Origin of the sequence: Humibacter sp. (assembly GCF_051954055.1) — a bacterium.
Taxonomy (GTDB): Bacteria; Actinomycetota; Actinomycetes; order Actinomycetales; family Microbacteriaceae; genus Humibacter.
The window spans coordinates 171,698-227,576 of sequence record NZ_JBQCIE010000092.1; the positions used below are offsets into that span (position 1 = coordinate 171,698).

Annotated in this window: 57 protein-coding genes and 1 tRNA gene (2 of these 58 cut by a window edge); 33 read left to right on the forward strand and 25 right to left on the reverse strand. The window is 68.1% G+C overall.

The window, feature by feature from the left end:
- The 4 genes in view from ACTHNC_RS10685 to murI are tightly spaced (at most 43 nt apart) and all read right to left on the reverse strand, a layout consistent with a single transcriptional unit that may run on beyond the window.
- Positions 1-841, reverse strand: partial view of a cation diffusion facilitator family transporter gene (locus tag ACTHNC_RS10685; protein ID WP_440294578.1) — the 5' portion only. 80 nt of this gene lie to the left of the window's left edge; the window shows 841 of its 921 coding nt (coding positions 1-841); it begins with the start codon at positions 839-841; its stop codon lies off the left edge, out of view.
- Between the two features lie 43 nt (positions 842-884).
- Positions 885-1,541, reverse strand: coding sequence for an RdgB/HAM1 family non-canonical purine NTP pyrophosphatase (gene rdgB / locus ACTHNC_RS10690; protein WP_440294579.1), 657 nt, complete (start codon positions 1,539-1,541; stop codon positions 885-887).
- Positions 1,538-2,308, reverse strand: coding sequence for a ribonuclease PH (gene rph / locus ACTHNC_RS10695; RefSeq protein WP_440294580.1), 771 nt, complete (start codon positions 2,306-2,308; stop codon positions 1,538-1,540). The genes rdgB and rph overlap by 4 nt, the downstream gene beginning before the upstream one ends.
- 9 nt (positions 2,309-2,317) lie before the next feature.
- The gene (gene murI / locus ACTHNC_RS10700) at positions 2,318-3,151 is read right to left on the reverse strand and encodes a glutamate racemase (protein WP_440294581.1); all 834 of its coding nucleotides are present in this window, start codon (positions 3,149-3,151) and stop codon (positions 2,318-2,320) included.
- Between the two features lie 107 nt (positions 3,152-3,258).
- On the opposite strand from murI, the gene ACTHNC_RS10705 reads away from it, so the two are divergent.
- A complete protein-coding gene (locus tag ACTHNC_RS10705; protein ID WP_440294711.1) occupies positions 3,259-4,515 on the forward strand; it encodes a nicotinate phosphoribosyltransferase in 1,257 nt (418 codons plus the stop codon).
- Positions 4,516-4,519: 4 nt separating this feature from the next.
- On the opposite strand, the gene ACTHNC_RS10710 is transcribed toward ACTHNC_RS10705, so the two are convergent.
- From ACTHNC_RS10710 to ACTHNC_RS10720, 3 genes are read right to left on the reverse strand one after another with little or no spacing between them, the layout of a single operon-like run.
- Positions 4,520-4,813, reverse strand: coding sequence for a DUF3039 domain-containing protein (locus ACTHNC_RS10710; protein ID WP_440294582.1), 294 nt, complete (start codon positions 4,811-4,813; stop codon positions 4,520-4,522).
- 50 nt (positions 4,814-4,863) lie between these two features.
- Complete coding sequence (locus ACTHNC_RS10715) at positions 4,864-6,444, reverse strand: hypothetical protein (RefSeq protein WP_440294583.1); 1,581 nt, start codon at positions 6,442-6,444, stop codon at positions 4,864-4,866.
- A complete protein-coding gene (locus ACTHNC_RS10720) occupies positions 6,420-8,135 on the reverse strand; it encodes an ATP-binding cassette domain-containing protein (protein ID WP_440294584.1) in 1,716 nt (571 codons plus the stop codon). Before ACTHNC_RS10720 ends, ACTHNC_RS10715 begins: the two co-directional genes overlap by 25 nt.
- 529 nt (positions 8,136-8,664) lie before the next feature.
- Here ACTHNC_RS10720 and ACTHNC_RS10725 point away from each other — a divergent pair.
- The 4 genes from ACTHNC_RS10725 (at position 8,665) to ACTHNC_RS10740 (ending at position 11,433) form a co-directional block, all read left to right on the forward strand.
- A complete protein-coding gene (locus tag ACTHNC_RS10725; RefSeq protein ID WP_440294585.1) occupies positions 8,665-9,363 on the forward strand; it encodes an NTP transferase domain-containing protein in 699 nt (232 codons plus the stop codon).
- 91 nt (positions 9,364-9,454) lie between these two features.
- Positions 9,455-10,276 carry an ABC transporter permease gene (locus ACTHNC_RS10730; RefSeq protein WP_440294586.1) on the forward strand — a complete coding sequence of 274 codons (822 nt, stop codon included), beginning with the start codon at positions 9,455-9,457 and terminating at the stop codon, positions 10,274-10,276.
- Positions 10,276-11,028: an ABC transporter ATP-binding protein gene (locus ACTHNC_RS10735; protein ID WP_440294587.1), complete on the forward strand. Its 753-nt coding sequence runs from the start codon at positions 10,276-10,278 to the stop codon at positions 11,026-11,028. The genes ACTHNC_RS10730 and ACTHNC_RS10735 overlap by 1 nt, the downstream gene beginning before the upstream one ends.
- A 99-nt stretch (positions 11,029-11,127) precedes the next feature.
- A complete protein-coding gene (locus tag ACTHNC_RS10740) occupies positions 11,128-11,433 on the forward strand; it encodes a hypothetical protein (protein ID WP_440294588.1) in 306 nt (101 codons plus the stop codon).
- A 7-nt stretch (positions 11,434-11,440) separates the two neighbouring features.
- Here the strand turns inward: ACTHNC_RS10740 and ACTHNC_RS10745 are convergent, their stop codons facing one another.
- Together ACTHNC_RS10745 and ACTHNC_RS10750 are read right to left on the reverse strand one after the other, a co-directional pair.
- Positions 11,441-11,740, reverse strand: coding sequence for a helix-turn-helix domain-containing protein (locus ACTHNC_RS10745; RefSeq protein WP_440294589.1), 300 nt, complete (start codon positions 11,738-11,740; stop codon positions 11,441-11,443).
- A gap of 82 nt (positions 11,741-11,822) precedes the next feature.
- Positions 11,823-12,419, reverse strand: coding sequence for a tetratricopeptide repeat protein (locus tag ACTHNC_RS10750; protein WP_440294590.1), 597 nt, complete (start codon positions 12,417-12,419; stop codon positions 11,823-11,825).
- 90 nt (positions 12,420-12,509) lie between these two features.
- Here ACTHNC_RS10750 and ACTHNC_RS10755 point away from each other — a divergent pair, with 90 nt between their 5' ends.
- Positions 12,510-13,304, forward strand: coding sequence for a hypothetical protein (locus ACTHNC_RS10755; protein WP_440294591.1), 795 nt, complete (start codon positions 12,510-12,512; stop codon positions 13,302-13,304).
- A 67-nt stretch (positions 13,305-13,371) separates the two neighbouring features.
- On the opposite strand, the gene ACTHNC_RS10760 is transcribed toward ACTHNC_RS10755, so the two are convergent.
- From ACTHNC_RS10760 to ACTHNC_RS10785, 6 genes are all read right to left on the reverse strand, one after another.
- Complete coding sequence (locus tag ACTHNC_RS10760) at positions 13,372-14,247, reverse strand: glycosyltransferase family 2 protein (RefSeq protein WP_440294592.1); 876 nt, start codon at positions 14,245-14,247, stop codon at positions 13,372-13,374.
- Positions 14,244-15,053, reverse strand: coding sequence for a CDP-alcohol phosphatidyltransferase family protein (locus tag ACTHNC_RS10765; protein ID WP_440294593.1), 810 nt, complete (start codon positions 15,051-15,053; stop codon positions 14,244-14,246). The genes ACTHNC_RS10760 and ACTHNC_RS10765 overlap by 4 nt, the downstream gene beginning before the upstream one ends.
- 1 nt (position 15,054) lies before the next feature.
- Positions 15,055-16,131, reverse strand: coding sequence for a glycosyltransferase family 2 protein (locus ACTHNC_RS10770; protein ID WP_440294594.1), 1,077 nt, complete (start codon positions 16,129-16,131; stop codon positions 15,055-15,057).
- 151 nt (positions 16,132-16,282) lie between these two features.
- Entirely contained in the window at positions 16,283-17,983 is a 1,701-nt protein-coding gene (locus ACTHNC_RS10775; RefSeq protein WP_440294595.1) for a trypsin-like peptidase domain-containing protein, read from the reverse strand.
- Positions 17,984-18,145: 162 nt separating this feature from the next.
- Positions 18,146-18,928 (reverse strand): hypothetical protein, encoded by a 783-nt coding sequence (locus ACTHNC_RS10780; RefSeq protein WP_440294596.1) that lies wholly within the window; start codon positions 18,926-18,928, stop codon positions 18,146-18,148.
- Positions 18,904-19,446: a hypothetical protein gene (locus tag ACTHNC_RS10785; protein WP_440294597.1), complete on the reverse strand. Its 543-nt coding sequence runs from the start codon at positions 19,444-19,446 to the stop codon at positions 18,904-18,906. Before ACTHNC_RS10785 ends, ACTHNC_RS10780 begins: the two co-directional genes overlap by 25 nt.
- 163 nt (positions 19,447-19,609) lie before the next feature.
- Here ACTHNC_RS10785 and ACTHNC_RS10790 point away from each other — a divergent pair, with 163 nt between their 5' ends.
- Entirely contained in the window at positions 19,610-20,830 is a 1,221-nt protein-coding gene (locus ACTHNC_RS10790; RefSeq protein WP_440294598.1) for a pyridoxal phosphate-dependent aminotransferase, read from the forward strand.
- On the opposite strand, the gene ACTHNC_RS10795 is transcribed toward ACTHNC_RS10790, so the two are convergent.
- From ACTHNC_RS10795 to ACTHNC_RS10805, 3 genes are all read right to left on the reverse strand, one after another.
- Positions 20,806-21,624, reverse strand: coding sequence for a carbon-nitrogen hydrolase family protein (locus tag ACTHNC_RS10795; RefSeq protein ID WP_440294599.1), 819 nt, complete (start codon positions 21,622-21,624; stop codon positions 20,806-20,808). The genes ACTHNC_RS10790 and ACTHNC_RS10795 overlap by 25 nt on opposite strands.
- Before the next feature lie 240 nt (positions 21,625-21,864).
- Positions 21,865-21,941: transfer RNA gene (locus ACTHNC_RS10800), tRNA-Met, on the reverse strand.
- A gap of 49 nt (positions 21,942-21,990) precedes the next feature.
- Positions 21,991-22,584: an iron transporter gene (locus ACTHNC_RS10805; RefSeq protein WP_440294600.1), complete on the reverse strand. Its 594-nt coding sequence runs from the start codon at positions 22,582-22,584 to the stop codon at positions 21,991-21,993.
- A 276-nt stretch (positions 22,585-22,860) separates the two neighbouring features.
- Here ACTHNC_RS10805 and ACTHNC_RS10810 point away from each other — a divergent pair, with 276 nt between their 5' ends.
- The 5 genes from ACTHNC_RS10810 to ACTHNC_RS10830 all read left to right on the forward strand — a co-directional run bounded on the left by ACTHNC_RS10810 (position 22,861) and on the right by ACTHNC_RS10830 (position 28,038).
- Positions 22,861-25,365: a CDP-glycerol glycerophosphotransferase family protein gene (locus ACTHNC_RS10810; RefSeq protein ID WP_440294601.1), complete on the forward strand. Its 2,505-nt coding sequence runs from the start codon at positions 22,861-22,863 to the stop codon at positions 25,363-25,365.
- Complete coding sequence (locus ACTHNC_RS10815; RefSeq protein ID WP_440294602.1) at positions 25,362-26,093, forward strand: phosphatase PAP2 family protein; 732 nt, start codon at positions 25,362-25,364, stop codon at positions 26,091-26,093. Before ACTHNC_RS10810 ends, ACTHNC_RS10815 begins: the two co-directional genes overlap by 4 nt.
- Positions 26,083-26,763 (forward strand): response regulator transcription factor, encoded by a 681-nt coding sequence (locus ACTHNC_RS10820; RefSeq protein ID WP_440294603.1) that lies wholly within the window; start codon positions 26,083-26,085, stop codon positions 26,761-26,763. The genes ACTHNC_RS10815 and ACTHNC_RS10820 overlap by 11 nt, the downstream gene beginning before the upstream one ends.
- Positions 26,760-27,770 (forward strand): sensor histidine kinase, encoded by a 1,011-nt coding sequence (locus tag ACTHNC_RS10825; RefSeq protein WP_440294604.1) that lies wholly within the window; start codon positions 26,760-26,762, stop codon positions 27,768-27,770. Before ACTHNC_RS10820 ends, ACTHNC_RS10825 begins: the two co-directional genes overlap by 4 nt.
- Positions 27,771-27,903: 133 nt before the next feature.
- The gene (locus tag ACTHNC_RS10830; RefSeq protein ID WP_440294605.1) at positions 27,904-28,038 is read left to right on the forward strand and encodes a hypothetical protein; all 135 of its coding nucleotides are present in this window, start codon (positions 27,904-27,906) and stop codon (positions 28,036-28,038) included.
- Positions 28,039-28,056: 18 nt separating this feature from the next.
- Here the strand turns inward: ACTHNC_RS10830 and ACTHNC_RS10835 are convergent, their stop codons facing one another.
- A complete protein-coding gene (locus ACTHNC_RS10835; RefSeq protein ID WP_440294606.1) occupies positions 28,057-28,791 on the reverse strand; it encodes a phosphatase PAP2 family protein in 735 nt (244 codons plus the stop codon).
- 147 nt (positions 28,792-28,938) lie between these two features.
- Here ACTHNC_RS10835 and ACTHNC_RS10840 point away from each other — a divergent pair, with 147 nt between their 5' ends.
- The 8 genes from ACTHNC_RS10840 (at position 28,939) to ACTHNC_RS10875 (ending at position 37,719) form a co-directional block, all read left to right on the forward strand.
- The gene (locus ACTHNC_RS10840) at positions 28,939-30,501 is read left to right on the forward strand and encodes a glycosyltransferase family 39 protein (RefSeq protein ID WP_440294607.1); all 1,563 of its coding nucleotides are present in this window, start codon (positions 28,939-28,941) and stop codon (positions 30,499-30,501) included.
- A 49-nt stretch (positions 30,502-30,550) separates the two neighbouring features.
- Positions 30,551-31,357, forward strand: a complete 807-nt coding sequence (locus ACTHNC_RS10845) for a COG4705 family protein (RefSeq protein ID WP_440294608.1) — start codon at positions 30,551-30,553, stop codon at positions 31,355-31,357.
- A gap of 27 nt (positions 31,358-31,384) precedes the next feature.
- Positions 31,385-32,128 carry an ABC transporter permease gene (locus tag ACTHNC_RS10850; RefSeq protein ID WP_440294609.1) on the forward strand — a complete coding sequence of 248 codons (744 nt, stop codon included), beginning with the start codon at positions 31,385-31,387 and terminating at the stop codon, positions 32,126-32,128.
- Between the two features lie 2 nt (positions 32,129-32,130).
- Entirely contained in the window at positions 32,131-33,348 is a 1,218-nt protein-coding gene (locus tag ACTHNC_RS10855) for a glycoside hydrolase family 27 protein (RefSeq protein ID WP_440294610.1), read from the forward strand.
- A 282-nt stretch (positions 33,349-33,630) separates the two neighbouring features.
- A complete protein-coding gene (locus ACTHNC_RS10860; protein ID WP_440294611.1) occupies positions 33,631-34,761 on the forward strand; it encodes an acyltransferase in 1,131 nt (376 codons plus the stop codon).
- Positions 34,762-34,881: 120 nt separating this feature from the next.
- Entirely contained in the window at positions 34,882-36,324 is a 1,443-nt protein-coding gene (locus ACTHNC_RS10865; protein WP_440294612.1) for a ferredoxin reductase family protein, read from the forward strand.
- Positions 36,325-36,349: 25 nt separating this feature from the next.
- On the forward strand, positions 36,350-36,874 hold the full coding sequence (locus ACTHNC_RS10870) for an FMN-binding protein (RefSeq protein ID WP_440294613.1): 525 nt from the start codon (positions 36,350-36,352) through the stop codon (positions 36,872-36,874).
- Complete coding sequence (locus ACTHNC_RS10875) at positions 36,871-37,719, forward strand: FAD:protein FMN transferase (RefSeq protein ID WP_440294614.1); 849 nt, start codon at positions 36,871-36,873, stop codon at positions 37,717-37,719. Before ACTHNC_RS10870 ends, ACTHNC_RS10875 begins: the two co-directional genes overlap by 4 nt.
- On the opposite strand, the gene ACTHNC_RS10880 is transcribed toward ACTHNC_RS10875, so the two are convergent.
- The 3 genes from ACTHNC_RS10880 to ACTHNC_RS10890 all read right to left on the reverse strand — a co-directional run bounded on the left by ACTHNC_RS10880 (position 37,667) and on the right by ACTHNC_RS10890 (position 39,702).
- A complete protein-coding gene (locus ACTHNC_RS10880; protein WP_440294615.1) occupies positions 37,667-38,635 on the reverse strand; it encodes a sensor histidine kinase in 969 nt (322 codons plus the stop codon). The genes ACTHNC_RS10875 and ACTHNC_RS10880 overlap by 53 nt on opposite strands.
- Positions 38,636-38,673: 38 nt before the next feature.
- Positions 38,674-39,342: a response regulator transcription factor gene (locus ACTHNC_RS10885; protein WP_440294616.1), complete on the reverse strand. Its 669-nt coding sequence runs from the start codon at positions 39,340-39,342 to the stop codon at positions 38,674-38,676.
- A gap of 96 nt (positions 39,343-39,438) precedes the next feature.
- Positions 39,439-39,702: a hypothetical protein gene (locus ACTHNC_RS10890; protein WP_440294617.1), complete on the reverse strand. Its 264-nt coding sequence runs from the start codon at positions 39,700-39,702 to the stop codon at positions 39,439-39,441.
- Positions 39,703-39,837: 135 nt separating this feature from the next.
- Here ACTHNC_RS10890 and ACTHNC_RS10895 point away from each other — a divergent pair, with 135 nt between their 5' ends.
- Both ACTHNC_RS10895 and ACTHNC_RS10900 read left to right on the forward strand, forming a co-directional pair.
- Positions 39,838-41,025 (forward strand): alcohol dehydrogenase catalytic domain-containing protein, encoded by a 1,188-nt coding sequence (locus ACTHNC_RS10895; protein WP_440294618.1) that lies wholly within the window; start codon positions 39,838-39,840, stop codon positions 41,023-41,025.
- A complete protein-coding gene (locus ACTHNC_RS10900) occupies positions 41,022-41,465 on the forward strand; it encodes a DUF6789 family protein (RefSeq protein WP_440294619.1) in 444 nt (147 codons plus the stop codon). Before ACTHNC_RS10895 ends, ACTHNC_RS10900 begins: the two co-directional genes overlap by 4 nt.
- Before the next feature lie 33 nt (positions 41,466-41,498).
- Here ACTHNC_RS10900 and ACTHNC_RS10905 read toward each other — a convergent pair whose 3' ends face one another.
- From ACTHNC_RS10905 to prpB, 3 genes are all read right to left on the reverse strand, one after another.
- Positions 41,499-42,134 carry a CoA transferase subunit B gene (locus ACTHNC_RS10905; protein WP_440294620.1) on the reverse strand — a complete coding sequence of 212 codons (636 nt, stop codon included), beginning with the start codon at positions 42,132-42,134 and terminating at the stop codon, positions 41,499-41,501.
- 2 nt (positions 42,135-42,136) lie between these two features.
- Positions 42,137-42,907 carry a CoA transferase subunit A gene (locus ACTHNC_RS10910; protein ID WP_440294621.1) on the reverse strand — a complete coding sequence of 257 codons (771 nt, stop codon included), beginning with the start codon at positions 42,905-42,907 and terminating at the stop codon, positions 42,137-42,139.
- Between the two features lie 200 nt (positions 42,908-43,107).
- Positions 43,108-44,001 carry a methylisocitrate lyase gene (gene prpB / locus ACTHNC_RS10915; protein WP_440294712.1) on the reverse strand — a complete coding sequence of 298 codons (894 nt, stop codon included), beginning with the start codon at positions 43,999-44,001 and terminating at the stop codon, positions 43,108-43,110.
- Positions 44,002-44,137: 136 nt separating this feature from the next.
- Between prpB and ACTHNC_RS10920 the strand changes: the two genes are divergently transcribed.
- From ACTHNC_RS10920 to ACTHNC_RS10970, 11 genes are all read left to right on the forward strand, one after another.
- Positions 44,138-45,181 carry a DNA topoisomerase IB gene (locus tag ACTHNC_RS10920; protein WP_440294622.1) on the forward strand — a complete coding sequence of 348 codons (1,044 nt, stop codon included), beginning with the start codon at positions 44,138-44,140 and terminating at the stop codon, positions 45,179-45,181.
- A 154-nt stretch (positions 45,182-45,335) separates the two neighbouring features.
- Complete coding sequence (locus ACTHNC_RS10925; RefSeq protein ID WP_440294623.1) at positions 45,336-46,982, forward strand: DUF222 domain-containing protein; 1,647 nt, start codon at positions 45,336-45,338, stop codon at positions 46,980-46,982.
- A gap of 108 nt (positions 46,983-47,090) precedes the next feature.
- Complete coding sequence (locus ACTHNC_RS10930) at positions 47,091-47,636, forward strand: universal stress protein (protein WP_440294624.1); 546 nt, start codon at positions 47,091-47,093, stop codon at positions 47,634-47,636.
- A gap of 6 nt (positions 47,637-47,642) precedes the next feature.
- The gene (locus ACTHNC_RS10935) at positions 47,643-48,335 is read left to right on the forward strand and encodes a sirohydrochlorin chelatase (protein ID WP_440294625.1); all 693 of its coding nucleotides are present in this window, start codon (positions 47,643-47,645) and stop codon (positions 48,333-48,335) included.
- 255 nt (positions 48,336-48,590) lie between these two features.
- Positions 48,591-50,297, forward strand: coding sequence for a nitrite/sulfite reductase (locus ACTHNC_RS10940; RefSeq protein WP_440294626.1), 1,707 nt, complete (start codon positions 48,591-48,593; stop codon positions 50,295-50,297).
- Positions 50,294-51,064, forward strand: a complete 771-nt coding sequence (locus ACTHNC_RS10945; protein ID WP_440294627.1) for a phosphoadenylyl-sulfate reductase — start codon at positions 50,294-50,296, stop codon at positions 51,062-51,064. The genes ACTHNC_RS10940 and ACTHNC_RS10945 overlap by 4 nt, the downstream gene beginning before the upstream one ends.
- Positions 51,046-52,032, forward strand: a complete 987-nt coding sequence (gene cysD / locus ACTHNC_RS10950; protein WP_440294628.1) for a sulfate adenylyltransferase subunit CysD — start codon at positions 51,046-51,048, stop codon at positions 52,030-52,032. Before ACTHNC_RS10945 ends, cysD begins: the two co-directional genes overlap by 19 nt.
- Positions 52,032-53,324, forward strand: a complete 1,293-nt coding sequence (locus ACTHNC_RS10955) for a sulfate adenylyltransferase subunit 1 (protein WP_440294629.1) — start codon at positions 52,032-52,034, stop codon at positions 53,322-53,324. Before cysD ends, ACTHNC_RS10955 begins: the two co-directional genes overlap by 1 nt.
- Before the next feature lie 57 nt (positions 53,325-53,381).
- A complete protein-coding gene (locus ACTHNC_RS10960) occupies positions 53,382-54,467 on the forward strand; it encodes an ABC transporter substrate-binding protein (protein ID WP_440294630.1) in 1,086 nt (361 codons plus the stop codon).
- Positions 54,464-55,216, forward strand: a complete 753-nt coding sequence (locus ACTHNC_RS10965; RefSeq protein WP_440294631.1) for an ABC transporter ATP-binding protein — start codon at positions 54,464-54,466, stop codon at positions 55,214-55,216. The genes ACTHNC_RS10960 and ACTHNC_RS10965 overlap by 4 nt, the downstream gene beginning before the upstream one ends.
- Positions 55,206-55,879, forward strand: partial view of an ABC transporter permease gene (locus tag ACTHNC_RS10970; protein ID WP_440294632.1) — the 5' portion only. The gene runs 331 nt beyond the window's last position; 674 of the gene's 1,005 nt are visible here — the first part of the coding sequence; the start codon lies at positions 55,206-55,208; its stop codon lies beyond the right edge, outside the window. The genes ACTHNC_RS10965 and ACTHNC_RS10970 overlap by 11 nt, the downstream gene beginning before the upstream one ends.

Consider the following 55,879-nt stretch of genomic DNA (forward strand, 5'->3'; position numbering starts at 1 on the left):
CGCTCAGGCATCCGCCCAACTCGTCGAGGAGGGCACCGGCCCGACCGTGCGCGAAAACGGTGGGCGATACGACGACGTGCGCTGAGAACACCGGAGCGCCCGACGTGATGGCCCACACGTGCACGTCGTGCACGGCCACAACCCCCTCGGCGCCGAGGATGTGCTTGCGGATCTCGGCCACGTCAGTCGACACGGGCGCCGACTCGCTGAGCACGCGAACCACCTCACGCAGCAGGCTGAGCGCGCGAGGAACGATGAGCACGGCGATGACGAGCGACGCAATCGCGTCGGCCCACCCGATGCCGGTCGTCAGGATGACCACGGCGGCCGCGATCGTGGCCAGTGACCCCAGGGTGTCGCCGAGCACTTCGAGATAGGCGCCGCGCATGTTGATGGATGCCTTCGCCCCGCCGCGCAGCACCAGCAGTCCCGCTACATTGCCGGCCAGCCCGATCACGGCGACCACGAGCATCCAGCCGCCCTGCACCTCCGGATGCCCGCCCAAACGGAACGCCGCCCCGATCGCCACCGACACGGCGACGCCGATCAGGATGAGGGAGTTCACGAGGGCACCGAACACTTCGACCCGTTGGAAACCGAACGTCTGACGATCGGTGGCGGGCCGGGCGGCGACCGTGGCCGCGACGAGTGCCACGATCAGCCCGACCAGGTCACTGACGAGGTGCCCGGCATCGGCGAGCAGCGCGAGCGATCCGCTGAGCAACGCACCGACGATCTCGAGAACGAAGACGCCGAGGACGATCACGATGACCACCACCAGCCTGCGCCTGCTGGATGCATGAGCGCCGTGGTCGTGGCCGTGATCGTGAGAATGCGACATGTCTCTTCAAGGGTAGGCGTGGCCGCGGAGCGCAGACCCGGGACTACTCCCCCACGAGCAGGTCGTGAAGCACCGGAACCATGGCGCGGAACGCACGCGCGCGGTGGCTGTCCGCGTTCTTCACCTCGGGGTCGAGCTCGGCCGCGGTGAGCGGCGAGCCGTCGGGGATGAACGCGGGGTCGTAGCCGAACCCGTTGGTGCCGCGCGGTTCGCGCGCGAGCGTACCGTCCCACTCCCCCTCCACCGTGCGCTCATCCGCCGACCGACCATCGGCGGCGGGCCGAACGAGTGCGATGGCGCACGTGTAATGCGCGCCACGGTGCCGGTCGGGCACGTCGGCCACCTGGCCGAGGAGTAGGGTCAGGTTTCCGGCGTCGTCGCCGTGCTTGCCGCTCCAGCGTGCGGAGAAGACACCCGGCGCGCCGCCGAGCACGTCGACGCAGATGCCCGAGTCGTCGGCGAGCGCGACGAGACCCGTATGCTCAGCGGCGACACGCGCCTTGATCAACGCATTCTCGGCGAACGTCACACCGTCTTCGACCGGCTCCGGCCCGTCGTATTCCACCAGCTCGACCTCGGGCATCCGCTGCGCGATGATCGCTGCGAACTCCTCGAGCTTGTGCTTGTTGTGCGTTGCGAGCACGACACGAACCCGCGCGGAATCATCGGCTTGGATGCCCGCCTGCGCCACCTGGTTCACGACGCGGCCGCGTCGGACTCGCTTTCGGACGCGACCTCGCCGAGCGCCAGAGACTGGAACGAGGCCAGCTCACGGCATCCGTTCTCCGCCAGGTCGAGCAGCGACCCGAGCTCACGACGATCGAACGGCGCGCCCTCGGCGGTCCCCTGCACCTCGACGAAGAGACCGCGGCCGGTGACGACGACGTTCATGTCGGTCTCGGCCCGCACGTCTTCGACATATGCCAGATCGAGCATGGGCTCGCCGTCGATGATCCCGACCGAGACGGCGGAGACGCTGTCGATGAGCGGTGTCGCGCGCTGCCCGATGAATTTGCGCTCCTTGCCCCACGCCAGGGCATCCGCGAGGGCGACGTACGCGCCGGTGATGGCAGCCGTGCGGGTGCCGCCGTCCGCCTGGAGCACATCGCAGTCGAGCACGATCGTGTTCTCGCCGAGCGCCTTCATGTCGACCACCGCGCGCAGGCTCCGACCGATCAACCGGCTGATCTCGTGGGTGCGTCCGCCGATGCGTCCCTTCACCGACTCCCGGTCGGTACGCTCGTTGGTCGAGCGGGGCAGCATCGAGTACTCCGCCGTGACCCAGCCCTTGCCCTTGCCGGTCAACCAGCGGGGCACGCCGTTCGTGAACGATGCTGTGCACAGCACGCGGGTGCGCCCGAATGAGATCAGCGCGCTCCCCTCCGCCTGCTCGCTCCAGCCCCGCTCGATGGTGATCGGGCGCAGCTGGTCGGTCGTTCTGCCGTCGGCTCGGATGGTCTCGCTCACCGCTCCACCCTATCCGCGAGCGTGGGAGCCGGGCAGGTCGATGGTCCCGGTGCGCACGACGTCGACCGCGCGCACGTCCGCACCGAGCATGCGGCGTGCGAGCCGCACGAACGCATCGGTGTCGTCACCCGTGGCCTCGTAGCGGATGCTCGGCTCGCTCGCCGCCCTGCGCTCCAGTCCCTGCGACACCAGCACCCGATACACGTCGTTCGCGGTCTCCACGTCGCTGGAGACGAGTGTCACTCCCTCGCCCATCACGTACGAGATCGCGCCCTTCAGGAACGGGTAGTGCGTGCATCCGAGCACCAGGGTGTCCACGTGCGCGTCCTGGAGCGAGCCCAGGTACTCGGCTGCGACATCCAGCAGCTCCGGTCCGCTCGTCACGCCCGATTCCACGAACTCCACGAAACGAGGGCACGCCTGGGTGAAGAGCTGCAGCGAGGGTGCTGCAGCGAAGGCGTCCTCGTACGCCCGGGAGTTGATCGTGCCGACGGTGCCGATGACACCAACCCGGCCACTGCGCGTTGTGGCGACGGCGCGTCGCACAGCGGGCTGGATGACCTCGACGACCGGCACGTCGTAGCGTTCGCGCGCATCCCGCAGCATCGCGGAGGACGCCGTGTTGCACGCAATGACCAACATCTTCACGCCCTGCTCGACCAGGAAGTCCAGCGCCTCCAGCGCGAGAGCACGGACCTGCGCGATCGGCTTCGGACCGTACGGCGAATTCGCCGTGTCTCCCACGTACAGCACCGACTCGTTCGGCAGCTGGTCGCGCACGGCGCGGGCAACGGTGAGTCCGCCCACACCTGAATCGAAGATGCCGATCGGAGCGTCTGTCACAGTCCTCCAGAATAGGCTGCGCGACCGCCTCCAATAGGCTGAGGCACGTGACGCCACCGCACGAGCGCCGCTCCTCCGCGCTACTCACGGACCGCTACGAGCTCACGATGCTCGACGCCGCCATGCTCTCCGGCACTCACGAACGCGAGTGCGTCTTCGAGGTCTTCGCGCGCTCCTTGCCTGGCGGACGACGCTACGGCGTCGTGGCCGGAACCGGGCGCCTGCTCGAGCTCATCGAACGGTTCAGGTTCGAGGATGCCGAACTCGAGTGGCTGCGCGACAACCGTGTCGTGCGCGACGAGACGCTCGACTGGCTGGCCGACTATCGGTTCAACGGCACGATTCGCGGCTACCGCGAAGGAGAGCTGTACTTCCCGGGATCGCCGATCCTCGTCGTGGATGCCCCGTTCGGCGAAGGCGTGCTGCTGGAGACGCTGGCGCTGAGCGTGCTGAACCACGATTCGGCCATCGCCAGCGCCGCCGCACGCATGGTCTCCGCCGCAGGTGGACGCCCGCTCGCCGAGATGGGCTCGCGACGCGCGCATGAGGAGGCGGCGATCGCTGCCGCCCGCGCCGCCTACATCGCGGGCTTCAGCTCGACGTCCAACCTCGAGGCAGGTCGCACCTGGGGCATCCCGACCATGGGCACGGCGGCACACGCCTTCACGCTCCTGCACGACACCGAAGAGGATGCCTTCCGCGCGCAGGTGCGCTCCCTCGGCGCGGGAACAACGCTCCTCGTCGACACCTACGACGTGCACAAGGCGATCGAGACCGCCGTGCGTGTGGCGGGCACGGAGCTCGGGGCCGTTCGGCTCGACTCGGGCGACCTCCCGGTGCTCGTCGGGTCCGTGCGTGCCCAGCTCGACGCGCTCGGCGCACGCAAGACGCGCATCACCGTCACGAACGATCTCGACGAGTTCGCGATCGCTGCGCTGCGGGCTTCGCCCGTCGACTCGTACGGCGTCGGCACGTCGCTCGTGACCGGATCCGGCGCGCCGACGGCCGGCATGGTGTACAAGCTGGTCGCGCGCAAGGATGCGGCCGGCGCGTGGGTGCCGGTGGCCAAGGCATCCACCGGCAAGGCGTCGATCGGCGGAGCGAAGGTTCCGGTGCGGGCGATCGACAAGCTCGGCGTGGCCTCAGCCGAGGAGATCCACATGGTGCTGAGCGCGAGCCCGATGCCCACCGGCCGGCACCTGCACGTTCCGCTGATGCGCGATGGGGTCGCCGTGCCGGAGTATCTCGGCGCGGCAGGCGTCGAGGCGGCGCGACGGCATCACGCCATCGTGCGCGAGGAACTGCCGGAGTCGGCGTTCCGGCTCGGCCGAGGCGAACCCGCCCTGCCGACCGAGTACGTGTGATGCGCTACTCGTCGCTGAGACCGTCGTAGATCTTCTTGCACTCCGGGCAGACCGGGAACTTCTGCGGGTCGCGGTTGGGCGTCCATTTCTTGCCGCACAGCGCGATGACGGGCTTGCCGGTGACCGCGGATTCCAGGATCTGCTCCTTGCGGACGTAGTGCGAGAAGCGTTCGTGGTCGCCCGGCTCCATCTGCTCGTTCTGGATCAGCTCCTCGAGCTCGCGGTCGAGGGTAGCCAGGCCGCCACCCTCGGGCGCCGCGCCGGGTCCGCCGGGTTCTGCGATGCTGTTGTCGACCATCCGGACAGCTTAATGGAGCGGCCGCGTGTCGTGCGCGACGGATGCGGCAGTCAGGCGTTGCGCAGTGCGAACGCCATGATCTCGGGTCCTCTGCGGTTGTACGCGAGGGCACCGAGGAGAAGGCCTGCCACGAAGACGGCGACGCCGATCCCGAGTCCCGTCCACAGGCACATCGTGAACCACTCGGGGCTCTGCACGACGCCGAGCACCATCATGGCGATGGGAACGCCGGCGAACAGCGCGGTCAGCAGCAGGCTCGCGAACTGCGCGAACGTGGCTGCTCCTCCGGTGTGCTGAGGATGCGCGAACGCGCTGTCACCCGGGCGCGGAGCCGCGTATGGTGCCAGCGCCGACGACACGCTGGAGAGCCCGAGCCCGGTGAGGACCAGGCAGACGCTCACGCCGGTCACGGCGGGCAGCACGTCCCAGCTGCCGTAGGCGAGAACCGTCAGGATGCTCCCCACCGCTACGACCGGTACCGCTATGAGGACAACGGGCGCGAGGCGGCCGAGTCGATCCGACACGCCCCGGGTTCCGGACGCGATGTGCAGCCAGACCGCCGTTCCGTCGTAGGCGATGTCGTTGTGGGCGACCCACCCGACGAACAGGCAGATCACCGGGAGCGGGATGAGCGCGACGTCGTGCGGTCGCACCGCTCCGGAGATGAGCAGCGCGGCCACCATGATGAGCGGGAACAGCGGAACGAGCACGAGCTGTACCCAGTACCGCGAGTCGCGGCCCCAGTAGGTGAGACTGCGCGCCGCGACGGCGCCCGCCGGCCCCGCGGGCATCCTGCCGAACCAGCCCAGCCCGACGTAGGTCTTGACCGATACCTGGTGATCGGGCGTGACGACCATGTGTCGCACGAGCGCCCACCACGCGCCGGCGATGACCGCCAAGGACACGATGGCGATCAGGAGCTTCAGCACGGCGGCTCCCCACTGCCCGTTCGCCGCGTCACCGCCTACCGACCAAACGGCCCCGAGCGGCGTCCAGCTCACCCAATTCGCCGCGGAGTGCACGACGCGTAGTCCGTCCCTGCTCCAGTTCAGCGTCGCCAGGAAGAACGCGACCGGCAGGAGCATGACAACGATCAGCACGGCGATCGTGGCGCTGAACTCGCGCGCACGCCGCGTCGAGAGCACGAACGCCGCGATGGATGCCGTCAGTCGCGCAGCGAGCATCCACGTCGGCACGCAGATCACAGCAGCGATCAGGGCGAGCACTGCCGCACCCGCCGACCTCGACCACGTCACCACAGTGAAAAGGGAGCACACGAGGAGAACGAGCGCCGGCACCGACGCCAGCGCGGCCGCACCCAGACCGATCGCGATCTGCCGCGATCCCAGGCCCAGCGTGGCGTATGACCGCGGATCGAACGTTCCGTCGTGCCTGCTGAACAGCGGAACGAGCAGGAAGCACAGCGCCACGGCGGCGCCGGCGATCACGAGGATGTCGCGCACGAGTTGCCCGTCGCTGGCCGTGCGTGCCGAAGCCAGAACCCAGCACACGACGACGGTGACCGCCGCCGTATACAGCAGACCCACGACGAGACCGAAAGCGTGCCAGCCGCCCCGGCGGAATCCGCTGCCGAGCGACTCGACCTTCAGTCGGAGAAACTGTGCAACCATTCGAGCCCCTCCACGGCCTTGCGGCCGCCCGCGAGTTCGATGAAGTGCTCCTCGAGCGTCTTCTCTCCGCGCACCTCGTCGACGGGCCCGGAATCGAGTACGACGCCGCCGACGATGATCGCGACGCTGTCGCAGATGCGCTGCACGAGGTCCATGCCGTGACTAGAGAGCAGCACGGTGCCGCCGGCATCGACGTAGCGCTGCAGGATGCCCGTCACGGTCGCCGCCGACACCGGGTCGACGCCCTCGAACGGCTCGTCGAGCACCAGGAGCCTCGGCGAGTGGATCATGGCTGCGGCGAGCGACACCTTCTTCGTCATGCCGGCCGAGTAGTCCGCGACCAAACGGCCCATCGCGTCTTCGATCCCGAACGCGGCCGCGAGATCTGCGGAGCGCTGACGCGTGGTCGGGGCATCGAGCCCGCGCAGCGTTCCCGCGTAGTAGAGGAGCTGAGCGCCGGTGAGCTTGTCGAAGGTGCGCAAGTGGTCGGGCAGCACCCCGATGGCGCGTTTCGCCGCGCGCGGGTTCTTTCGGGCATCCACTCCGTTGACGTAAACGGCTCCGGAGTCGGCGCGAAGCAGGCCAGTGATGATCGACAGCGTGGTCGTCTTTCCGGCACCGTTCGGGCCGACGATCCCGTACATCGATCCGGCTCGGATGCTGAGATTCACACCGTCGACCGCGACAACGTCGCCGTACCGCTTGTGCAGGCCGGTCACCGCCAGCACCACAGGCGCCGTCGTCGGCGGAGCCGGACGCGCCGGTGGGAAGACCCGGGTCTCGGCCGCGCGGCGGGCGCGTGCCGGCTGCACGGTCTCCGGCTCGGCCGCATCCACTGCGGAGAGGTCGTCCTTGCGCGCCAGGGTTGAGCGATCGACCGTCTCCTGCAGGAACTCGACCTCGGAAGCACTGCCAGTGAGCGCCTCCGCTCGGTCGGCCGGTTCCGCCTGCTCGATGGCCTGTGCTGCGGGCGGGCTGTCGCTCGCCTCGGTCTCCCGCACGAGTTCGGCCAGCAGGTCGGACCCGTCGTCTTGCGTCTCCTGCTCGGCCTCGGCGGCCGCTGCTGCTGCAGCCGCTGCACGTCGCCGCCGTCCGAAGAGCGTGATGCGCTGACGCGATCCGGTGTTCTCGTCGACGGTCGCGGAGTGGACCGGCATCGGCCCGGTGTCGACGTCATCGTGCTCAGACTTCGTGCCGGTCCGCTGCACCGTGTCGGCGACCTCCGTCGCCGTCAGAACGGTGGAAGTCGTCCCCGCTTCCGGCGGCGCGCCCTCAACCGCCGGGCGTTCGGTCTCGACGCTGGGCGCTTCGGCCCGCGGCGTCGGCTTCGACACGGCGGGCGTAGCCTCGAGCGGCTTCGGCTCAGATCTCGGGGACAGGGAGGATGCCGCGATGGCGGTTCCCTTCGTCGCGCGAGTCGCTGTGCCGCGAGCGCGGGATGATCCCCGCGGGCCGCGCGGCGCGGTCGCCGTCACGACGGCAGCCGGCTCGCCGGCAGCGGCATCGGCGACGACGGACGTTCCAGCGGCGGCACCGGTCGCGCGTGGGCGTCCACTGCGTCGGGCATCCGCCGGCTTGGCGCCGCGAGTGCCGACCACGGGTGCGTCGCTCGATGATCCGGAACCGGAGGAGTCCGTCCCACTCACCGTCTGGGCGCCACCCGCGATCGTCGTCTGCGGGTCATCTTGCACGCGCCTTACCCCCGTTACCGTGGTCCCCTCGAACGCTCGAACCGCTGAAATCGCGGTTTGCGCCGTCCGCCATCGGCACCAGCCGGGGCGCGTCTCCGAGCCGGTGCGCCGACCTGTTAACCCGCCCCATCGGAGCCATCGAATTCCTTACGCTAACGTACCAATCTTCGTCGGAACACCCCTGGAAGGAACCATCGTTCTGTGCTGCGATGGTGCTGCGCGACAAGGTGTCGCTTCCTGGGACCCGCAAGGATTCCGGCACCCGGGCGACATTCGCTTTTCTAAGAGCACTCCCATAAAACGATCACGAAACGGCAACACCCCGCATTTGGGGCCCTTCAGACCGGTAGATTCGATTTCGGCACAACGCGGTGTCTTTTGCACACACGCATCAGTGACACTTCGGTGAACGGAAGCGGTCGGCACGGAAACGCATCTCAAGATTCACCGCCGATCGGCTGTCATCCGCACGTCACACAGTTCAACTCATGGGGGGTCGACTATGCGCACGAATGACAGGAGACGAAACGTGACCAACGCACCGCAGGTCGTGATTCTCGCGGCCGGTATGGGCAGTCGGCTCGGGCGTTCGCTGCCGAAGCCGCTGACGGAGCTCAGCGACGGCCGGACGATCATGCAGCAGCAGTTCGACAACATCCACGCGGCGTTCGGGCCGAAGGTCAAGGTCACCATCGTCGTCGGCTACAAGCTCGAGCACATCGTCGAGGCGTTCCCCGACGCATCCTTCGTCTACAACGAGCAGTACGACCAGACCAACACGTCGAAGAGCCTCATGCGTGCGCTCAAGTCGAGCGGCAATGGTGGCGTGCTCTGGATGAATGGCGACGTCGTCTTCGATCCGGGCGTGCTCGTGCGTGCCGCCGCCGCGATCGCTCGCGACCAGTCGTTCGTGACGGTGAACACCGCCAAGGTCTCAGACGAAGAGGTCAAGTACACCACCGGCGCGGAGGGCTACATCGAGAAGCTGTCGAAGACCGTCAAGGGCGGGCTCGGCGAGGCTGTGGGCATCAACTACGTCTCCAGCCACGACAAGGCCGCACTGCTGCACCACCTGCAGCGCGTCGATGACCAGGACTACTTCGAGCGCGGTCTGGAGCTGGCCATCCAACACGACGGGATGCTCGTGGAGCCCATCGACATCTCCGACCTGTACGCGGTCGAGATCGACTTCGCTGAAGACCTGGAGCGCGCGAACCTCTTCGTGTGAGCCGGCTTCACCAACGTTTGACGGATGCCGTCGACCCGCTCGGTCGGCGGCATCCGTCTTCTGCTCAGCCGGTCGTCGCTACGATCGTGGGGTGACGATCTCTGCCGCCGCGCGACCGACCGAGCGTATTCAGCGGTCGCCGGTCGGCCGCTACCGGCATTCGCTCTGGTTGCTGACCAAGCGCGACCTGCACGTGCGCTACGCGACGAACGCCCTCGGCTACCTGTGGTCGATCCTCGACCCGCTGCTGATGGCGGGGATCTACTACCTGGTGTTCACCGTGATCTTCCAGCGCGGCGGTGTCACCGAAGACCCGTACATCGTCTTCCTCCTCTCCGGTATGTTGCCCTGGACGTGGTTCAACGGCGCCGTGTCGGACTTCACGAGGGCGTACAGCCGCGACGCCAAGCTCATCAGGTCCGTAGCCATCCCGCGCACGATCTGGATCAACCGGATCGTGCTGAGCAAGGGCATCGAGTACCTGTTCTCGCTGCCCGTGCTGGCGTTCTTCGTGATCGTCACCGGGGCGCACGTGCATTGGCAGCTCGCGCTCATGCCGTTGGCGCTCCTCATCCAGGCGGTGCTGCTTGTCGGCCTCGGACTGCTGATCGCGCCCCTCGTGATGTTCTTCCGTGACCTCGAGCGCGTGGTCAAGCTCCTGCTGCGCCTGCTCTTCTACGTGTCCGCGGTGCTCTACCCGGCCACCGCTGTGCCGAAGGACTTTCCCATCTTCAAGGTGTTCTCCGACATCAACCCGCTGGTGGGGCTTTTCGGCATCTATCACTCGGCGTTCTTCCCTGGCGACCTCCACTGGGACCTGGTTCTCAGTTCCGCGATCGGCAGCGTGATCTTCCTGATCATCGGCTGGTTGGTCTACTCCCGCACGATCCGCAGCGTGCTGAAGGAGATGTGATGACGACCTCGACCACTACCGGGACGATGATCGAAGCGACGGATGTCGGCATCCGGTTCAAGAGGAATCGTTCGTCACGCCGCAGCTTCAAAGACCTGTTCTCGTCCCGGCAACGGCGTGCGAAGCCGGACGAGTTCTGGGCCCTGCGGCATGTGTCGTTCGCCGTCCCGGCGGGTGAAGCGGTCGGGGTTGTCGGACGCAATGGTCAGGGCAAGTCGACACTGCTCAAGCTGGTGGCCGGCGTCATCCTGCCCGACGAAGGGACCGTCGAGGTGAAGGCGGGAACGGCACCGCTGATCGAGATCACCGGCGGCTTCGTCGACGACCTCAGCGTTCGCGACAACGTGTATCTGACGGCCGGCCTGCACGGCATGTCGAAGACGGAGATCGACGAGCGGTTCGACGACATCACCGGGTTCGCCGACATCGGCAACTTCCTGGATACGCCGTACAAGCACCTCTCGAGCGGCATGAAGGTGCGCATCGCGTTCGCCGTGATCACTCAGCTCGACGAGCCGATCCTCATCGTGGACGAGGTGCTCGCGGTGGGTGACCGCATGTTCCGCGAGAAGTGTTACAAGCGCATCGAGGAGATGCTCGCCCAGGGCCGCACGATGTTCTTCGTCTCGCACAACGAGAAGGAGATCCGGCGGTTCTGCACGCGCGGCCTCTATCTGAACGACCATGGGCTCGCGCTCGACTCCGACATCGACTCGGTACTCGCTCGCTACAACAGCGACTACGGCGCCTGACGCCTCGCCAGGGCGGCTCTCTCCGTCCACAGCGGACTTGCCGCGCACGTCATCCACAGTGGATGCCGGCGCGTCGGATGCCCCGCCTAGCCTGCCCGCATGACCACGACTCGACCCGACGAGACCTCCGACGACTCGACCCTCGCGTACCCCGTCCCGTTCGCCTTCGATCGCAGCACTCCCCCGCGCTACCGGCTCCGCAACGCCAGCCTCGAGACGCTCACCGGTGTGCGCTTCTCACTCCTCGGGGCTGGCAGCATGCCTGTGCAGGCACCAATCACGCTTGAACCCGGCGCGGTAGCCGAGATCCCGATCCACGGCCACGACCTCGCACGCTCGACGGTGCTGGTCGTGCGTTGGCACCGAACGAACGGCGACGAGTACCTGTGGCGCGCGAGCTTCTGACCTGGCCTCAGCGCATCCGTTCGCGCGCTTCGAGCCACTCCTTGGCGGTCACGTTGTGGTGGCGGCCCGGATAGTCCGCAGTCGTCAGCCCATGCAGCAGCTCGCCCGGCTCGATTCCGAGAACGGTGGAGATGCGAATGATCGTCTCCATGTTCGGGTTCGCTCGGCCTCGTTCGAGCTTGCCGTAGTTGGTCGGGTGGATTTCCGCGAGGTGCGCAACCTCTTCCTGGCTCAGCGCCAGCCCGGTGCGGATGGCGCGCAGCCGCTTTCCAAAGACGCCTGCGGCGTTGGAGTACGGCTCGACCACGCCTTCTTGTCTACGAATCGGGAAGCGTTCGCATCCAGAGTGTTCGTGCCCGGTCCCTTCCGCTCAAGAGTGCGGGGCACCGCTATTCCTCGGACTCGAGCTCGGTCGCGTAGCGTTCGATGATGATCTCGGCCGCGTCGTCGAGGGTGTCCTGTGGCAGACCGAGCTCTGAGCGGACTCGCGCACGGCCGATCAGCATCGACTCGTACTGCGACTCGGTACCGGGCACGTTGCCGCTGTCCATGGCGCGGATGCCCATCGAGTACCAGCGTTGAGCCTGCTTGAACTCGTCGACGAGTTCGAAGAGGCCGCCGAGAACCAGGAACGTGTTGACCAGGCGGGGCGACTCCTTGCGCAGGACGTCCGCGAGCTCGAGTGCGGCATCCGTCTGGCCACCCTGATAGAGCGCCTGCACGATCAGCGCGCGAGGATCGACGTAGGCGGGACCGCCGTCGTCGCGGGCCGCCTCGTACATGCGCAAGGCCTCGACGTGATTGCCGGCGTAGCCGTAATCCTCCCCCGCCTCGATGAGCACGGCCGCACGGGAGACGTCGTCTGCGAGCCGGAAGCGGTCGGGCTCCGTCGCCCACGCACGCAGTGTCTCGGCGATGGAGCCGTCCACTCGATCGGCGCGAAGGCGCACGTCGTCGAAGTCGTTCTGGGTGATCAGGCGAGGCACCCGGCCAGCATAGGAGAATCCGGCCATGGCGGCGGTTCCAGGCATTCCTATGCGGCGTGGGGAATGTGCGCCGTCCCTAGACTCGAATGCATGGCTCGCTCGAAGAAGGTCAAGCCGTTCGTCGGTGTCACCGGCACGAGCACAACTCGCGGTGTCACCATTCCGACCCGCATCAATCGAGGCGTCGACCGCTTTCTCGCTGTGCAGCGACCGGTCGTGCTGGCGCACCTGCGGAGCATCAGGCGCAGGCATCCGGATGCCACGCCCGACGAGGTCGCGTACCTCGTCGGCCGCCGTTACCTGGCCGCCGTCACGACGAGCGGCGCAGCGGTCGGGACGACGGCCGTCATCCCGGCCGTAGGGACGGTCACCACGCTGGCGCTCTCGGCGGTGGAGACGGCCGCGTTCTTGGAGGCAACGGCACTGTTCGCGCAGTCCATCGCCGAACTGCACGGCCTGCCGGTCGACGATCCGGAACGCGCCCGTGCCTTGGTGCTGGCGCTCATGCTCGGCAAGGAGGGCTCCAACCTCGTTCGTCAATGGGGCCGCGAGCTGACCGAGAAGGAGGTCACGCGCGAGGTGTACTGGCGGCAGGTTGTGTCCAACAGCATCCCCCGCGTGGTCATCGGCCCACTCGTGCAACGCCTGCAGTCGGCAGCGGCGAAACGGCTCGCGACGACAGGGACGGCGAGCGTCCTCGGCAAGGCGCTTCCGTTCGGGGTCGGGGCCGTCGTGGGCGGAGCGGGAAACCGCATCACGGGATCAAGGGTCGTCCACTCGGCGCACATCGCGTTCCGATCGCTGCCGCAGGCGTTCCCTGCGGGGCTGGACGTGGCGGTCAGCGAGAACGCTGCCGATGACGCCGAGTTGGTCGTGACCGAGTAGAGCGGGTTTCGATACGCGCGCCGCTACGCGACGCGCTACTCAACCCGCGAGCCGGACCGTCGTGCAGTCAGACCACCGGAGGGCGGCCCGCCAGAGTCATCCGCCACACCGTGCGCCAGCGGAGCGGGCGCCGCTCCCCCGGGTCGTTCCGCCAGCCGGCCGCCCAGCCGGCGAACCACGGGCGCAGCGTCTTCGGATTGCGAGCGCCGCGCAGAAGCTGCACGGCCGTCCAGGTCGCGACATACACCGGTGCGAGCACGGCGGGCAGGTTGCGCCTCGCCACCCACACCCGGTTCCGGGCGTTGCGCCAGTAGAAGTCCGTGTGCCTGGTCGTGGGCACGTTGGGATGCCTCGCCTCGAGATCGCCTGCGTACCAGGCACGCCTGCCCTGATCCCACACGCGCCATGCGAGCTCGATGCCCTCGTGCGCGTAGAAGAACGGGCCGGCCCATCCGCCTGCCGTCTCGAACACGCTCCGCGGCATCACGATGGCGCCCTCGACGAGCGAGAAGACGGCGCTCGGCCGGGCCGGATCGCCCTTGCGCATGCGAGGAACCCAACGGCGCGGTGGCACGGAGTCGTCGATCGTGCGCACCCGTGGTTGGAGCACTCCGATCGTGCGATCGGCACGGAAGCGGGCAATCGCATCCGCCAGGAACGTCTCGGACTCGACGTACTCGTCGTCGTCCAGGAAGAACAGGAACTCGCCCGTGGTCTCCGGCACGCCGGCGTTGCGGCCAGCCGGAATGCCGAGGTTCTCGGGCAGTCCCAGCCCCTTCACGCCGCCCGGCAGACCGGTCGGCTGCCACCCGTTTCCCACACAGACGATGTCCACCTCGACATCGCGCTGAGCGAGCACGGATGCCAGTGCGCGCGAGAGCTCTTCCGGTCGCGTTCCCTGCGTCAGCACGACGACACCGACCGTGGGCACGCCGGAGCTCATGACTTGAGCCGCTTGGAGCTCATGATCGCCAGGAAGTGACCGATCAGCGCCAGGATCGCGAATGCGAGCAGGACGACGAGGTAGACCCGCTCCGTGACAGGCGAACCCGTGAAGAGAGCGATCACGGCGACGACGAACGTGAGCAGCGTGAGCTCCACCGAGTGGAACATCCGATGGAACGGGAAGAACTTCACCGCACGGCGGGCCACCGCGATGAGGCGATGCTGCGGGGCAGCATCCGCCTCGGCGTTGCCCAGCCGCGGCAGACCGGCATAGGCGCGCGCTACCCGGGTGAGGTCGTTCAGCGCCTTGTTGAGCACGAGCACGAGGGCGAGCGCGAAGCCGAGCGTCGTCCACAGGTAGTCATCAGGCGTCTGGAACGGCCAACCGGCCGCTCGCAGACCGAGCACGATCGCAATGAACGTCTCCGTGGAGTAGTGGCCGACGGCATCCAGAAAGTGCCCCGCGGGCGATGAGCTGTTGCGCCACCTGGCCACCTCGCCGTCACAGCAGTCGAACAGCATCTGCAGCTGGCCGAGCACGACGGCGATCAATGCTCCCCAGAAACCGGGGATGAGCAGGGCAGCGGCGGTGAGCCATCCGCTCAGGATCATGAACCCGGTCACACCGTTCGCGCTGATGCGCGTCTTCAGCAGGCTCCAGGTGAGGTACGGCGAGATGTCGCGCAGGTAGAGGTGCGCCGTCCAGTGCTCGGCGTTGCGCCGCTGCCGCACCTCGGGCGGCTGCGTCACCTCGCGCAGCTGAGCGATCGACGCCGGCCGGCGATAGGAATCCGAAGCCGACACACTACCTCCCGGATCGGCTGTGCAGGTCGTGCGACAGCTCGAAGAAGCCCCCGATGAAGCCGACGCCCCAGCTCAGGTGGATCGTCGGAACGACGATGACGAATCGCAGCATAGCGGCGGCCCCGTCTCGGGAGCCGATGGCGAACGCCGCAGCGAGGACGAACAGCAGGTAAAGCACCGGCACGGCGAACGCGAGGGTGAGCCAGCCGAGCGGTGCGCCGATGATCAGCCCTGCAATGCCGAGCAGCCCTACGATGATGGCGGCCGCGAGCAGAACGACGAGCACCGGCGGTGCAAGGTAGCGCAACGAGTTCGCCGAAGGGAAGCGGCGCACGAGTTCGCCTCGCCACATGCCCGTGGCGAAGAACTGGTTGACGAGCGATCGGATGCTCGACCGCGGCTGATACGTCACCACCAGTCGCGGAGTGAACCACACGATTCCGCCCGCCGCCCGCAGACGACGGTTGAGCTCCCAGTCCTGGCCGCGTCGCACCGCCTCGTCGAAGAGTCCCGCCGCTTCGAGGCGGTCACGGCGGAACGAGCCGAGGTACGCCGTCTGCGCCGGCCCTTCCTTGCCGCCGACGTGGTGCTGCGTGCCGCCGAGGCCGATGCGCGAACGGTAGGCCCGGGCGACGGCCTTCTCGAACGGGGTCGTGCCGCGGGCATCCATCAGTCCGCCGACGTTGTCGGCGCCCGTCCGCTGCAGCGTCTCAACAGCGACGCGGGTATAGTCCGGCGGCAGCAGCGAGTGGGCGTCGACGCGCACCACGACCGGATACGAGGATGCCCTGATCGCCGCGTTGAGCCCGGCGGACGTGGATGCGGCCGGATTGGGCACGACGCGCACGTTCGGATGCTCGCGCGACAGCTGTTCGAGAACCTGCTCCGTGCCATCGGTGCTGGGGCCGACCGCGAGCGTGATGTCGTAGGGGCCCTGGTAGTCCTGAGCCAGAAGACGCTCGACCGCGGCGCGCACGTACGGCGCTTCGTTCAGCACCGGCATCACGTACGAGACACCTGGGAGTGCACCCGCCCTGTCGAGGGCGCTTTCGGCGCCTGAACTGCTGGCTTCGCCCATCACATCCGCTCGTCGAACCGTCGGCTCAGCCTATCAGCGACCGGAAAGGACGCTGAGCGAGCAAGAGACACACGACCGCCGGTCGAGCTGGCCGAAACCGTGTGTACGGAGTGGTTTCGACCTGCTCAACCGGCGGCAGGAGGTATGGTCCTCAGTCAGTGGACAGGGTGCCGAGTGTGACGTCGACCTGCTGGGTCTGGCCGCCTCGGTCGTAGGTGAGGGTGGCCTTGCTGCCACCGGCCAGCGCGCGAACCTGCGCGGTGAGGTCGGTGGAGTCGGTGATCGGCTTGCCGTTGAAGTTGGTGACGATGTCACCGGCCTTCAGGCCCGCGTTCGCCGCCGCACCACCGGAGCTGACCGACTTGATCAGCGCACCGACCGTCGTCGCGTTGCTGTCCGACGTCGAGTCGGTGACGGTCGCGCCGAGCAGACCGCTCGTCGCCTTGCCGTCCTTGATGATGTCGTTCGCGACGCGCTGCGCAACGTTCGACGGGATGGCGAAGCCGACGCCGATGCTTCCGGACTGACCGCTCGAGTCGCTCGACGAGTTCGCGCTCGCGATCGCGACGTTGATGCCCATCACCTGGCCCTTGCCGTTGAGCAGGGGGCCGCCGGAGTTGCCAGGGTTGATGGCGGCATCCGTCTGGATGACGGGGAGCGAGATCGTGCTCTGCGCCGACGACTTGCCGCTGCTGCCGCCGCCGTTCTGGTCGAAGTTCCAGAAGTTGAACGGGCTGTTGCCGCCCTGGTCCTGCTGGTCCTGCTTCGGGGCGGCGGACGACGCGATCGAGATGCTGCGGTTCAGCGAACTCACGATGCCGTTGGTCACCGTGCCGGACAGGCCGAGCGGGGCGCCGATCGCGATCGTCTGGTCGCCGACGTTCACCTTGTCCGAGTTCGCGAACGTGACAGGGGTGAGACCACTGGCGTTCTGCAGCTTGATCACCGCAAGGTCGAGCACCGGGTCGGTGCCGACCACCTTCGCCTTGTAGATCTTGCCGTCGTTCGTCGTCACACTCACCGTCGGGTTACCGGTCGACCCATCCAAGGTGACCACGTGCGTGTTCGTCAGGATGTAGCCATCCGAACTGAGGATCACGCCTGACCCGGTGCCAGCCTCCTGGCTGCCCGAGACGTTGATGGTGACCACGCTCGGGCTCACCTTCGACGCCACGGCCGTGACGTTCGTGGCGGTCTGCGGATCATTCACCGTGACGTTGGTCGCGCCCGTGGATGCCACCGGCCTGCCCGTGTTCGAGTTCGCCGCGTAGATCCCCACGACGCCGGCGCCTACGCCCCCACCGAGGAGACCTGCGAGCACGAATCCGGTGATCAGGAGCCCGGCGCGGTTGCCCTTGCCGTCCTTCTGCTTGGCCGGCTTCGACGCCTCCTGCTGCTGGGTGGCGTAGGGCTGCTGGCCCGCGTAGGTGGGCTGCCCGAATGCTCCGTGCTGGGGCGGCTGCTGACCGCTCTGCTGCCCTGCGTACTGGTAGTGGCCGGGCTGCTGGGGGTAGCCGGGCTGCTGACCGTAGTGGTAGCCCTGCTGCGCATAAGGGTTCTGCGAGCCCTGGTCAGGCTGATGCGGTGCCGGCGGGGCCGCGTTGTACGGCGGCAGCTGCTCCGTCGGCTGGGTCTGGTTGGCCTGCGTGTCGTGCGCGGGCTGCTCTGGCGCGGCCTGCTCAGAGGCGGGCTGGGCTGCCGCGGCCTGCTCCGCAGGAGGCTGCTCCGCTGCAGGCTGCGCGTCGGAGGTGTGCTCGGCGGCCTGCGCCGAGTCGGCAACCGAGTCCTGCGCGGGCGGCTGCTGCGGTGCCGTCTCCGGCGTCTCCGCGGGATCCTTCGGTGTGTCGGTCATCTGTGGTGCTCCTTCCAAGCACTTCAAGCATCCGCTTTCATGCTGGGCATGGATTATGGGCAATCTGTGAACGGACTAGAACAATCCCATGGGAGCGGCATGAGCGGTTGACCGCCGCGCCGTGGCCGCGCACCGCGATCCGGATGTCACAACATCTGCGCGTCAGCAGCCCGGTCCTCGCGGGTCGGCCTGGCAGTTGCGCTGCACCAGCACGGTCTTCGCGTCGGCGGCGATCACCGTGAACGTCGGCGCGGACAGCCTCAGCGTACCCGGCACGTCTTGCCATGGCCCGCCTCCGATCCGATATTGCGCCGAGTATTCGACGGTCAGGGCCACGCCGTAGCTGCCGCCTGCCGTGTAGACGTGGCTGGTGGGCGTCGGGCTGAACTCCGGAACGCCGAGCGACCGCCATGTCGCGCCGCCTGTCGCGGTCGAAACGCGTGCGCCGTCACCGTAGTCCCACAGGAAGCGCACCGGTGTGAAGCGCACGGTCGCGGGCTGTCCGACGAGGGATCCGGACGCCGTGTGCTGCGCCGCGCTGGACACGAAGTTGGCATCAAGTCCGATGATCGCCCAGCCGTTCGGCTCGCCGAAGATCGTGGGCTTCTGAGGATAGAACGAGGCCAGAGCCGACATCGTGACGCCCTGAACCTGCACAGCGATGTTCCCAGCGCAGGCGGCCCCAGGTGGACAGGGATTGCCCGCCGCGGGGGCCGCAGCGTTCGTGTCGTCGGATGCCTCGTCGTCGGATGCGCCGTTGCCACCGCTGTTGCCGTCGGAGCCGCCGCTCGCGCCAACGTCGACATGGTCACCGGAGATGGAGCCGGTGGAGCAGAGGCCTGCCGCCCACTCAGCAGCAGTGCAGCTTGCATCCTCGTGGGCGGTCGCGGGCAACACCAGGGCCGCAGAAAGCGCACCGACTAGCAGAAGTTTTTGCCCGACCACGTCTCGCTCCGAGATAGCAGCGCTTTGCCATGGCTGTCGGCCTGGAAGCCAACTTCAAACGGCATTCGAACCGGGCGACCCGAAGGCGAGATGTCGTCGCCATTCTTACCAATGACTCGGACGTCGTGCGTGTCGACGCAGACATACGCATCGATTGAGGGCCCCGTTACCTTTGCGATCTCCAAGGAGTCAAAGGCCGTTTGTCCGGTCGTGTGCACCTCATGGGTGCGAAACGAATCGAACCCCTTTAGCTCGCGCTGATATTGGCTTCGCGTCACATACGGCTTGATGCGTTCCGGGTTCGCTCCTCCATCGTGCGAGATCGTGTCCGACATCTTGAGGTACGCGGCATAGGCATCCGTCGCTGCCTTCAGCGCCTCCTCGTCCGATGCGAAGAGAGGTGTGCGAGCGGACGTCGGCGTGGGTGTCGGCATCGGCTGCGCGGGAGTGCACGCGGCGAGCGGGAGCGCGAGGAGCGCGGCGATGGCCGCTGCCGGCATCCATCGGCGCAGTGACATGGGGACAACCGTAGGGCACGACGCGACTCAGGGCAGGCGTTATCCACAGCCGCATCCGCTCATCGGTCGCCGGTCGACCGCAGGCACCGCACCGACCGGCGCACTACCGTGAGAGGCACGGTTGCGGTGATGACAAGACCCTGCACGACGAGGCGGAGGAACGATGACGGCGTTGATTCCCGGAAACTGGCAGCGGGCTGCACACGGGGCTGGGCTCCTGAGTGCGGAGGGCGCGGTGTCGGCGACGATCTTCGCCGAGATGAGTGCGCTGGCGACGCGAACCGGAGCGATCAACCTCGGGCAGGGCTTCCCGGACGAGGACGGACCGGCCGAGGTGCTCGACGTCGCGGTGCGGAGCATCCGTGACGGTGTTAACCAGTACCCGCCGGGAATCGGGATGCCCGTGCTGCGCGAGGCGATCGCCGAGCATCAGCAGCGTTTCTACGGGCTGAGCGTCGACCCGGATCGCGAAGTGTTGGTGACGGCCGGAGCGACCGAGGCGATCGCCGCGACGCTGCTCGCTCTGCTGCAGGACGGTGACGAGGTCGTCACGTTCGAGCCGTTCTACGACTCGTACGGGGCGATCATTGCCCTGGCCGGCGGAGTGCATCGCGCGGTGCCGCTGCGGGCGCCGGACTTCGAACCGGATCTCGATGAGCTGCGGACGGCGGTGACTGACCGGACCAGGGTTATCCTGGTGAACGATCCGCACAACCCGACTGGTGCGGTGTTCGGACGAGAGACGCTCGAGACCATCGTCGAGCTCGCGCACGCGCACGACGCCGTCATCGTGACCGACGAGGTGTACGAGCACCTGACGTTCGATCGCCCGCACATCCCGATCGCCACACTGCCCGGCGGACGGGATCGCACGGTGACGATCTCGTCGGGCGGCAAGACGTTCAACACGACCGGTTGGAAGATCGGCTGGCTGATCGCTCCCCCGGCTCTCGTAACGGCGATCACCGCGGTCAAGCAGTTCCTCACCTATGTGAACGGCGCACCCTTCCAACCGGCGATCGCTGCTGGACTGCGGATGCCCGACTCCTTCTTCACCGAGATCGCGGCGACCCTGGCCGCGAAACGCGACCTGCTCTCGGCCGGTCTGGAGAGCGCCGGGTTCGGCGTCTTCGCCTCACACGGCTCGTACTTCGTCGTGGCGGACGCCGCTCCGCTCGGCTACACGGATGCCATCGCCTTCTGCCGCGAGCTGCCGTCACTCGCCGGCGTGGTCGGCGTGCCGATCAGCGCGTTCTGCGGGCCGGGGATGCGGGAGGAGGCCGCATCGCTCGTGCGCTTCGCGTTCTGCAAGCGAGTCGACGTGCTCGAGCGAGCCGCGGCTCAGTTGGCTCGGTTGGGTCAGGGCTTGGCCACGACCGCGTAGCGGCGCAGTGAGAGAGCGGGATTCAGCGCCCGCACGTCCGTAAGGCGATTGCGGTCGATCCAGGCGAGTGCGACACCGGGGCGCTCTCCTGCGTCCGCGAGCACGACACCCATGGGATCGACGACGATGCTCGAGCCGATGCTGACGCCACCGACCTGGTCGGCCGCTGCGACGAACACTGTGTTCTCGATCGCCCGCGCCGTGATCAGCGTGCGCCAGTGATGCTCCTTGAGCGGTCCGCGCACCCACTCGCTCGGCACCACCACGAGGTCGGCACCCGCATCCACGATGGTGCGGGTGATCTCGGGGAACCGGAGGTCGTAACAGGTCTGCAGGCCTACGGTGAGACCTTCGACGTCGAAGAGCTGCGGTGCCTCGAGCGGTCCGGGCTGTACGACGTCTGACTCGCGAACCCCGAACGCGTCGTACAGGTGCTGCTTGCGATACACCGCACGGATGCCCGAACCAGGTGCAAGCGCGGTCAGGGTGTTGGAGAAGCGATGCGGGTCATCCGTGCGCTCGGCGAAGCCTGCGACGATCGTGAGGCCTAGTTCGTCTGCGAGCCGAGCGAGCGAACTCGTGAATGGACCGTCGAGCGGCTCCGCATGAGCGAGGAAGCGGGAGTCGACCGGATCGACGAAGTACGACGAGTACTCCGGAAACACGACGAGCCGCGCGCCGCGCTGAGCCGCCTGCGACGCGAGGCCCGCGATCGTGTCGAGGTTCTGGACAGGGTCCGGCCCCGGCGTGAATTGCGCGACAGCGACCGCGACGAGCGTTTCCGAATCCGGCATGGGCCCACCCTACGGTCTCCGGCTCTACCGGGGATGTCCGAGCGGTTTCTGGAGGCAGCGAGAAAAGAGAAGACCACCCTCGCGGTTGCGGGGGCAGGATTTGTCCCTACCGCCCCTCCACACGCGGCTGCGCCGCGTGCGGAGCCTCTGGCGGTGGGGGCCCACCTACGGGCAGGTTCATTCACACACCCACGTAATGAAATCAAGAAGGGCGCCCCTTCCGGGACGCCCTTCTTGATTTGGTTGCGGGGGCAGGATTTGAACCTACGACCTCTGGGTTATGAGCCCAGCGAGCTACCGAGCTGCTCCACCCCGCGGCACGATCGACGAGCCTAGCACGGTGGACGCGGTGGCGAAAATCGGGGCCTACTGGGCCGGTGGAGTCACCGGCTCGGCGCCGCGCTCGATCTTCACGCCGGTGAACTCCACGTCGACGGGTTCCGTGAACCGGCGACCGTTGACCTCGTCGTGACGCATGAAGGTCGGCGGGTCCACGTGCACGCGCAGTACATATTCGCCGTCCTCGGGCAGAATCCAGTTCCGGGCGTAGTGATAGATCATCGGATGCCACACCAGCACCTGGTCGTGCGGTCCCAGCTCCTCGCCACTTGGTGTCACCAGGGTCGCCGTGACCGAGACGCCGGGGATGAACCGGCCGTCGGATCCGTCGCACACAACGATCTCGAGATGCTGGTTCTCTTCCTTCGGGTTGTTCCACGTGAGCTCACCCTCGTCGAAGCTGTACATGCCCTCGGCATCCTCGACCGCGTAGCCGATCAGGTAGTCGCCCTTCTTCTGCATGCCCCCGCCCTTGGCGATGGTGCCGACCATGTATTCGACCGCCTTGTGATAGGCGTCGCCCTGTCCGATGGCGAGCTCCAGCTGTCGCTTGGTGGCCTCCGAGGTGTTCGGATCCATGGGCGGCTTCTCGGCGCCCGACAGGTGGGTGTCCGTGCTCATCGGCGTCTCCTTTCCTTTGTGCGAAGGCAACGCTAGGGATGGCTGCGCGCGGGCCGCACCGGCTTTCCACGAGCGCGACCTAGTGCTATCGCGGCTTCGCCGCTCACGCACTCAATCGGGTTGGTCACGCAAGCAAGCTCGCATGACGCTCCCCTCAATCGCGCATAAGCCACGGTGGCTGTTCAGTAACACCAGAAGCGGCGCCGCCTACGATGTGAGGAGTCTTTGAGCCGCATGCAAAGACTCATCGCGGCCACGTACTGCCAGGAGTCGTTAGTGAAGTCACCGCTCGCCCGCATCCGCCGACAAGCGCGAAAACTCAAGCGCGCTGCCGAGTACGACAGGCACGCATACTGGCGCAAGCAGCCGGTGCGACCTGGCACGGTGCTGTACGAATCGTTCTCGGGCAACGGAGCCCTGTGCAACCCGGAGGCGATCTTCCGTGGCCTGATCGCCGACCCGGAGTTCGCAGGCTTCGAACACGTGTGGGCGCTGGCCGAACGCGACTCTGCCCCCGAGCTCGCGAGCGAGTTCGTGAACGACCCGCGCGTCACGTTCGTGCGCTACCGAAGCGGTGCGTACTACAAGGCGCTCGCCACCAGCCAGTACCTCGTCAACAACGCGACCTTCCCTGCCGAGTTCAGCAAGCGCCCGGGCCAGGTGTACCTGAACACCTGGCACGGCACGCCCCTCAAGCAGATGGGCTTCGACATGCCGGACGGTGCGCTCGACTCGGCTAACACCCTGCGCAACTTCCTCGCTGCCGACTTCCTGCTCGCCGCCAACGACTTCATGGCCGAGCGCATGTACGAGGATGCCTATCGGCTGCGCAACGTCTATGCCGGACGCATCATCATCGAGGGCTACCCCCGAATCGACCGACAGCGGCTCGACAGCCCCGGCATCGGACGCGTGCGGGCTGCGCTGGAGCGAGCAGGAGCCGAACTCGATGGGCGAGGCATCGTGCTCTACGCGCCGACCTGGCACGGAGAGACCTTCGGACGGCCAGAGGATGACGTCGACCAGCTGATCGTGGACGTGCAGCGTCTGCAGCGCGAGCTGGGTCCCGACTACGTCGTGCTGCTGAAGACGCACCAGATCGTGCACGGATTCGCGGCATCCAGACCCGAGCTGCGGCGCATCCTCGCCCCCAATTCGTTGCCGACGAACGTGATCCTCGGCGTGTGCGACGGGCTCATCACTGACTACTCCTCGATCTTCTTCGACTTCCTCGCCACCGGGAAGCCGATCGTCTTCTACACGCCCGACGCCGCCGAGTACACCGAGACTCGCGGCACCTATTTCCCGCCGGAGGAACTGCCGGGGCCGGTGATCGACGACGCTGCGGAGGCCGGCCGGGCCATGGAGCGACTGCTGAAGGGCGAGCCGCTCACAGAACGGTACGAGCAGTGGCAAGAGCGGTTCTCCTCGCACGAGGACGGTGGAGCGACGCGGCGTGTCATCGACGTCGTCTTCAAGGGCATCACCGATGGCCACGACGTGCGGCCTGCCGATAACGACGGCCGCCGCCGACTGCTCCTCTATTTGGGCGGGATGCGCTCCAACGGCATCACCACCGCCGCGATGAACCTCCTGGCGGGCATCGATCACGAGCACTACGACGTGACCGCGCTGATGTCGTACTCGCGTCGCGGCTGGGCGCGCGCGAACCAGGCGCTCATCCCTCCGCAGGTGCGGCAGATCTACCGGGTCGGCGGCATGAACGGCAGCAAGCTCTCGCACGTGCGGCGCAAGCTCGACGAGCGCCGCGGCGATGTGCTGCAGCACGACGACCCGCTGCGCTACAAGGCGCTGTGGGACGACGAGTGGAAGCGCGTGTTCGGAGACGCGAAGTTCGACTGGGTCGCCGACTTCAGCGGGTACGGCCCGTTCTGGGCGACACTCCTGCTGCACTCCCCCGACGCGCCGCGAGCGATCTGGCTGCACAACGAGATGGCGGCCGACCGGCACCGCGAGGTGAATGGCAAGAAGCGCATGCTGCGCAGCCTGGGTCACGTCTTCTCGCTGTACCGCTCGTACGACCAGCTGGTCTCGGTCTCGCCACGGCTGACGGACCTGAACCGCAACGAGCTCGCGGAGTTCGCGCCGGCCGACCGCTTCGTGACCGTGCGAAACCTCCCCAACGTGGAGCGGGTGCTCGCCGGAATGCAGCAGCCGTTGGCCGAGCTCGACGGGCACCCGATCGACCCGGAGACCGAGGAGGTGCTCGTACCCGACTGGGTGCGGCAGCTGGAGCAGCACGACGGACGCTGGTTCGTGACGGTCGGGCGCCTGTCGCCGGAGAAGAACCACGCACGGCTGATCCGCGCGTTCGCGACCGTGCATGACAGGCATCCGGATGCCCGGCTGCTGATCGTGGGCGGCGGACCGTTGCGCGACGAGCTTCAGGCGCTGATCGACGAGCTCGGGCTCACTGAGGTGGCCACACTGGTCGGCGCGTATCAGAACCCGTTCGCGATCCTGGCCGCGGCCGACTGCTTCGTGCTCTCCAGCGTGTACGAGGGGCAGCCGATGGTGCTTCTGGAGGCTGCCGTGTGCCGTCTGCCGATCGTCTCGACCGCGTTCGCCTCGGTGCACGACGCACTGCCATCCGGCGCGATCCACGTGGTGGGCCAGACCGATTCGGCGCTGGCCGACGGCATGCTCGCCTACCTGAACGGGGACGTACCACCCAGCGAGTTGGATGCCGACGCCTACCGAGCGGAGGTCGCCGACGAGTTCAACGGCATCGCCGACGTCGCGAGGCAGAGCGCCGGATGACCGGAAGCGACCCGCTGCGCCCCGTGCGGCATCCGATTCCGCTCCTCGTGCTCGGGCTGTGCGGCATCGTGCTCACCGGAGCGGTCGGGTTCGCCGTGACGCGTGCACCGCACTGGACGGTGTGGGAAACGGGTCTGCTGGACTCCATCTCGGCGACCCACGTGGCTGTCGGGCTCGCGTTGGCGGAGTTCATCGCGTGGTTCTTCTCGCCACCGATCGCGGCCCCGCTGACGTTCATCATCGCGGTCGCCCTCTGGGCGCTCACCCGCTCGTTCACGCGGGCGCTGGTGTTCGCCGTCATGGTCGGCGTGTGCTGGGGAGCGACGGAGAGCATGAAGTTCCTGGTGCAGCGCCCGCGGCCGCACCTCTCAGCGACGGTGGTGGATGTTCCCACCAGCTTCAGCTTTCCGAGCGGGCACACGGCGTTCGCGTGCGCGATCGTGCTGGCCCTGCTCCTGACATTGCGCGACTGGCGATACGAGTGGGTGGTCATCGTTCTCGGCTCGGGTCTCGTGGTGCTCGTCGCCTGGTCGCGGATGTATCTCGGTGTGCACTTTCCGACGGATGTCACGGCCGCCGTGCTGCTGACGGTCTCCGTCGCAGGCATCGTGATACCCCTGATTCTGAATGTGGCGATGCCGTCGGTGCGCGGACGCCGCGGCATGGGCGCGAGACGGACCGGAACAGCCGGACGAACCGGAACAGAAGGTGCGATCCATGGGGAATAGCTCCAGCGGCGAGACACGCCCGTTCCTGTTGCTCGTCGAGGACGACCCTCGACTCGGCCCGCTCATGGCGAAGGTGCTGCAGGCATCGTTCGAGGTCGAGCTGGTCGCGGACGGGCAGCAGGGCTACGAACGAGCGCTCAGCGGTGACCACGACGTCATGGTGATCGACCGGCGGCTCCCCTCGCTGGATGGCCTGAGCATCGTGCGGAAGGTCAGGAACGAGCGGGTGGCGACGCCCATCATGCTGCTGACCGCGCTCGGAACCACCGCCGACAAGGTCGACGGACTCGACGCCGGCGCGAACGATTACCTCGTGAAGCCGTTCGAGTTCGACGAACTGCTGGCCAGGCTGCGCGCGCTCACCAGGCGGTTCGATCCGCAGGGCGCGGGCCTCCCGGTCGGCGAGTGGACGTTCTATCCGGACGACGGATGCATCTACTCGCCGCACATCGGACGCATCCTGCTGACCCCTCGCGAGTGCGCGCTGCTGCGGCTGTTCGCCGAGAATCCCGAGCGCACATTCACCCGGGAGCAGATCCTTCGCGCGGTGTTCAGCGCCGACGACCAGCCGGGAACCGTGGACACCTACGTGCACTACCTGCGGCGCAAGACCGATCGCGACATCGTGCTGACGGTGCGGCGCAGGGGCTACCGCCTGGGACAGCTGTGAGCCGGCGGCGGCGCGACGACGGAGCGGACGCCGCCGCGATCTCCCGCGCCTCGCGGGTCGTGACGGCCCAGATCACGGTTGCAGCGGCCGCCATCGTCGTACTCGTCGTGGCGCTCTCCGTGGCGTTCATCACGAAGCAGTCCGAGCCCAGCGAGCTGCTCGAGAAGCCTGCGCCAGGGCAGACGAAGATCTACGTCGACGCGAACGAGATGCTCGTCGCCCTGATCGTGGTCGGCGTCATCGCCATCGCGCTGGCCGGGCTGATGAGCTGGGTGATCGCGCGCCGCGCGGTGCGTCCGCTCGGCGAAGCGCTGCGCATCCAACGCACGTTCGTAGCGGATGCCAGCCACGAGCTGCGCACGCCCGTCGCGGTGGTCGCGGCACGCGTCGAGCTGCTCGGGCAGGAGATCGAAGCAGGGGCCGATACGGCGGAGAACCTCGCCGGCCTGCGCGACGACGTTCGCGTGCTGGGCGACGTGATCACCGACCTGCTGCTCACGGCAGCACCGCCCGCCGAGGCCGAACCCGACCGGCCGACGTCCGTGGCGGCGCTGACCCGAGCAACGATCGCGGATCTGCGGATGATCGCCCACCAGCGCGGCATCACGCTGAGCGTGATCGGCGACGATGACGCCCAGCTCGAGCGAATTCACACGCGCGTGCCCACCAGCACCCTGCGACGCTGCATCGTCGCGCTCGTCGACAATGCGATCGCGCCCTCCCCGGAGGGCGGCTCCGTCGAGGTCGTGCTCGCAACGGCGAGAGACCGCGGGTACTTCTCCCTCTCGGTGCGCGATCACGGGGAGGGGATCGTGGGCATCGACCCTCAGCGACTTTTCGAACGGTTCGCGCACGGAGACGGCGCCGCCCGGGACGGCACCCGATCGGGATTCGGCATCGGGCTCGCGCTCGTGCGGGACATCGCCGACCGGTACGGCGGACGGATCGAGGTCGCCGACAGCTCCGCGGCGGGCACCACGTTCACACTGACGCTGCCGCGGGCGTGAACGTCGCGAGGCGGGCATCCGTGCGCCGCAGTGAGACGAAGCTGTTCTGAGACGAAGCTGTTCTGAGACGAAACTGTGACGACGACTGAAACACTCGCCAGGAGATCCGGGAGGACATGTGGGCGTCAGATGGATGACTGCGACCGCGACCCTTGGCGCGACCCTGCTCGCCGGCGCAGCCTTCTTCGCGCTGGCGCTGCTGGGCAACGAGCGGCGCCTGCGGAACGAGGAAGCGGCACCGGACGACGTGGACGATTCGGACGAGTGACGTCGCCGGTCGCGCTTGTCAGCGCGACCCGATTCTGCGGCGCACCGCCGGCAGCACCAGATCGAGCATGACCGGGTAGTAGATCGCGGCGACCGCGGCGCCGACCAGGACGCCGGCGACGACATCCGTCGGGTAACCGGCCGCCAGATAGAGCCTCGCCCAGAGCGAGACGGCGAGGGCGATGCCGCCGGCGAGCGCCACGAGCCAGCGCCAGTTGCTTCCGCGGGCGGCGAGCAGCAGCCCGATGACGGTGGCCGTGCCGAATGCGGTGGGCGTGCTCGGGTAGTCGAGGGCATCGGGCGCGACGACGGTGTGCCCGGCCGACAGTTCGAGGAGCGGGCGGTTCACGGCCAGCGAGACGGCGAGTGAGGCCAACCAGGCCAGGCACACGCCGCCGAGGAAGACGAACGCAGTCGTCCCATCCGCCATCAGATACACCATGAGAGCGGCGATCAGCAGCAGAACGATGCCGGCGGCCGTGCTGACCGTGATGTCGAAGACGAGCGCCACGACGCCGACGAGCGCCGACGAGCCGACACCGGCCCATTGGTCGACGGCGATCTCGGCGGCGGACCACGACGGATGCCCGTCGAGCACGACGCCCGCTACGAGCACGAGTGCCATCGCGGCGGCCCCTGCAGCGATCCAGACCGCGGGATGCCTCAACGGCGCCAGCGCACGCTGGGCGCGCTGAGTCTCCCGTACGCCGGCCGCCGCCGGGAGCGATGGCGCGGTGCGTGTTCGTGCATCCACGCCGCCATGCTTGTGCAGACATCCTCATCGTGGTCTAAGAAAGCGCGCGGCCCAGACTCCGCTCCCCTTCTTTCGAATGCTGACAGGAAGCACGCCGAACCCGCAGGTCTTAGCCGGTTCTTGGATCCGCGCGATTTGACTGCGAGCATGGTCGACACTGCCACCGCACCGGTCGTCAGCGCCGTCCGCATGAGCGAGCGACGCCGTCTCGGCGTCATCGCTGTGGCGGCGGGCGCGGTCGCCATGGCGGTCAGCCTGATCGGCTCCTGGATCCCTTCCCTGTGGGGCGACGAGGCCGCCAGCCTGCTCTCGGCGCAGCGCTCGTTCGGCAGCCTCTTCATGATGCTCGGGCACGTGGATGCCGTGCACGGCCTGTACTACGTGCTGCTGCACTTCTGGGTGCATCTCGCCGGAACCTCACCGTTCGCCATCCGTCTGCCCAGCGCGGTCGGCGTGGGCATCGGCGCCGCCGCCGTCGCCTGGATGGGCGGCAGGATGCGCGGGGCACGGTTCGCCGTGATCGCCGGCATCGTCGCCGCCGTGCTTCCGCGCCTGACCTACGCCGGTGAGGAGGCGCGGTCGTACGCTACGGACGCCGCGCTGTGCGCCGTGCTGTGCGCGATCGTCGTCGAGATCGCGCTGCAGGAGCGACGGAGTCCGGCGCTGTGGACGGCGTTCGGCATCGTGCTCGTCTTCGCGACCTACCTGTTCCTCTACAACCTGCTCATCGTCATTGCGATCGGCGCGTTCCTCGTCATGACCCCGACGGCGCGGAGGCACCTCCGCGGGTTCGTGACGGCAACCGGCCTCGTCGTGCTCGCGTCCGCTCCGTTGCTCGTGTTCGCGTATCTGGAACGCGCTCAGGTCTCCTATCTCGCCGATGAGGCGCAGGTGACCTCGTCATCCGTCTTCGTGCAGATGTGGTTCGGCGCCGTTCCGTTCGCGATCGTGGGCTGGCTCCTCATCCTCGTGGCGGTCGGTGACCTGGTGCTGCGCACGGAACGGGACCGCCGGGAGGCGCGAGCCCTCGCGGCAGGTGCCGCACCGGTGCGCAGCCTCGGCACCGAGAAGCCCGACGTCGTGCTGCTCGGCCTGTGCTGGCTCGTGCTGCCGATGGGCATCCTGATCGCGACCAGCGTCGTCGTCCACGGCTTCACCGCTAGGTATGGCACCATTGCAGCGCCGGCCGCGGCCATCCTCATCGCCGCCGGCATCGACCGCCTCGTCAGCCTGACCGGACGTCGCTGGGTGGGCATCATCGGCATAGCGGCCGTGCTGGTCGCGGCCGCGCCGGTCTGGGCGAGCCAGCGCGGCCCGTACTCGATGAACGAGTCGGACTGGAACGAGATCGCCGCGACGGTTCAGGCGAACGCGCATCAGGGCGACGGCATCGTGTTCGACGAAGGCGTGCGGCCCTCCCGGCGCACCCGGCTCGCCATGAGCACGGATCCGGCGGCGTTCTCCACGGTGAAGGACGTCACGCTGCGCGTGCCGTACGCACAGAACCACACCTGGTACGACTCCGCCTACACGGTTGAGCAGGCTGCGGCACTCGGCCGGTTCCACGGCATCGACCGGGTGTGGGTCGTCGAGTACTCCATGCCCGGCCATGTCTACCTGTGGGGCACCCAGTCGCTCGAGCAGCTGGGCTACCACGAGACCGCGAAGTACTCCCTGCATCGAAGCGTGATCTACCTCTTCACGCGTTGACCGCATCCCGAACCGACACCCCCAACTCCCCCGATCACAGAGACAACGGATGACACGACTCGCCACCGCCCGCCATAGCAGCAGCCCTCGACTCCCCCGCGTTCCCGACCCGACGCCGGTCTTCTGGATCACCAAGGCCGTCTCGACCGCGATGGGCGAGGCCGTCTCGGACTATTCCATCCACGTGCTGCCACCGGTGGTGGCCGTGCTGTGCGGATTCGCCCTGTTCGTGATCGCGCTGATCGTGCAACTCACGCGCGGCAGGTACACACCGTGGTCGTACTGGCTGACGGTGGGTATGGTCGGCGTGTTCGGCACCATGGCGGCCGACGTGATGCATGTCGCGCTCGGCGTGCCCTATGCGATCAGCACCACGTTCTACGCCGTTGTTCTCGCGGCCGTCTTCCTGCTCTGGCGGCGTCTCGAGCACACGCTGTCGGTGCACGACATCGTCACGCCGCGCCGCGAGCTGCTGTACTGGGCTGCCGTCGTGGCCACGTTCGCGATGGGCACGGCGCTCGGCGACCTGACCGCGATCGGCCTCGGCATGGGCTACCTGGCGTCCATCGTGGTGTTCGCCGTGGTCATCCTCATTCCCGCCCTCGGCTTCCGGTTCGCGCGCTGGAACGGCGTGTTCTGCTTCTGGTTCGCCTACGTGGTCACACGCCCGCTCGGCGCCTCGATCGCGGACTTCCTCGGAAAGCCGCGAGTCGACGGCGGCCTCGGCGCAGGCGAGGGCGTTGTGGCGCTCGCGCTCGTGCTTCTGATGGCCGCGCTCGTCGGGTTCATGTACCTGCGGGCACCCCGCAGGCAACGCGCGCTCGCCGGCGGCACGTTCACGGGAGTCGAATCGTAGGGGCGCGTCGCCCATAAGCTCCTTTTCATGACCTCTGTGCTGGTGAACAGCCTCATCGGCATCGCCGTGCTCATCGCGCTCGCCACCGGGGTGCTCTGGTATTACGGCGCACCGCACCACTGGGCGCCGGCACTGGCAGTACTGCGCGGCATCCTGCAGCTGGCGGTCGTGAGCATCATCCTCACCGGCGTGATCACGAACGGCTGGTGGGTGGCGCTCGCCCTGATCGTGATGTTCGGCGTGGCGTGCGCGACGGCCATCCGGCGCATCGGGTGGACGCTGCAGCACGCGCTCATGATCGTGTCGGCCATGGCGGCAGGCATCGCCCTGACGCTCACGATCGTGTTCGTCACCGGCACGATCGAGTTCTCGGCGCGCTACGTGCTGGCGATCGGCGGCATCGTGATCGGCAACACGATGACGATCGCCACACTGGCCGGCCGCCGGTTCGTCGAGCTCGTGCGCGACCGCTGGGACCAGGTGGAGGCATGGATGTCTCTGGGCGCCACTCCGCGCCAGTCCACGCACGAGCTGGCGCGCGACGCGGTCTACGCGGCGCTCATCCCATCGACCGACCAGACCAAGACGACGGGGCTGGTCACCCTGCCCGGCGCGTTCGTCGGCGCGATCTTCGGAGGCGTCTCGCCGCTGGAGGCGGGCCGGTTCCAGATCGTCGTGCTGGCATCCATCATGGCGACCGGGGCGATCACGGCGGTGATCGTCGCGCTCTGGATGTCGCCGGTACGGGTGAAGCCCGCGGCCCTGGTGTGAGCGTGCCCCGCCTCGTCGCACGGTTCAGGCTGGTCGCCGCATCGGTGGCCCTCTGCATCGCGGGCGCGACGTTGACGGCGTGCTCGCCGGCATCCGTCGGTGCCGCCCCCGAGGTCGCCACGCCGCCGATGGGCTGGAACAGCTGGAATCACTTCGGCTGCTCCGTCACCGAGGCCGACGTCAAGGCGGCCGCCGACGCGATCGCCACGGACGGCCTGCGCTCGGCCGGCTACCGGTACGTGAACGTCGACGACTGCTGGCAGGCGCCGACTCGCGGCAGGGACAGCGCGTTGCGTGCGGACCCGAAGCGATTCCCGGACGGCATCGCCGCACTGGCCGCCTACGTGCACGCGAAGGGCCTCGAGTTCGGCATCTACGCCGCGCCGGGAGCGCAGACGTGCGCTGAGCGGTACCAGGGTTACCCGGGCCGCCTCGGCAGCCTGGGGCACGAGCAGCAGGACGCGGACACGTTCGCCTCCTGGGGCGTCGACTACCTGAAGTACGACTGGTGCGCCGCCGACCGGGAGGGCGTGGGGCACGAGCACGCGTTCGCCCGCATGCGCGCCGCGCTGAACGCGACAGGGCGGCCGATCGTGCTCAGCATCCACGACAAGCCGGAACAGCCGGTTCCAGCATGGCGGCATTGGGTGTCCGACCTCTCCCGCACCACGCCCGACATCCAGGACGACTGGGCCTCTGTGGTCTCGATCGTGCGGTCGACGCTGAAGGTCGCGCACCTCGCCTCCCCCGGGTTCTGGAACGACCCCGACATGCTCGAGGTGGGCAACGGCGGCATGAGCGACGACGAGCAGCGCAGCCACTTCGCACTCTGGGCGCAGCTGTCGGCGCCGCTCCTGATCGGCTGCGACCTGCGCACGGCATCGCCGGAGTCCTTGCGCATCCTCGGCGCGCGTGGCGTCATCCGGATCGATCAGGACGCTCTCGGCGCCGCTCCCACGATCATCCGTTCGTCCTCGACCGAGCTCGTTCTGCTCAAACGCCTTGCCGATGGGTCGTCGTCACTCACCATCACGAATCTGAGCGCGAGCCCGCAGCGGTTCACGGTGACAGGGAAGAGCCTCGGAATGGGCTCCGGCTTCACGGCCGAGGATGCCTGGACCGGCACGAAGTCGGGCCGGCCTTCGGACGGCACCGATCGGGTCAGTGTTGGTTTAGCGTCGCACGCGACCGCGATGTATCGGCTTTCGCCGAGGTCGTAGCAGGGTCGGCCTCGCTCCGGGCTCGCTGTTCACGCGCCGAGACGATCGCGGCCGTCAGAAAGAGCGCGCCGAGTCCCATCGCGGCGACGATGAACCCCACGGTCACCCATGCCCAGATCGTCACGGCACCCCCTTCGAGGTCAGGAATCGTCTCCCGCGAGGACCGATCCGAACCGGGAGACACGCCTTGGCATCAGCCTTTCCATAGGGCTCTCAGAATTCACCCAGGCGCCGCATGCCCTAGGGTGTTCAGGTCCCGAACCCCTGGAAATCCTCGGCAACATGCACGAATCCATCACCAACAGGAGACGACACGTAACGGTGGCGGCGCATCCGGCTCGACGCAAGCTCTACGAGCTCGAGGTCGTGCGTGTACTCACCTTCGCCTGTGTCATCGCGGTGCACGTGATCAGTCACACCTCGCGCGGAAGCGTGCCGATCGTCGCCTCCCTGACACTTCTGCACTTCACGCGCGAGGTGTTCTTCGCGCTGACCGGATTCGTGCTCACGTTCAGCTACCTGCGCAAGCCGAAGCCCATGCGCCAGTTCTGGCCGAAGCGGTTCCTGCTGGTCGGCGTGCCCTACGTGGTGTGGTCGTTCATCTACTGCGTCATCAGCGCGATCGGCAAACCGTTCGACCTCGGCGGATTCGTGCTGCGCTTCCTCTATGCCACGTTGACCGGGACGGCGTACTACCACCTGTACTTCCTGCTCGTCACGATGCAGATCTACCTGCTGTTCCCGCTTCTCGTCTGGCTCGTGAAGGCGACCCGCCGTTGGCACTGGCTGCTCGTCTCGCTCGCGTTCGCCGTGCAGCTGACGATCAGCGCCCTGGATGCCTACAAGCCCGGCTCGCTGCACTGGATCAACCTGTTCAGCAACGTGATCAACTACCAGGCGTTCATCATCGGCGGCGCCGTCGCGGCCTACCACTCGGAGGCCGCGCTGCAGTGGGTGCGCGACCATCGGCGCCTCATCGCGATCGTCACGCCGCTCGCAGCGGCAGCCGCGATCGGCGTCTATCTGCTTCAGCTGCAGTGGGGCTATTCCGCCTACCGGGCCGCGACCGCGTACCAGCCGGTCGTGATCGCGTGGTCCGCCGTGGCCGGCGTCGCCCTGCTGGCGATCGGCGCCTGGTGGGTGGATCGCAAGCCGGACGCACCGCATCGCACCCTCGATTACCTCTCCGACCGGTCGTTCGGCGTCTTCCTCGCGCATCCGCTCGTGCTGTGGGCCCTGCTCGGACTCGCCGGCGCACTACTGGGCTCATGGCCGCCGCTCGTGTCGACGCTCGTGGCGTACCCGATCGTCGCGCTCGGGGCGCTGGGCATCGCTGACGCGTCGCGGCGGAGCATCCTGAGCCTTCCGCTCGCCGGTCGCCCGCGCGCCACGCGCCGCAAGAACAACCCCTGAATCCCGCGCGACGCAACGGCGAATCGCCGCCCCTGTACATGCCTATGCATGTTCTTTGACGTGCCTGGGAGAGGTGCGATTCTTGCAGTCGTCTCAAAACGGCGCCAGCACCATCGCAGTATGACCACGTATCGACAGGAACCTTCCCGGCTCTCGTCCGACGCCCCGAGCACCGGCGTCGGCTGGGCCGTTCCCGCCGAACGTGGCCGCGCCGCCACCGACTGGTGGCGGGTCGGCGCGGTCTCGGTGGTGTGGCTGACGAGCCTCTTCGTCGTGGCGCTCTGGGTGGGCGGCGGCGCGGTGGAGGATCTGCTGCGCTGGAACGCCGACACCATCGACACGCTCGGCCGCATCACCGGCCTCGTCGCAGCCAACCTGCTGCTGTACCAGGTGCTGCTCATGGCACGCATCCCGCTCTTCGAGCGCGGCTTCGGCCGTGACGGCATGACGAGGATGCACCGACTGGTCGGCTTCTGGTCGTTCTGGCTCATGCTCGGCCACATCGTGCTGATCACGATCGGCTACGCCGCGGAGAGCGGAACGAACCTCGTGGTGCAGGCGTGGCAGTTCGTGTGGGACTACCCTGGCATGCTGCTGGCGACCGCCGGGACGGCGCTGCTGATCCTCGTGGTCGTGACGTCGATGCGGCGAGCGCGGCGGCGCATCCGCTACGAGTCGTGGCACCTGCTGCACCTGTACGCCTACCTCGGCGTCGGATTCTCCATCCCCCACATGCTCTGGACCGGCGCGGACTTCCTGTCGTCGGCGCCCGCCACCGTCTACTGGTGGACGCTGTGGGCGCTCGCGGCCGCCAGCGTCGTCGTGTATCGCGTAGTGGTGCCTGTGGTGCGATCGATGCGGCACAGCGTTCGGGTCGCGTCGGTGGAGCCCGACGGCGACCGTGGTGTTCTGGTGCGCATGCAGGGCCGCGGGCTCAGCAGGCTGCGCACCGAGGCGGGTCAGTTCTTCGTCTGGCGCTTCCTGGACGGACCGGGCTGGATGCGCGGACATCCGTTCTCGCTGACCGCGGCTCCCAGCGGGGATGAGCTGGCGATCTCCGCGCGGGTGCTGGGCGACGGCACCCGACGGCTGGCGCGCATGCGACCAGGCACGCGGGTCGTCTTCGAGGGACCGTTCGGCCGGCTGACCGGCCGCGACCGGCGGGGTCGCAAGCTGATCATGCTGGGCGCCGGAGCGGGAGTGGCTCCGCTCGTGTCCCTTCTCGAGTCTGAGCCCTATGCGCCCGGTGAGGCCACGCTCGTCGTGCGCGACCGTGCGCCGGGCGACGGCCTGCGCGGAGAAGCGATCGGCGAGCTGGTGCGTGGGCGAGGCCTTCGGTACGCGCGGCTGGACGGCCGGCGCTCGAGGGGGGCATCCGTCTGGCTCCCGGAATCCCATTCCGACTGGCCGGGTGCCGAGCTGATCCGCTACCTGGCGCCGGATCTCGAGGAGTACGACGCGTACGTCTGCGGGCCCGAGCCGTGGATGCGCAGCGTCACTCACGATCTGCGGGCGGCGGGCATGCCGGCGGCGCGCATCCACACGGAACGGTTCTCGGTGTGACCGGGCGAGGAATGGAGTTCACGCGATGAAGAAGATCATCTACGGGCTGCTGGCCACCGTGACCGGCACCGTGCTGCTGCTGAGCTACCGCACGTCGCTCGAGGCGGTGAATCCGACGTCGGCGACGAGCACGACCGGCTCCGGTTCCTCGACGAGCGGCTCCGGTTCGTCGTCGGCGTCCTCGTCGAGTTCGAACTCGAGCTCGAGCTCGACGAAGAGCGGGTCGACCTCCTCCGCGTCTCCCTCGGCCTCCGCCTCCTCCAGCGGCCTCAAGGACGGCACGTTCACGGGGCAGTCCGTTGACACCCGGTACGGTCCTGTGCAGGTGCGCGTGACCGTGTCGGGCGGAAAGATCACGCAGGTGGATGTGCCCACCTACCCCACCGAGAGCTTCCGCGACCAGGAAATCAACCAGCAGGCGGTCCCGCAGCTCGTCTCCGAGACGCTGAGCGCGCAGAGCGCGAAGATCGACATGGTCTCCGGCGCGACGTTCACGAGCGACGGATACGAGCAGTCGCTGCAGAGCGCTCTCGATCAGGCGAAATCATGACCTCTATCGACCGACGACGCCAGGTGCGAACCGATCAGGTGATGGGTACGGTGGCGAGCATCCATCTCATCGTCGACCGCTCCGCTTCGTCCGATGCCGCGCTCCCCGAGGAGCTCGAGGTCGCGGTTCGCGCATGCTTCGACGAGCTGCACGACCTGGATCGGGTGTTCTCGACGTATCGGCCGGACTCCGACGTCTCGCGTCTGCGCGCCGGCGAGCTCGATCTCGCCTCCGCAGACCCGCGCGTGGCGCTCGTGCATGGCGCTTGCGTGGAGGCGAAGCAGGCGACGGGCGGCCTCTTCGATGCCTGGCATCAGGGCTGGTTCGATCCCACCGGGTACGTCAAGGGCTGGGCGATCGAGACAGCGACCGAGCGAGCCTTGCGCCCGCTGCTCGGCCGCGCCGGCGTGCAGGCAGTGGGGCTGGGTGTGGGCGGCGACATGCAGCTGTACACGGCTCCCGGCTCGGACTGGTCGTGGGGCGTGGGCATCGCCGATCCGCGGAGAGCCGGCGAGGTGGTCGCGACCGTGGAAGTGCGTACGGGAGCGGTCGCCACGTCCGGCACGGCCGAGCGTGGATCTCACATCGTCGATCCACGCACCGGCTCGCCTGCGCTCTCCGTGGCCTCAGCGACCATCGTGGCCGACGGTGCCACGGACGCGGACCTGTGGGCGACCACGGCCGTGATCGCCGGATTCCACGACCTCTCGTGGATCACGGCGCCACGAGTGCAGTCGGGCCTCGTCGTCTCCCCCACCGGCGGTGTGCGACGGTTCGCGCGTGGAGTCGAGCTCACGACGTTGGGCGGGTCCGCTTCCGTTCCGCACCTGCCGCCGGCAGCCTGAGCAGGAATACCGTTCCTTCGGGAGAGGTCAGCTCGACGTCCACGCTGCCCCCGTAGCGAGTAGCGACCTGCCGAACGAGGGCGAGGCCGATGCCGAAGCCGCGCCGTCTGCCCGTCTCGCCGGAGCGGGCGAACCTGTCGAACACGCGGTCAGGGTCGATGCCCCGGATACCGCCGCCCTCGTCCCGAACCCGCACAGTCGCGAACGCGTCCTGCCTCCCGACCTGCACGGTCACGGCGGTCTGCGCGGGCGCGTGCTGCACCGCATTGTCGATCAGGGCGATGACCACCCGGGCGATCGTCGTCGCAGGGACCTCCACCGCGACATCCGATTCGATGTCGGCGGCGAGCCGCACATCGGCATCCTCAGCCAAGGGCTCCATCGCGTCGATCGCCTGCCGGACGGCGTCCGCCACGAGCACCGGTCGTTCGGGCGCGACGGCTGCCCCCTCAGCGGTGAGCAGCAGATCGGTGAGGAGCGCCGTCATGGCGCCGACGTCGCGGCGCAGTTCCACCAGGGTTTCATCGATCGGCTGTCCGCGGTCGTGGCGGCGTTGCAGCAGCTGGATGCGACTGCTCAGGGCCGTCAGCGGCGTGCGCAGCTCGTGGCTCGCGTCGGCGACGAAATGTCGTTGCAGGGTCAGGGCATCCGACAGTGGCCGCGAGGCGCGGCGTGCGGCCAGCCAGCCGACGACGGCGAGCAGTGCGACTCCGACGATGCCGAGGCCGATCACCCAGGGCAGCACGCGGTCCACGTCGACGACGAAGCTGTCGCCCACGAAGCGTCGCCCATCCGGTGGGCCACCCGGAGCGCCCGGGCCGCCCTCGTGCCGGCCGGTGGCGAGGATGACCGCGAGCAGGATGCCGACGCCCGCCGCGATGATCACCGCGGAGGCGACGCCGACGAAGAGCCCCACGGAGAGCGAGGCTCTCCGTGCGCGCCGTTGATCGTCGCTCATGTCGAACCGGCCCGGTATCCGCGCGCTCGAACGGTCTCGATGACCTCTCTCGCCGTCTTGCGCCTGATGAAGTGCACGTACGTGTCGACGGAACCGGGACTCTCGCCGCCCGGAAAGACGGATGCGAGGATCTCCTCACGGGTGAACACGTGCTCCGGACTGTCGGTGAGCAGCTTCAGCAGGGCGTTCTCGGTGGTGGTCAACGCGACGCGCGAGCCGCCCTGCGAGTACATGGCCTGCGAGTCGGGCACGTACAGCCAGTCCGCCACGTAACGTCGCTGTCCCTCCGCGCGGAATCCGCGCCGGAGTGCTCGCAGCCGCGCCAGAAGCTCGTCGAAGTCGAACGGCTTGACGAGGTAGTCGTTGGCGCCGGCATCCAGGCCCTCGACGCGATCCCGCGTGGCATCCAGGGCCGTCAGCAGCAGGATCGGCGTGGTGATCTGCGCCTTCCGCACCGCGCGCACGAGGTCGACCCCATCGGACCCCGGGAGCCTCCGATCGACGACAAGGGCGTCGTAGTTCTCCAGCAACGCGTGTCGCAGTGCCGTCTCGCCGTCGGTGACATGGTCGACGTCGTACGTCTCGGATAGCACCTCGATGACCATGCCCGCGATCTCGCGGTCATCCTCGACGTACAGGATGCCAGGGCGCGGATCGTAGGGCATGTCAGAAGCACATCACACTGCGACGGGCCAGCGCACGCCGCGCGGCAGCCTGGTACCGCATTCCGAGCCAGTGGATGTCTGCCTCAGGCTTTTCGGTCAGCCCTCGCTTCCGTCGTGCAGGCCGCGTTCCCCTCGGCGCATCACGTCGTCGATGTCGCCGACCTCGTCAGGTGGTGCTTCGACGTCGCCGGCGTCGTCCGGACCGCCCTCGCCAGGCCCCGCCTTCACGGCGGACTTGTCGATGTCCGGGTCGTTCAGCGCCTCGTCGCCCTTCGGCGACTCGTGCTGGCGCACCTCCGTCTCTCGCTCGCTCGACGGGCTGTACGAGGTCTGCCGCTCGATGTTCCTCTCGTCGCGCATGCCGCATCCTTCCCCTCGCGATCGGCGCAAGGCTCCCGCGAGCGCCGAGGGGCATCAAGGGGTTGCGCGCATATCACGATCGCAACCCGCTGGCGACCCGTTCTGCACGCGTCGGCCGGGGCGTAGCGATGGAGGATGCGAGCTCTCACCTGGCAGTCCACGAAGCGAGTCGAGGTCGTCGACGTACCCGATCCGATCATCGAGGCACCGACGGATGCCATCGTGCGCGTCACCTCGACCGCGATCTGCGGTTCCGATCTGCACCTCTTCGATGTGCTCGGGCCGTTCCTCTCCCCCGGCGACGTGCTCGGACACGAGCCGATGGGGATCGTCGAGGAGGTCGGATCCGACGTGCACCGCGTCGCCGTCGGGGACCGGATCGTCGTGCCGTTCGTCATCGCGTGCGGGGACTGCTTCATGTGCGTCAGGGGACTCACGAGCCAGTGCGAGACCACGCAGAACCACGAGCACGGAACAGGCGCCAGCCTCTACGGGTACACCGAGCTGTATGGCTCCGTTCCCGGTGGACAGGCGGAGCGGATGCGCGTGCAGCTGGCCGACTACAACGCACTGAAGGTGGGGAACGAGTTGCCCGACGTACGGTACCTGTTCCTCAGCGACATCCTTCCCACGGCGTGGCAGGCGGTCGAGTACGCGGGCCTTCCGCCAGACGGCGTGCTCGGCGTCATCGGCCTCGGACCCGTCGGCCAGTTCGTCTCACGCATCGCCCGGCTCCGGGGCCACCGCGTCGTCGCGGTCGAGCCGGTGCCGGAGCGCCGAGCCATGGCCGAGCGGCACGGCATCGACACCTTCGACCTAAGCGAGGATGTCGCGGACTGGCTTCGCGAGGCCACAGACGGGCGCGGCCCGGATGCCGTCGTCGACGCGGTCGGCATGGAGGCACACGGGAGTCCGGCAGCGTCGCTCGCACAGTCGGCGGCGGGGATCCTCCCCGACGCACTCGCCAAGAGGCTCATGACGACCACCGGAGTGGACCGGCTCGCCGCACTGAGATTGGCGATAGACGCCGTCCGGCGCGGCGGGACCCTGTCGCTCGGCGGCGTCTACGCGGGTGCAGCCGACCCGCTGCCGCTCATGCAGCTCTTCGACAAACAGGTCGAGCTGCGCATGGGCCAGGGCAACGTGCAGACCTGGCGGGACGACATCCTTCCGCTCGTCGAAGACCCTGAAGACCCGTTGGGGACGGAGGACCTCGTGACCCACGACGCGCCGCTGGAGGATGCGCCGGAGCTGTACGAGACGTTCCGCGACAAGAAGGACGGCTGCATCAAGGTCGTTCTGCACCCGGAGATGGCCTCATGAACAACACCGTTCTGGCGAACGTCGCAAGGGGCATCGGCGCGGGGCTCGCCGCGACGGCCGCGATGAGCGCCGTGCTCGGCATCGCGTACAAGGTGAAGACCATCGACCGCCAGCCGCCGCAGCTCATCGTGGATGCGTTCCTGCCCGACATTCCGGAGCGCGAGAACCGCGTGCTCGCCGCCGTCGCTCACTTCGGCGACGGGACCGCCGCTTCGATCGGGTACGGGGTCGCGCTGCCCCGCATCATGCAAGGAGTGACGACCGGCACGGGTTACGGCGCGCTCGTCTGGCTGGTCGGCTACGAAGGATGGCTGCCGCTCATGGGCATCCTTCCGCCCGCTCACCGCGACGACCGGCGCCGGGTCGGCACCATGTTCGCCGCGCACCTCGTGTTCGGAAGCGTGCTCGGCTTCGCCCTTCGTCGTCGGCTCACCACTTGAACTCGTCGAAACCCGCGCCAGCTGACGCCGTCGTCACACCGCGATCTGCAGCGGTGGTTCGATAGCGGCGGTGACCTGCTCGACGGTGACGTCGGGGGCGAGTTCTCGGAGCACGAGTCCGCTGTCGGTGACGTCGATGACGGCGAGGTCGGTGATGATCCGGTCCACCACGCCCTTGCCGGTCAAGGGCAGCGTGCACTGGTTGACGATCTTCGGGGAGCCGTCCTTCGCCACGTGCTCCATCAGCACGATCACCTTGCGGGCCCCGTGCACCAGGTCCATCGCGCCGCCGGGGCCCTTGACCATCTTGCCGGGAATCATCCAGTTCGCCAGGTCGCCCGTGACCGACACCTGCATCGCGCCCAGGATCGCGGCGTCGATCTTGCCGCCACGGATCATCCCGAAGCTCAGACCCGAGTCGAAGAACGCCGCACCCGGGTTCAACGTCACGGTCTCCTTGCCGGCGTTGATCAGATCCGGGTCCACGTTCTCCTCCGTGGGATACGGTCCCACGCCGAGGATGCCGTTCTCGGACTGCAACACCACCGTCACGCCCTCGGGCACGTAGTTCGGCACCAGGGTGGGCAACCCGATCCCCAGATTCACGTACGCGCCATCCGGCAGCTCCAGTGCCGCGCGGGCGGCCATCTGCTCCCTGCTCAGCCCCATGCTCAGGCCGCCTTCCGCACCGTGCGTCGCTCAACGCGCTTCTCGACATCCGGACCGACGACCACGACCCGGTCGACGTAGATGCCTGGAAGGTGCACCATATCGGGGTCGATGGCGCCGGCATCCACCACCTGCTCCACCTGCGCGGCGCAGACCCGACCGGCCATCGCCGCCAGCGGGGAGAAGTTGCGGGCGGACTCGTGGAACACCAGGTTCCCGTGCCGGTCTGCCAGCTTCGCGTGCACCAGCGAGAAGTCCGTGGTGATCGCCTCCTCGAGCACGAACTCCTTCTCCACACCGTTCACGGTGAAGGACTGCACGGGCTTCACCGGCGACGCCACCGCGACACTCCCGTCCTGGTGATATCGGCGAGGCAGACCGCCCTCCGCCACCTGGGTGCCGACGCCGGTCTGCGTGAAGAACGCGGCGATCCCTGAACCGCCCGCCCGCAGCTTCTCGGCCAGCGTTCCCTGCGGTGTCAGCTCCAGCTCGAGCTCGCCGGACAGGAACTGTCGCTCGAACTCCTTGTTCTCGCCCACATACGACGACGTCATCTTGCGGATGCGGTGCGCGGCGAGCAGTACGCCGAGACCCCAGTCATCCACGCCGCAGTTGTTCGACACGACGCTCAACTCGTCGACGCCGGACTCCAGGAGTGCGTTGATCAGCACCATCGGGATGCCGCACAACCCGAACCCGCCGACCGCCAGGCTCGCGCCACTCGGAATGTCGGCGACCGCCTCGGCCGCAGAACCGACCACCTTGTCAATCACGGCGCGATCACCTCCGCGCTTCGATTCGGGAACGTCCGATGGTCATGCATGCCGGCCTCCTTGCCTGCTGAAGGGTTCGCGCAGTCCCTTCTGGGGATGCACCGCCCGGGGATTCACATGTGCCTGGGGTCCGCTTCGTGACGGGCCGCAGGCGCTCACCTCCACCATGGCACGACCAAAGCCGATCGGCAGGTCGAAGCTCAGAGCGTGAAGTCGAAGACCGATGAGTCGAAGCGGTTGTAGCCCTCGTAGTCGATCAGGTCGTACAGCTCGGAACGGTGCTGCATGTCGCCGAGCTTGCCGGTGAGCGACCCGTTCTCGTTCAGCTCGTCGAGGCCGCGCACGGCGGCACCCATCGCCAGGCGCAGCAGTGACACCGGCCAGATCACGAGGTTCATGCCCACGTCGGCGAGCTGCTGCACCGTGAACAGCTCGCTCTTGCCGAACTCCGTCATGTTCGCGAGCAACGGCACGTCGACCGCGGCGCGGACGGCGGCGAACTCCTCCAACGTCGTCATCGCTTCGGGGAAGATCGCGTCTGCACCTGCATCCACCAGGGCTTTCGCCCGGTCGATCGCGGCCTGGAGGCCGTCGACCGCACGGATGTCCGTTCGCGCCATGACGAGGAAGTTCGGGTCCCTGCGGGCATCCACCGCCGCTCGGATGCGTTGCAATGCCGTCTGCTCGTCCACCACCTGCTTGCCATCGAGGTGACCGCACCGCTTGGGGTTCACCTGGTCTTCGATGTGCAGGCCGGCGAGGCCGGCATCCTCCAGCTCCTGCACGGTGCGTGCGACGTTCATCGGCTCCCCGAAACCGGTGTCCGCGTCGACCAGGGCGGGCAGATCCGTCATGCGCGCGATCTGCCTCGCGCGACCGGCCACCTCGGTGAGCGTCGTCAGGCCGATGTCGGGGAGCCCGAGATCGGCGGCGAGCACCGCGCCGGAGATGTAGACGCCGTCGAAGCCCTTGCGCTCGATGAGGCGCGCGCTGAGGGGGTTGAACGCACCGGGGAAGCGCAGAAGCCTGCCGGTAGCGAGCGCGGCCCGCAGATCCGCTCGCTTGTCGGCGGGGCTCTTGCCTGAGTACAGCATCGATGCGGCCTTTCGCGTCATCCGTCGCGCCTCGCCCGGCGCGCCATCGCGCCATCGCCGGCGCTTCCCCTCGAACGTAACAGCCTGCGCTGTCAACGTCTCCACGCGCCATCCCGACCCGATTAACATCGCCCGCATGACGGCGGAGGATCAGGCAATGCACGACAGCGCCGATCGGGCATCCGCCGTCGCCTCCACCGCCGACACGGCCGCCGTCGTGCGGCGCGCGCGGCTGAAGCGGAGCGATCCGAACGGGCCGGGCATCCATCGCGTGAACGCGGACCCGCCTCGATTCGTGGATGCCAGAGGACGCCACCTCACCGATCGGCACCAGTTGGACCGCATCCTCGCGCTCGCGATCCCACCGGCGTGGCAGGAGGTGTGGATCAGCACGGACGAGCGCGGACACATCCAAGCCGTCGGCACCGACGATGCGGGACGCCGTCAGTACCTCTACCACGAGGACTGGCGCAAGCAGCGCGATGCCGCCAAGTTCGACCGCGCCCTCCTGCTCGCCCGCGCGCTCCCTGCCGCGCGCCGCGCAGTCACTCGCGACCTGAAGCGCGAGGGGTTCGGCCATGAACGTGCGCTGGCCGCCGCGTTCCGGGTGATCGACCGCGTGTCGCTCCGCATCGGCAGCGAGGAGTACCTGCGCCGCTACGGCAGCCGCGGCCTCACCACGCTGCAGTGCCGCGACGTGGTCGTGCAGGACGACGAGATCGCGCTGCACTTCCCCTCCAAGAGCGGTCAGCGATTCGAATCGCGGGTGGTGGACGCCGAACTCGCCCGCTTTCTCGGCGACGTCATCCGGGCGCGCCGCCCCACGGGCAGGGCGATCGCCTGGCGCACCTCCGGCTGGCACGCGCTCACCACCGGAGAGGTCAACGACTACATCCGTCTGCGCACCGGAGTGGATGCCACCGCCAAGGACTTCCGCACCCTGCGCGGCACGATCGTCGCGGCTTCGGCCCTCGCCGAGGTCGGCCCGCAGCGCACGAAGCGCGAACGGGACGCCGCAGCCCGCGCCGCCGTCAACGCCGCAGCGGAAGCCCTCGGAAACACCCCTGCCGTGGCCCGAGCGAGCTACATCGATCCACGGGTACTCGATCGGTATCGCGACGGGGAGCTGCTGTCACTGAAGGGCGCGCCCGAGGCGGCGCTGTGCACGTTGCTCGGGTGATGGGTTGGATGTTGAACACTTCAATCATATTCGTACTTATCTTCGATTAATAGCCCACACTGTCCGGATCTTATGACTCTCCGTCCACAAGTAGCGCGTTCTGAATCCATCAACACTCGTTGTTATGTTCGATTAATCGAGATAGTATGGACGCATGTCCTCAACGGTCGAGCGCCTCGAAGAAGCCACGCAATGCGCGTGTTCCGTTCTGCAGCGCTCTGCCGCGAACCTGCTTCCACCGTTAGCGAGCCCAGACCAGCACCAGGGTGAGGTGCCATCGCTTGTGCAGCAGATCACAGCACTCGATGACGACGCGCTTTCACGGCTGATGTCGGACGCGGCACGAGGTCGCGCGGAGTTCGACACGATCATCACGGTGGCCGCGGGAGTCGCCGCCAAGCGCTCCGAACGGTCTCAGGGGCAGGCAGGTCTCGCGCAGCGGAATGGGCATCGCAATGCCGTCGGCTTCGTTCAGTCGATCACCGGCTCCAGCCGGGGTGAGGCCGCGCGACAGGTTCGCCTCGGTGGGGCGATGGGAGAGGCCGACGCGGCAGAGCAACTGCTGCTCATGGCACCCGGTGGCGCCACGAGCCGAAGCGACGACTCCCCGACTGGTGATGACTCCGGCGCTGTCGCCGGTGCTGGCGGAGAGGGCGGTGATGCACCGAAGGCATCGGCCGCCCTGCCGTGGAATCATCCGGTGACCTCGGCCGTCGGGGCGGGTGTCATCGCTCCCGCCTCGGGCGACGCGATCGTCCGGGGCCTCGGCGGCCCGAGCCCGACGTGCGATTCGGAAACGCTCCGTGCAGCGGCCGTAGAGATGCTCGACGAGGCTCGAACCATGCACGTCGATGAGCTCTTCCGCACCGCGCGACGGCTGCGCGACGAGATCGACCCGGCGGGCGTCGAGGAACGTTGGCAGAGGCGTTACGACAACCGGTCGTGGATCATGCGCCGGAACAACGAGGGTCAGTTGACCGCTTACGTCGTCTTCGACGACGATTCGGGAGTTTTCGCCACACAGGTGTTGGACGTTGCGCTCAGTCCACGTCGCGGCGGCCCGCGATTCATCTCTGCGGAGGAGCGAGCCCAGGCGGACAAGCTCCTGGACGACCCGCGCACGAACGAGCAGCTCGCGTTCGACACCATGCTCGAGGTGCTGCGATGCGGCGCCGAGTGCGATGAATCTACGACATTCCGCACTCATCGTCCTGCGGTGCGTGTATTGGTCACGCGCGACGACGAGTCACCATCCGGCATCGCCGATGGCATCGGGCACCTCGAGGGAAGCGACGACGCGATCCCGTTGGGCGTCGTGGAAGCTCGTCTGTGCGACGCGGGCTCCCAGGCGTTGATCGTCGACAGTTGCGGGAATCCGCTCGATCTCGGCCGGGAACAGCGACTCTTCTCCGCAAAGCAGCGGACGGCCCTTCGGGCGCGCGACGGCGGATGCTTCTGGCCCGAGTGCGAGAGCCCAGCATGGGCGTGCGAGGCGCATCACAACAACACGTGGTCCAAAGATCACGGGCGTACTGATGTCGCCGACGGCGTTCTGCTATGCAAGTTCCATCATCTTCTGCTTCACAACAAGGGATGGAAGATCGAACGCGATACGTCACCCGGCGGAACGAGGTACCTGCTGATTCCGCCGGCTTCGGTGGATCCGGAACGCGTCCCCATCGAACTCCGTTCGAAGTCGGCGGCATGGCTCCATCATCGACGCCGGACACTCCGACGCTGCATGACGGCCAGCGGACGAACGGCGGCCCCACCGCCTGCGGCTCTGGTCGCGCGCACGTGAGGCACACTTACCCGAGTGCGCTCTCGGAGCGTGTACTCCGGCCGCGCAACCCTATTGCCGGCATCCGGCTGGCGGCGCATTCTGAAGACGTGGGAGAGGCGGTCGAGGATGTCCGAACCTGCTGCACGAGAACAACCTTCCGCACGAGAACACGTGCTCGTCGTAGGCGTCATGGCGAACGAGTCCGGCGATGCGGCGTCCGACACCGTGCTGATCGAGGCAATTCGCTTCGCTCGGATGCTGAGCGCCGAACTCGTTCTGGCGAACGTCGACACCACGAGATACACGGCGAAGCGCAACGCCGACGGCACGGTGTCCGCGTTCCCCATCGATCCGGATTCGGCCGACTCCGTGACGGAGGAGTTCGACCCGAGACTGGCGGAACACGTCACGGCGCTCCTGGCGAATTCCGACATCCGGTGGAGCCTGCGAGCACTGGCCGGAGACCCGGCTCACGAACTGGCTAGGCTGGCGCACGAGGTGAACGCCCTGGCCATCGTCGTCGGCACCCGCAAACGCGGGCTGCGGACGACGGCGCACGAGTTCTTCAACGGATCGGTCGCCGTGCACCTCGCTCACCGACAGCATCACCCGGTGATCGTCATCCCGCTCGACCCGGTCGCCCACGACGAGCCGCTTCCCTGGGAGGTATAGCCACCGGTGCACACCGCAGTCCTCGCCGCATCGCACGGCACCTCCTCCCTTGCCGGACGAACCGCGGTACGGATGCTCGTGGACCGCGTCGCGGCATCGCTCGACGTTCCGGTGATCGAATGCCACGTCGACGTGGAGCAGCCAGACGTCGACTCAGCGCTCGCCAGCGTCGCGGACACCGCCGATCGAGCCGTCATCGTGCCGCTGCTGCTCTCGGCCGGGTATCACGTGTACGTCGACCTCGCCGAAAGCGCCGATCGGGCAGCACTGCCGGCGACCGTCGCTCCGGCACTTGGGCCCGACGACCGGTTGGTCGACGTGCTCGCCCGCCGTCTTCGCGAAGCAGGATATGCGCCGGGCACATCCGTGGTGCTCGCCGCTGCCGGCTCCAGTGACGAACGAGCCGTCGCCGATTGCCTGCGCACGGGCGCGATGCTCGCCGACGTGCTGGAGAGCTCCGTCGACGTCGGGTTCATCTCCGCCGTGCAGCCTCCCCTGGCCGAGGCCGTCGCCTCCGCGCGCGACCGGAATCCGGAGGTACCGGTCGCGGTCGCCACCTACCTCCTTGCCCCCGGATATTTCGCCGACCTCGCACAGCAGGCGGGAGCGGACCTCGTGGCCGCACCGCTGCTCACACCGGAGTCGACACCTCAAGAGCTGATCGACATCGTGCTGGACCGCGCCGCGGCACTCGTCTGAGCTCCCGAACAGCCTGAGCTCGCGAACAGCCTGAACTCCCGAACAGCCTGCACAGACCCGGATGCTCATATGAGCAATGCCGCTCCTGCGCAAGCACGTCACGAACTATGACGCTGCGTGTACCGCTGTTGCGGCGACGGTCGCACTCCGCTCAGGCCGCACGTAGCGTGAACGCCGGTCCGGACATCCAGCACCGTCATCCTGTGCGCCGTCATCGTGCGCAACCGTCGCCGGACCGACTCCAGCGAGGTGAGCATGACGTCAGTGGAATCACGACCGGCGCGCCGGGTACGCCCGCCGCGGGCCGGCACCCCGAACGGGCAGTGGAAGGTCGACGGATCAGAACCACTGAACCCGACCGAGGTGCTCAAGCGCGCTGACGACGGACTCAACGTGCGGGAGCGCATCGAGACGATCTACGCGAAGAACGGGTTCGACAGCATCGAGTCCACCGACCTGCACGGCAGGTTCCGGTGGTGGGGCCTCTATACCCAGCGCCGGCAGGGCATCGACGGCGGGAAGACGGCGACGCTCGAGCCCGAGGAGCTCGAAGATCGCTACTTCATGATGCGCATCCGCACCGACGGTGGTGTGCTGACCACCGAGCAGGTGCGCACGATCGGCGAGCTCTCCCGCGACCACGCGCGGAACACGGCCGACATCAGCGATCGGCAGAACGTGCAGCTGCACTGGGTCGAGATCGAGAGCGTGCCCGAGATCTGGCGCCGACTCGAAGAGGTCGGCATGCGCACCACCGAGGCGTGCGGCGACGTACCGCGCACCATGCTCGGCAGTCCCGTTGCCGGTATCGCGGCAGACGAGATCATCGACCCGACCGACGCGCTCCGCGTGCTCAGCGAGCGCTACATCGGAGACCCCCGGTACTCGAACCTGCCGCGCAAGTACAAGACCGCGATCACCGGGCATCCGAGTCTCGACGTCGCCCACGAGATCAACGACGTCTCGTTCGTCGGTGTCGTGCACCCCGAACTCGGTCCCGGCTTCGACCTCTGGGTCGGCGGTGCCCTTGCGGCGACGCCACGGTTCGCCGAACGGCTCGGCGCGTTCGTCTCCGAGGAGCGGGTGCCGGAGGTCTGGGAGGGCGTCACCGGCATCTTCCGGGACTACGGATATCGCCGGTTGCGCAACAAGGCGCGCCTCAAGTTCCTGCTCGCTGACTGGGGTCCCGAACGGTTCAGGCAGGTGCTGGAGACCGAGTACCTCGGCTACCCGCTGCCCGACGGTCCCGCCCCGCAGCGGGCCACCGGCCCCGGCGACCACGTCGGCGTGCACAAGCAGAAGGACGGCCGCTACTACATCGGTGCTGCGACCACCGTCGGGCGCACGTCAGGCACGGAACTCATCGAACTGGCGGACGCCGTCGAGCGGCACGGATCCCAGCGGCTGCGCTTCACCGCGTTCCAGAAGGTGCTGGTGCTCGACATCGCCGAGGAGCTCGTGCCCTCGATGGTCGCGGAACTGGATGCCCTCGGACTGTCGAGCAAGCCGAGCCCGTTCCGGCGCAGCACCATGGCGTGCACCGGCCTCGAGTACTGCAAGCTCGCCATCGTCGACACGAAAGACACTGCGCGCGACGCGATCGCCGAGCTCGAGCGACGACTCGCCGATGTCGAGCTGCCCGAAGCGATCAGCCTGCACGTGAACGGATGCCCGAACTCGTGCGCGCGCATCCAGGCGGCCGACATCGGGCTCAAGGGCCAGATCGTCACGGACGAGCACGGTGTGCAGCATCCTGGTTTCCAGGTGCACCTCGGCGGAGGCCTCGCCTCGCACACTCGTGCGGAGGCGGCGCTCGGCCGCACCGTGCGCGGGCTGAAGGTGATCGCATCCGACCTGCCGGATTACGTGGAGCGGCTGGTACGGCGGTTCCTCGCGGACCGAACCGAGGGCCAAACGTTCGCCGAATGGGCGAACGCGGCGGACGAGGAGGCGCTGGGATGAACGCGTCCGCCGGTCGAGTAACGAGCGAGCACCGCGAGCACGCGTATCGAGACCGCACCCGCACGACCGAGGAGCTGCGGGCGCTGGCCGAAGCCGGCGCTGCGGCGGTCGGTTCGGGGACGAATGTCGAGGCATCCGCGGCCGAGGTCGTCGCCTGGGTCGCTGAGAACTTCGGCGTTCGTGCCGCGGCCGTCGCGTGCTCCATGGCGGACGCGGTGCTGCCGCACCTCGTCTCGCAGAGTCTGCCCGGCGTCGATGTGCTGTTCCTCGACACCGGCTACCACTTCCTGGAGACCAGGATCACGCGCGACGAGGTAGCGCGGTCGCTCGATGTCACCGTGGTCGACGTGCTGCCCGAGCAGACGGTGGCGCAGCAGGATGCCGAGTACGGCGCAGAGCTCTTCGCCCGCGACCCGGGCCTGTGCTGCGCGCTGCGCAAGGTCGCACCGCTGAAGAAGGCGCTGGCCGGCTACGAGGTGTGGTTCACCGGGGTGCGCCGCGACGAGGCGCCGACCCGCACCGGCACGCCGCTGATCCAGTGGGACGAGCGGCACGGCCTGGTGAAGGTCAACCCGCTCGCCGCGTGGAGCTTCGACGAACTGCTCGACTACGCCTCGGCACACGCTGTGCCGCTGAATCTCCTGCTCAGCAACGGATACCCGTCCATCGGCTGCGAGCCGTGCACCCGGCAGGTGGCTCCGGGAGAGGATCCGCGATCCGGTCGCTGGGCCGGACTCGCCAAGACGGAATGCGGGATACACCTGTGACTGACGTGACGACGGTGGCCGAGCGCTCGACGGTGGACGCGGGTTTCGATACGAGGGCTGACCCGCGCTTGGGGGCCGGCGGGACGGCGCTGGATGCGCTGGAGAACGAGGCGATCCACATCATCCGTGAGGTCGTCGCCGAGTTCGAGCGACCGGTCATGCTGTTCTCCGGCGGCAAGGACTCCGTCGTCATGCTGCACCTGGCGGCGAAGGCGTTCTGGCCAGCACGCATCCCGTTCCCCGTGCTGCACGTCGACACCGGACACAACTTCCCGGAGGTGATCGCGTTCCGGGATGCCACGGTCGAGCGACTGGGCCTGCGCCTGAACGTCGCACGGGTGCAGGACTACATCGACGACGGACGACTCGCGGAACGCCCGGACGGCACCCGCAACCCGCTGCAGACGCAGCCGCTGCTGGACGCCATCCGGGCGGGCAGGCACGACGCCGTCTTCGGTGGCGGTCGCCGCGACGAGGACAAGGCACGCGCGAAAGAACGCATCATCTCGCTCCGCGACGAGTTCGGCCAGTGGGACCCGCGCAACCAGCGCCCCGAGCTCTGGAACCTGTACAACGGGCGGCACACCCCCGGCCAGCACGTGCGCGCGTTCCCGATCAGCAACTGGGCCGAGCTGGACGTATGGCGGTACATCCAGCGCGAGGGCATCGAACTCCCGCCGCTCTACTACGCGCACGAACGCGAGGTGTACCGGCGCGACGGCATGTGGCGCGCGGTCGGGCCCGTCTCGCCGCCCCGCCCCGGGGAGGTCGTCGAGCGGAGAACGGTGCGCTACCGCACGGTGGGCGACATGTCGTGCACGGGCGCCGTGGAGTCGGATGCCACAGACGTCGCGTCCGTCGTGCGCGAGGTGGCGGCATCCACCATCACCGAGCGCGGCGCGACCCGAGCGGACGATCGCATCTCGGAGGCCGGCATGGAAGACCGCAAGAAGGACGGGTACTTCTGATGTCTGAGCTTTTCCGCTTCGCGACCGCGGGGTCCGTCGACGACGGCAAGTCCACTCTCGTCGGCCGTCTGCTGCACGACAGCAAGGCGATCCTCGCCGACCAGTTGGATGCCCTCACCCGCGCGAGCGCGGCGCGCGGGTTCGGCGGCGGCGACCGCATCGACTTCGCGCTGCTCACCGACGGACTCCGTGCGGAGCGCGAGCAGGGAATCACGATCGACGTCGCGTACCGGTACTTCGCGACTGACCGGCGCAGCTTCATCCTCGCCGACTGCCCAGGGCACGTGCAGTACACCCGCAACATGGTCACCGGCGCGACCACTGCGGACGCCGTCGTGGTGCTGGTCGACGTGCGCAAGGGCGTTCTCGAGCAGACCCGTCGTCACCTGTCCGTCGTGCGACTGCTGCGCGTGCCGCACCTGATCGTCGCGGTCAACAAGGTCGACCTGGTCGACTACGACGAGGGCGTGCTCCGGGACGTCGAATCCGACGTGCTCGCCGTGGCGTCCGAGCTGGGAATCGACGACACGCGCGTCATCCCGGTGTCCGCGCTCGAGGGCGACAACGTCGTGGAGCCGTCCGCGAACACGCACTGGTACGACGGGCCGACACTGCTCGAGCTGCTGGAGACCCTCAGCGTGATCGACGAGGTGGAGTCCTCGGCTGCGCCGTTCCGCTTTCCGGTGCAGTCCGTCATCCGTCCGCAGGGTGCGCTCGCGCCCGGGCTGGATCCGGATGCCTACCGCGACTACCGAGGGTATGCGGGCCAGGTCGCATCCGGCTCCGTTCGCGTCGGCGACCGCGTCACCGTCATCCCTGGTGGAGCGACGACGACCGTGACCGCGATCGACCGCGCGGGCGAAGCGCGGGAGACCGCGTTCGCTACGCAGTCGCTCGCCCTGCGACTGGCGGACGACCTCGACGTGGCGCGCGGGCATGTGATCGTGGCGGAGGGCAGGCATCCGCTTCCGTCCGCCGACCTGACCGCATCGCTCTTCTGGCTCGACCAGCGTCCACTCACTCCGGGAACGCGGGTGCTCGTGAAGTACGGCACGGCCACCGTTCAGGCGCTCGTGCGCGACCTGCAGGGCCGGTTCGATCTCGACACGCTCGCGCTGCGCCCAGCGGAACGGCTCGACATCAACGACATCGGGCAGGCCACGCTTCGCCTCGCGTCGGAACTACCGCTGCAGCCCTACGCCGAGCACCGCAGGGCGGGTGCGTTCGTCGTCATCCACCCGCAGGACGGCGCCACCCTCGCCGCCGGCACGGTCATCAGCACCGGGTCGTGACGGGTCCGCGACCTCTCTTCACACCGCACGACGAATCCACTCGAAAGGAGCACCACCATGGCACCACGCACGCGTAAGCCCATCCTCCGACTCCTGAGCGTGCTCGCGATGTGCGCCGGGCTGGCCACGGTGGCGACCGGATGCTCCTCCCCCGCCGCGGATGCGGCCGCAACCCCCAGCGCGGCCAAGCAGCTCCGGCTCGGGTACTTCGACAACGTGACGCACGCACCGGCGCTGATCGGCGTGCAGGAGGGCCTATTCCGCAAGTCGCTCGGCTCTGTTTCCCTCAAGACCGAGCAGTTCAATGCGGGGCCTGCAGCGATCGAGGCGCTGAGCGCCGGTGCGATCGACGCCGCGTTCCTCGGCCCGTCGCCCGCGATCAACTCGTTCACGGCCAGCGGCGGTGCATCGCTCCGCGTGGTCGCCGGCGCGACGAACGGCGGCGCGGCTCTCGTGGTGCGCAAAGGCATCGACACGGTGTCACAGCTCAAGGGCACGACGCTCGCGACACCTCAGCTTGGCAACACTCAGGACGTCGCACTGCGCACCTACCTCGCGAAGAACGGGCTGAAGACCTCGGTCAGCGGGGGCGGCGACGTGACCATCACGCCGACCGACAACGCCCAGACGCTGCAGCTGTTCACGCAGGGCAAGGTGGACGGCGCGTGGCTTCCGGAGCCCTGGGCATCCCGGCTGGTTCTGGATGCCGGTGCTCACGTTCTGGTCGACGAGCGAACCCAGTGGAAGGGCGGCGCGTTCCCCACGACGGTGCTCGTGGTGCGCACTGACTTCCTGCAGCAGCATCCGCAGACCGTCGCCGACCTCATCGCCGGCGAGCGCAGCGCCATCTCCTGGCTGAACGACCGCCCCTCAGCGGAATCCGTGAAGGAGATCAACGCCCGGCTGACGGCCGATGGCGGATCGGCACTCCCCGACGCCGTCGTAGCAAGGTCGCTGAAGAACGTGTCGTTCAGCGTCGACCCGCTCGCCTCCACATTCCCCGTGCAGCTGAAGCACGCGGTAGCTGCCGGACTGGCGAAGAACGTCACGCTGAACGGCCTCTTCGATCTGCGCCAGCTGAACGCTGCGCTGAAGAAGAGCGGCGCGAAGCCCATCTCCGCTGCAGGGCTGGGACGGCAATGAACTCCCCCGCCGTCGACATCCGCGCACTGACGAAGCGCTACACCGCCAGGGGTCCCGTCGTGCTCGACGACATCTCGCTCTCGATCGCGCCCGGCGAGTTCGCGTGCCTGGTCGGGGCGTCCGGATGCGGCAAGTCGACGCTTCTGAACATCATCGCTGGGCTGGATGCCCCGACCTCCGGCACCGTGGACGTGCCGAGCGGGCGCGCCGCGGTGATGTTCCAGGAGCCGGCGCTGTTCCCCTGGCTGAGCGCATCCCGCAACGTGGAACTCGCGCTGAAGCTGGCCGGCGTCTCCACGGCTCATCGCAGGGCTCGCGCGCTCGAGCTGCTCGATCTGGTGAACCTGGCCGACTCGGCGGATCGGCGACCGCACGAGCTGTCCGGAGGCATGCGCCAACGTGTCGCTCTGGCCAGGGCCCTGGCTCAGGATCGCGACGTGCTGCTGATGGACGAGCCGTTCGCCGCGCTGGATGCGATCACCCGCGACCTCCTGCACGACGAGCTCGTGCGGGTATGGCGCGAGACCGGCCGCACGATCGTGTTCGTCACGCACAACGTCCGCGAGGCGGTCCGCCTCGGCGAACGGGTGGTGCTGATGTCGTCCCGTCCCGGACGGGTCGCGGCGCAGTGGCAGGTCGCCCCAGCGCTCGACGGCTCCGCCGACCGCCGCATCGAGTCGCCCGAGGTCTCGCGCCTGGCGATCGAGATCACCGACCAGCTGCGAACGGAGATCCGTCGTGCCGCTTGAGACTTCCATCACCGCCCCTGCCGTCGGTCGAGTAGCGTCCGACCAACGGAAGGACACGAATCGAGACCTCTCCCCCGCAGACGCAAGTGGTTTCGATACGCCGCTTCGCGGCCACTCAACCAGCGGGTCGGACTCGGACCTGCGTTCGCTGGAGTCCGGCCTGGACTCGCTGCAGGCGGAGAGCGCAGGAACGGCGCGCTCGTGGCGACGCGTGCTGAGCAGCGTGCTCCTGCCCGTTGCCCTCCTCGTCGCGCTCGTGGTCGCGTGGCAACTGTACGTGACGATCGCGCATCCACGCCCCGACATCGTGCCGAGCCCCGCCGACGTCGTCGGTTCGTTCGGTCAGCTCGCCTCGACCGGGCGGCTGCAGCAGGCGGTGCTCACGAGCCTGGAGCGCGGCGTCATCGGGTTCCTCGTCGCGGCGGCCGTCGCGACCCCGTTCGGGCTCCTGCTGGCCGAGGTGCGCGTGCTGCGCCGGGCGTTCGGTCCACTGATCACCGGACTGCAGGTGCTGCCATCCGTTGCCTGGGTCCCCGCGGCGATCCTCTGGTTCGGGCTCACGGATGCCACCGCCTACTTCGTCGTGCTGATGGGCGCGATCCCGTCGATCGTGAACGGGCTGCTGAGCGGCGTCGACCAGGTGCCGCCGCTGTTCCGTCGCGT

Excerpts from the sequence above, each read along its gene's own strand:
- ACTHNC_RS10900 (WP_440294619.1), top strand. The coding sequence starts at position 41,022 with ATGAACAACACCGTTCTGGCGAACGTCGCAAGGGGCATCGGCGCGGGG.
- ACTHNC_RS10840 (WP_440294607.1), top strand. The coding sequence starts at position 28,939 with ATGGTCGACACTGCCACCGCACCGGTCGTCAGCGCCGTCCGCATGAGC.
- ACTHNC_RS10790 (WP_440294598.1), top strand. The coding sequence starts at position 19,610 with ATGACGGCGTTGATTCCCGGAAACTGGCAGCGGGCTGCACACGGGGCT.
- ACTHNC_RS10845 (WP_440294608.1), top strand. The coding sequence starts at position 30,551 with ATGACACGACTCGCCACCGCCCGCCATAGCAGCAGCCCTCGACTCCCC.
- cysD (WP_440294628.1), top strand. The coding sequence starts at position 51,046 with ATGCGGGATACACCTGTGACTGACGTGACGACGGTGGCCGAGCGCTCG.
- ACTHNC_RS10925 (WP_440294623.1), top strand. The coding sequence starts at position 45,336 with ATGTCCTCAACGGTCGAGCGCCTCGAAGAAGCCACGCAATGCGCGTGT.
- ACTHNC_RS10705 (WP_440294711.1), top strand. The coding sequence starts at position 3,259 with ATGCTCGACGCCGCCATGCTCTCCGGCACTCACGAACGCGAGTGCGTC.
- ACTHNC_RS10860 (WP_440294611.1), top strand. The coding sequence starts at position 33,631 with ATGCACGAATCCATCACCAACAGGAGACGACACGTAACGGTGGCGGCG.
- ACTHNC_RS10865 (WP_440294612.1), top strand. The coding sequence starts at position 34,882 with ATGACCACGTATCGACAGGAACCTTCCCGGCTCTCGTCCGACGCCCCG.
- ACTHNC_RS10785 (WP_440294597.1), bottom strand. The coding sequence starts at position 19,446 with ATGTCACTGCGCCGATGGATGCCGGCAGCGGCCATCGCCGCGCTCCTC.
- ACTHNC_RS10890 (WP_440294617.1), bottom strand. The coding sequence starts at position 39,702 with ATGCGCGACGAGAGGAACATCGAGCGGCAGACCTCGTACAGCCCGTCG.
- ACTHNC_RS10795 (WP_440294599.1), bottom strand. The coding sequence starts at position 21,624 with ATGCCGGATTCGGAAACGCTCGTCGCGGTCGCTGTCGCGCAATTCACG.
- ACTHNC_RS10960 (WP_440294630.1), top strand. The coding sequence starts at position 53,382 with ATGGCACCACGCACGCGTAAGCCCATCCTCCGACTCCTGAGCGTGCTC.
- ACTHNC_RS10805 (WP_440294600.1), bottom strand. The coding sequence starts at position 22,584 with ATGAGCACGGACACCCACCTGTCGGGCGCCGAGAAGCCGCCCATGGAT.
- ACTHNC_RS10815 (WP_440294602.1), top strand. The coding sequence starts at position 25,362 with ATGACCGGAAGCGACCCGCTGCGCCCCGTGCGGCATCCGATTCCGCTC.
- ACTHNC_RS10755 (WP_440294591.1), top strand. The coding sequence starts at position 12,510 with ATGGCTCGCTCGAAGAAGGTCAAGCCGTTCGTCGGTGTCACCGGCACG.
- ACTHNC_RS10945 (WP_440294627.1), top strand. The coding sequence starts at position 50,294 with ATGAACGCGTCCGCCGGTCGAGTAACGAGCGAGCACCGCGAGCACGCG.
- ACTHNC_RS10885 (WP_440294616.1), bottom strand. The coding sequence starts at position 39,342 with ATGCCCTACGATCCGCGCCCTGGCATCCTGTACGTCGAGGATGACCGC.
- ACTHNC_RS10710 (WP_440294582.1), bottom strand. The coding sequence starts at position 4,813 with ATGGTCGACAACAGCATCGCAGAACCCGGCGGACCCGGCGCGGCGCCC.
- ACTHNC_RS10850 (WP_440294609.1), top strand. The coding sequence starts at position 31,385 with ATGACCTCTGTGCTGGTGAACAGCCTCATCGGCATCGCCGTGCTCATC.
- ACTHNC_RS10830 (WP_440294605.1), top strand. The coding sequence starts at position 27,904 with ATGACTGCGACCGCGACCCTTGGCGCGACCCTGCTCGCCGGCGCAGCC.
- ACTHNC_RS10715 (WP_440294583.1), bottom strand. The coding sequence starts at position 6,444 with ATGGTTGCACAGTTTCTCCGACTGAAGGTCGAGTCGCTCGGCAGCGGA.
- ACTHNC_RS10820 (WP_440294603.1), top strand. The coding sequence starts at position 26,083 with ATGGGGAATAGCTCCAGCGGCGAGACACGCCCGTTCCTGTTGCTCGTC.
- ACTHNC_RS10735 (WP_440294587.1), top strand. The coding sequence starts at position 10,276 with ATGACGACCTCGACCACTACCGGGACGATGATCGAAGCGACGGATGTC.
- ACTHNC_RS10875 (WP_440294614.1), top strand. The coding sequence starts at position 36,871 with ATGACCTCTATCGACCGACGACGCCAGGTGCGAACCGATCAGGTGATG.
- ACTHNC_RS10760 (WP_440294592.1), bottom strand. The coding sequence starts at position 14,247 with ATGAGCTCCGGCGTGCCCACGGTCGGTGTCGTCGTGCTGACGCAGGGA.
- ACTHNC_RS10920 (WP_440294622.1), top strand. The coding sequence starts at position 44,138 with ATGACGGCGGAGGATCAGGCAATGCACGACAGCGCCGATCGGGCATCC.
- ACTHNC_RS10775 (WP_440294595.1), bottom strand. The coding sequence starts at position 17,983 with ATGACCGACACACCGAAGGATCCCGCGGAGACGCCGGAGACGGCACCG.
- ACTHNC_RS10955 (WP_440294629.1), top strand. The coding sequence starts at position 52,032 with ATGTCTGAGCTTTTCCGCTTCGCGACCGCGGGGTCCGTCGACGACGGC.
- ACTHNC_RS10740 (WP_440294588.1), top strand. The coding sequence starts at position 11,128 with ATGACCACGACTCGACCCGACGAGACCTCCGACGACTCGACCCTCGCG.
- ACTHNC_RS10770 (WP_440294594.1), bottom strand. The coding sequence starts at position 16,131 with ATGGGCGAAGCCAGCAGTTCAGGCGCCGAAAGCGCCCTCGACAGGGCG.
- ACTHNC_RS10965 (WP_440294631.1), top strand. The coding sequence starts at position 54,464 with ATGAACTCCCCCGCCGTCGACATCCGCGCACTGACGAAGCGCTACACC.
- prpB (WP_440294712.1), bottom strand. The coding sequence starts at position 44,001 with ATGCTGTACTCAGGCAAGAGCCCCGCCGACAAGCGAGCGGATCTGCGG.
- ACTHNC_RS10895 (WP_440294618.1), top strand. The coding sequence starts at position 39,838 with ATGCGAGCTCTCACCTGGCAGTCCACGAAGCGAGTCGAGGTCGTCGAC.
- ACTHNC_RS10940 (WP_440294626.1), top strand. The coding sequence starts at position 48,591 with ATGACGTCAGTGGAATCACGACCGGCGCGCCGGGTACGCCCGCCGCGG.
- ACTHNC_RS10930 (WP_440294624.1), top strand. The coding sequence starts at position 47,091 with ATGTCCGAACCTGCTGCACGAGAACAACCTTCCGCACGAGAACACGTG.
- ACTHNC_RS10870 (WP_440294613.1), top strand. The coding sequence starts at position 36,350 with ATGAAGAAGATCATCTACGGGCTGCTGGCCACCGTGACCGGCACCGTG.
- ACTHNC_RS10905 (WP_440294620.1), bottom strand. The coding sequence starts at position 42,134 with ATGGGGCTGAGCAGGGAGCAGATGGCCGCCCGCGCGGCACTGGAGCTG.